The sequence below is a fragment of the Kluyvera sp. genome (genome assembly GCF_965301105.1).
The window spans coordinates 56,049-110,748 of the sequence record NZ_CBDKZX010000008.1; the positions used below are offsets into that span (position 1 = coordinate 56,049).

Here is a 54,700-nt window from a genome sequence, read left to right on the forward strand (position 1 = left end):
AGTACTCGTTCTGGTTATCGCTATTCCACTCAACGCCGATGCCCGGCGTCAGGGTCAGACCGCCGTTGGTATAGCGGTAAACCCAGCCCAGGTCCCAGACCAGACCGTTGCTTTTATCCAGCGTATCGCCCGCAAGCGTTGTGCGCAGGGAGCCGTACTGCGTGTGATGGAACCATGAAACACCGGCCATCATCGTCGACTGACGGCGATCCAGTTTACGCAACTGGCTGTTGTCGCTGTCGCCAGGTTTGAAGTACATCGGTGACCAATAAGCCGTCAGGGACAGTTGGTCGGTACCGTCATTCCACAGGTAATAACCGCCGCCTAAGCCACGGAACCAGAAGTTGTCCCCTTCGTAACTAATAACCGGAACGGGATACACATCATGGTCGTACTGCTTGTAAGGATGCTCAACGATCCCCACGCCCGCGCCCAGCGTGAACTTACTTTCAGCCTGTACCGCAGTAGCCGAAGTGGCAATCAGGACCCCTAGCGTTAGAAGTTTGATTCGATTCACAATCTGTAATTCCTTTTTATTCAACGTATCAGCGGCGAAAGTTTACCTTCCACATGGCCCTACGACAAATTTTTTACCTGTAATTACACATTATGACTTGCCATTATCTCTGCCAAAGATGGCAACCGGCTTGCAAATACGTGACAGCTATATGAAAGAAGAAAAAAGATGAAAAGATTTAATGCCCGTATTTTTTGATGAGTTATTGATATGTCATTGAAAATCGATTTTATCGCCATGCAAGTTTTGCAAATGCCATCTACGCTTATTTTTAGAAGGTGTAATTGCCGCGAGCGTCATTGCTTATTGTCCGACAACCTGGCACACAGGTTGCTGGGTCAAGGTTGAGCGTCGTTCGGCTTACCTCTTCCGGGAGCCCCCATTATTCATACCAACGGCTCTTAACCTGTGCTAAAAAACGAAAGGACGGCATGCCATGAATATATTCGATCACTATCGCCAGCGCTATGAAGCTGCCAAGGACGAAGAGTTCACACTGCAGGAGTTTCTTGCTGTATGTAAGCAGGATCGCAGTGCCTATGCTAACGCGGCAGAACGGCTATTAACGGCTATTGGCGAGCCGATAATGGTTGATACCGCCCAGGAACCGCGGCTTTCCCGTCTCTTTTCGAACCGAGTCATCGGGCGCTACCCGGCGTTCGAAGAGTTTTACGGCATGGAAGAAGCCATTGAGCAGATTGTTTCCTATCTGAAACACGCCGCCCAGGGACTGGAAGAGAAAAAACAAATCCTCTACTTATTGGGCCCGGTCGGCGGCGGTAAATCATCGCTGGCTGAACGTCTGAAATCGCTGATGCAGCGGGTGCCTATCTACGTGCTGAGCGCCAACGGCGAACGCAGCCCGGTAAACGACCATCCGCTGTGTCTGTTCAACCCGCAGGAAGACGCGCAGATTCTGGAAAAAGAGTACGGCGTGCCTACCCGCTATCTCGGCACCATCATGTCGCCGTGGGCGGCGAAACGCCTGCACGAGTTTGGTGGCGACATCACCAAATTCCGTGTGGTTAAAGTGTGGCCGTCAATTCTCGAGCAGATTGCGATTGCCAAAACCGAACCGGGCGACGAGAACAACCAGGATATCTCGGCGCTGGTCGGTAAGGTCGATATTCGTAAACTGGAACACTATGCGCAGAACGACCCGGACGCCTACGGCTACTCCGGCGCGCTGTGCCGCGCTAACCAGGGGATCATGGAATTCGTCGAGATGTTTAAAGCGCCCATTAAGGTGCTGCATCCGCTGCTGACCGCGACTCAGGAAGGTAACTATAACGGCACCGAAGGGATCTCCGCCCTGCCGTTCAACGGCATTATCCTCGCGCACTCGAACGAATCTGAGTGGGTGACCTTCCGCAACAACAAAAACAACGAGGCGTTCCTCGACCGTGTTTATATCGTCAAGGTGCCTTACTGCCTGCGGATCTCCGAAGAGATCAAGATTTACGAGAAACTGCTTAATCACAGTGAGCTGACCCATGCGCCATGCGCGCCGGGCACGCTGGAAACGCTGTCGCGCTTCTCGATTCTTTCGCGTCTGAAAGAGCCGGAAAACTCCAGCATCTACTCGAAAATGCGCGTCTATGACGGTGAAAGCCTGAAAGATACCGACCCGAAAGCCAAGTCGTATCAGGAGTATCGTGATTACGCGGGCGTGGACGAAGGGATGAACGGTCTGTCGACGCGTTTCGCCTTTAAAATCCTCTCGCGGGTGTTTAACTTCGACCACGCTGAAGTGGCGGCCAACCCGGTGCATCTGTTCTACGTGCTGGAGCAGCAGATCGAGCGCGAGCAGTTCCCGCAGGAGCAGTCGGAACGCTATCTGGAATTCCTGAAAGGCTATCTGATCCCGAAATACGCTGAGTTTATCGGCAAAGAGATCCAGACCGCGTACCTCGAATCCTATTCCGAATACGGGCAGAACATTTTTGATCGTTATGTCACCTATGCGGACTTCTGGATTCAGGATCAGGAATATCGCGACCCGGATACCGGCCAGCTGTTCGACCGCGAGTCGCTGAACGCTGAACTGGAAAAAATTGAGAAGCCTGCCGGGATCAGCAACCCGAAAGACTTCCGTAACGAAATTGTCAACTTTGTGCTGCGCGCCCGCGCCAACAACAACGGCCGCAACCCGAACTGGACGAGCTATGAGAAGCTGCGCACGGTGATTGAGAAGAAAATGTTCTCCAATACCGAAGAGCTGCTGCCGGTCATTTCTTTCAATGCGAAAACCTCAACCGATGAGCAGAAAAAACACGATGATTTTGTCGATCGGATGATGGAAAAAGGCTATACCCGCAAGCAGGTTCGCCTGCTGTGCGAGTGGTACCTGCGGGTGCGTAAGTCGTCTTAATAATCTGCCCGGTGGCGCGTGCGCTTACCGGGCCTACAACAATGTCCCGTAGGCCGGCGTTTCCGGCACTTACAGGCGCTGCAAGTTGGCACATGCAGTACGGGAGGGATATATGACCTGGTTTATTGACCGGCGTCTGAACGGCAAAAATAAGAGCGCGGTTAACCGCCAGCGTTTCTTGCGCCGTTATAAAGCGCAAATAAAACAGTCGATCTCCGAGGCCATCAACAAGCGTTCGGTGACCGACATCGATAGCGGCGAATCCGTTTCTATTCCGACGGATGATATTAGCGAACCTATGTTCCATCAGGGACGCGGAGGATTACGCCATCGGGTGCATCCCGGTAACGACCACTTTGTACAAAACGATCGCATCGAGCGCCCTCAGGGCGGCGGCGGGGGTGGCGGTAGCGGACAGGGCCAGGCCAGCGCCGACGGCGAAGGTCAGGACGAATTTGTGTTTCAGATTTCCAAAGATGAGTATCTGGATCTGCTGTTTGAGGATCTGGCGTTGCCCAATCTCAAACGGAATCAGCAGCGCCAGTTGACCGAGTTTAAAACCCACCGCGCGGGCTTCACCTCTAACGGCGTGCCCGCCAATATCAGCGTCGTGCGATCGCTGCAAAACTCCCTTGCCCGCCGTACCGCCATGACGGCCGGCAAGCGCCGCGAGCTGCACGCGCTGGAAGCCACCCTGGATGAAGTGGCGAAAAGCGAGCCAGCGCAGCTGCTGGAAGAGGAGCGGTTACGCAAAGAAATTGCTGACCTGCGGGCGAAGATTGACCGTGTGCCGTTTATCGACACCTTTGACTTACGCTACAAAAACTACGAGAAACGGCCAGAGCCTTCCAGCCAGGCCGTGATGTTCTGCCTGATGGACGTCTCCGGTTCGATGGATCAGTCCACCAAAGACATGGCGAAACGCTTTTATATCCTGCTCTATCTGTTCCTGAGCAGAACCTATAAAAACGTCGAAGTGGTCTACATTCGTCACCACACCCAGGCCAAAGAGGTGGATGAGCATGAGTTCTTCTACTCTCAGGAAACGGGCGGCACCATCGTCTCCAGCGCGCTGAAGCTGATGGATGAGGTGGTGAAAGCGCGCTACGACCCGGCGCAGTGGAATATCTACGCGGCGCAGGCGTCGGATGGCGATAACTGGGCAGATGACTCACCGCTGTGCCACGAAATTCTGGCGAAGAAAATTCTGCCAGTGGTGCGCTACTACAGCTATATCGAAATCACCCGTCGGGCCCATCAGACCCTGTGGCGTGAGTACGAGCACCTGCAGCAGACGTTTGATAACTTTGCCATTCAGCACATCCGCGATCAGGAGGATATTTACCCGGTGTTCCGCGAGCTGTTCCATAAGCAGGGCAACACCATCAAGGATTAATAAAAAAATCAGCCAGTTAACTTGTTTTCTGGCTGATTTCTTTACCTATGACGTGACGTCAAGATGGGGAGATAATTCCCCCAGGCATTCAGATTCCGCCTCCCCTAAACACTGTCGCATGCAGTCAATGAATATCTCCATCGCGGGACTCAGGGTTCTGTCGGCGTGATAGGCGCAAAGTGCCGTTATCGTCATCGGCATTGCGGAAAAAGGAAGCGTTATCAATTCACCGGATTCCAGTTCCCGCAATACGCTGAAAAGTGGCAGAAATGAGATGCCCAGATTGCTGGCCACGCAGCGTTTAATGCTCTCAATACTCCACAGCTCAATCGTGTTGTCTAACGTAATCTTTCTTTCGCGGAGCGTCGATTCGAAGAGTTGCCTGAAAACGCACTGCGGTTCATTGATAATGAAGCTGAGCGGAATATGCTGATTCTTTCTCGTGAAATCAACGCCCTGCAGCTCTGGGGATGCCACCAGTACCAATTCCTGTTGGCCAAAATATTCCTTGTGCAACGCCTCATCATGACCCACGCGGTAAAAGACGCCCAGATCCGTATTATCGTTGAGCAGCGCGTCCCGAATGGCATAACAGTTTACCGACTGAAGAGAAAGACGCACTTTTGGCGCTTTAATCCTCAGCAGTTTCAGAACCTCAGGCATTTTGTAGGCGAGTAAGGTTTCCCCAACCATCACCCGAAGGTCTCCGGCGATCTCTTCCTCGCGATCGGAGATCTGCCGAATCCCCTCCAGCACACGCGTCAGTTCTCTTACCTTTGGCAGGAGTAATTTCCCCGCAGGCGTGAGAACCATTCGACGCCCCACTTTCTCAAACACCGAGTATGACAGCTCCTGTTCCAGCTGTTGGATCTGAAAAGTGACGGTAGATTGCGTGCAGCAGAGCTTGCGCGCGGCCTGAGCAAACGACCCTTCTTCAACAACCGTTTTAAAGGTGATGAAACGACGCAAATCCATAGATTCCTCTCACGCAAAACATCGAAATATTGAAAGTCTGGAATTTAAAACATTCGCTTTTTTGAATGTTTTTACGCGGCTAATATGCGGCAAAAACAAGGAGAATACAATTGACCACTCTCATTATCAGCAGCTTCTTAACCTATACCCTCATTACCGCACTGACGCCCGGGCCTAACAATATCCTCGCGTTAAGTTCAGTTAATCAGCATGGTTTACGCCGAAGTGCTCGCGTCCTGGCCGGCATGAGCGCTGGCTTTCTGGTGCTGATGCTCCTTTGCGGTCTGTTTACCTATGCGCTGATCAGCGTGATGCCATCCGTCACCCGATGGCTGGTGTGGATAGGTGCCGCGTATATACTCTGGCTGGCATGGAAAATAGCGACCAGCTCATCCACAGCAGAAGCCAATACGCAGCCTTTGGGCTTTTGGCTCAGTTTTGGCCTGCAGTTTGCCAACGTGAAGATTATTCTATATGGCATTACGGCGCTGTCTGCGTTCGTATTACCCTACACGCAGGATATGTTCTGGGTCATCGCTGTCAGCGTGCTGCTGGCAGTGATTGGCAGTCTGGGGAATCTGATCTGGGCGCTGGCTGGTCATCTATTCCAGTCATTGTTTCGCCGGCATGGTCGGAGTGTGAATATCATCCTGGCGCTGCTGCTGGTGTATTGTGCCATCAGGATGTTTTTCTGACCTCTCGTGCAAAACGTGACGAGGAATGCGGAATAAAAGGAGATAAATCAGCAGCCTCGTCACAGGTCGTCCTCATCCAATATTTGTAATACATTCTCATAGCTAATGCTTCACTAGTGATAGCGCCCCGCACATGGTAAAATTTCCCATTACACGGAAGAACATATAATTTCGCCATGAAACTGCAAAACAAAATACTCCGCTTCGTGATTTCATCCGGCGTGGTAATACTGACATCCTCATTTCTGATCTATGAGTTGATCTCAAGTCATCGGGATATGACGGATTATATGCGATATATCATAGACAAAGGAGAATCGGCCTTTCTCTATGATAAATATCAGAACCAGCTGATTATCTCGCAACTCTCGCGAAAGATGGATGAAGCCCCTACCGTTGATGCGGCCACGAGAGCTTGTGACAGCGTGCAGCGCCTGGGCGATGTTGTCGGTCTGAACATTGACGGCCACAGCTACTCACCGCTCAAAGGTTCATTAACTGCGGGCAAAACGCCCTGCTCGCAGTGGGTCCAGGACCTCCCAATGCTTGAGGCGTTTGATAGCGCAATTACCAACGATATTGTCTGGAATCCCCTACTGCCTGACGATCTCAGACCGGAAAAGCGTTTTCGCTATTATATTGATTTGGTGAATCAATATATTTATTTTAATTCACCAGTCGTAATTAAAGACCCAACTTTAACCAGCTGGAATTTTCTTTATGGCGCTCGCCTTGGAATTTCATCGGCCAGTCTGGAGAATTTATTTCTTGGCCGAACGGTAGTCTCCAGTATTTATGTCGACACCTTCACTCGTAAGAATATCTTAACTTTTCTGACGCCGGTTTATCGCCAGGAACAGTTGAAAGGTATTGTTATGGTCGACCTGTCCCATCAGGATATGCGAGAAATTTTTTACACCCGCGATCGCCCGCTGGTCTGGCGTTACCTCGATATTTCGTTTACCGATTCCGACAACAACGCCAATATCGAGGTCCATCGCAGCGCGGCGCATTTGCTGAGCTACGTCAACTACTCGCGCCCGCTGGCGGAAAACATGCACGTGGTGCTGTCGCTGGACGTGATGTATTTCCTGCTCAGCTCCTGGAAGCTGTTCCTCTTCTACCTGCTAACGACAGCAGTACTGCTGCACCTGGTACGCACCCATTTCCGCCTTTATCGGATGGTCAGCAAAGAGAACATCAGCGATTCGCTCACCGGGTTGTATAACCGTAAAATCCTCTCACCGGTGCAAAGCATGCGCCTTCAGCGTCTGACCGAACAGGGCGCGAGCGTCGTGATCATCGCGCTGGATCTCGACAAACTGAAGCACATTAATGACACCTGGGGACACAACGAAGGCGACCGGGCGATTATCATGCTGGCGCAGGCCATCTCCGCGACGGTACGCAAAAGCGACTATGCCGTGCGTCTTGGCGGCGACGAGTTCTGCATTATTCTGGTGGACTACGACGAGAAGGACGCGCAGTTAATTCCACAGCGAATCAAGGAGCAACTGGCGCTTATCGACGACGATAACCGCGTCAGCTTCTCGTGGGGCGCCTATAAAATGTGCGTCGGGGACAATCTCGACGGCGCGATGGAAATTGCCGACCAACGTCTGTACCAGCAAAAGAAGCAGCGTCATCACCACAACTGACAGCATTAGGGGAGAAAAACATGATTGAGCCAGTATCACCCAATATCCACCAGCGGTTGTTGGCCTTGCTCGATGAGCAGCAGGCGCGTTATCGGGTCATGGAGCATGAAGCGGTTGGAAAATGTGAAGCTGTGTCAGAAGTACGCGGCACCGTGTTGGGCCAGGGGGCCAAAGCGCTGGTGTGCAAGGTGAAGGGCAACGGCGTGAACCAGCACATACTGGCGATTCTCGCCGCTGACCAGCAGGCCGATCTGTCGCGCCTCGCGCAGTATGTTGGCGGCCTGAAGGCCTCGCTGGCGAGCCCCGCCGAAGTGGACGCGCTAACCGCCTGCGTTTTTGGCGCTATCCCACCCTTTAGCTTTCATCGCGCGCTGCGACTCATTGCCGACCCGCTGCTGTTTGAGCGCTTTAACGAGATAGCCTTTAACGCCGGTAGCCTGGAGAAATCGGTCATTCTCAACACCGCCGACTACCTGCGTATTGCCCAGCCGGAGCTGGTTGCCTTCCGCCGTCAGTCCTGACGCCCTCTCTTCAATCTGACTTAACCCTTCATTCACCGGATATTAATCCAGTGAATGAATCGTTGCGTTCGTGTTACGCACTTTTTGTTACCGGTATCACGTAAAGCAGTTTACGTAAACGTAATACGGAATATCGCAATTGTTAACTCCCCGCTCCCATCCACACTATATGGCGTCTTTCCCCACAATCGTACTTTAACGACACCAGGTGACATGATGAATACAAAAGTTACCCGTAAAGAAAAGATCAGCTATGGATTGGGCGACATGGCCAGTCACATCGGGCTGGATAACGTCATTATCTTCTTAACCTTCTACTATACCGACGTGGTGGGCCTACCGGCCGCCTTTGTCGGCACCATGTTCTTACTGGCCCGCACCGCCGACGCCATCATCGACCCGGCAATGGGCTACATGGCTGACCGCACGCGTTCCCGCTGGGGTAAATTTCGCCCGTGGATGCTGTGGCTGGCCCTGCCGTTTGGTGTTAGCTGCCTGCTGACTTACGCCGTACCGCAGTCGCTGGATATGTCCGGCAAAATGATTTTTGCCAGCGTCAGCTACACCTTTATGATGCTGATGTATACCGCCATCAACATTCCCTACTGTTCGATGGGCGCGGTGATCACCCCGGATAACGACGAACGTATCTCGCTGCAGTCCTGGCGCTTTTTCCTGGCGACCCTCGGCGGCGCGATGTCGACGTTCTTTATGATGCCGCTGGCCGAATATCTCGGTGGCGCGGATAAACTGGCTGGCTATCGCTGGGCAATGGCGATTATGGCCAGCGCCGCGGTCATCATGTTCTGGTTCTGCTTTGCCAACACCCGCGAGCGCATTAAAGCCCCCGCCACCCACAATAACTACCTCGCGGAACTGCGCGATTTGCTGCGCAATGACCAGTGGCGCGTTGTCGCCGTGCTGGTGATGACCAACATTGGCTTCGGCGTTATCCGCCTGGGCGCGATGATGTATTTCGTCACCTACTACCTCGGTAACGCCGCCTACTTTATGTGGATGCTGGCCGCGCATATCATCGGCAAGGCCGCCGGCAGCCTGCTGGCGAAACGATTGACCCGCAACGCCAATAAGGTACAGATGTTTGGCTACTGTTCCGTACTGGCAGGGCTGTTGAGCATCGGTCTGTTCTTCGCGCCGAAAGCGGTCCTGGTGCTGGTTCCGCTCACCTTTATCGTCTCCACCCTTTATCAGTCTACGACTACCCTGATGTGGGTCATGATGGCCGACGTCGCCGACTACGGCGAATGGCGTCAGGGCAAGCGCATGGACGGTATTATTTTCTCGACCTTCCTGGCCGTACTTAAGTTGGGTATGGCGCTAAGCGGGGCTATCGTCGGCTGGACGCTCGGCTTCAGCGGCTACGTCGCCAACGCGGCGGAGCAAACGCCGCTGGCGATGCACTGCATCGTCGCGCTCTTTACCGTGGTGCCGGGGCTACTGTCGCTCGGCGCATTCATCACCCTGCGCTGGTACAAGCTCGACGACCACACCATGCAGGAAATCAATCTCGCGAAAACCCAATCTCTCGTTAAAGGATGAGCCAACCATGAGCGAATTAATCCAGCACGCTAACGCTATTGAATGGCGTTTTGAACGACAGATCCTGCGCATTGAGCCGTGGGGAGAAAACAGCCTGCGCGTACGTGCCACCTGCGCTCCGGCGTTTAACGACGAACTTCATGCACTGTTACCTCAGGCCAGCGGCCAGGCCGTCATTGCGCAGGATGCGGAAACGCTGACCTTAACTCACGGCAACATTCGCGCGGTGTTGAACCTCAAAGGACAACTGGCGTTTTATAACCAGCGCGGCGAGCTGCTGCTGGAAGAGATGTGGCGTCAGCGTTCAACCGTTGGGATTGGCGCCAGTGAGAAGAGCCAGGACAAATACGTCAGCGCCCTGAAGCTGGACGGCCGCGAATTTAAACCGCTGCCCGGCGGCAAATACCAACTCACGGTACGCTTTGAGTCCCGCGACGGTGAGCGGCTGTACGGTATGGGCCAGTACCAGCAGCCGTGGCTGGATCTCAAAGGCTGCTCGCTGGAGCTTGCCCAGCGCAACTCTCAGGCCAGCGTGCCCTTTTTACAGTCCAGCTTCGGCTATGGCCTGCTGTGGAACAACCCGGCCATCGGGGAAGTGCGGCTTGCAAAAAACCACACCGAGTGGACGGCGCGCGTCACCGAAGAGATGGACTACTGGATCACCGCGGGCGATAGCGTCGCTCAGGTTACTCGCCAGTACGCACGCGCAACCGGCACGCCGCCGCCTGCCCCGGCATTTATCAGCGGGCTGTGGCAGTGCAAGCTGCGCTACCGCAATCAGCGGGAAGTGCTGGAGGTTGCCCGTGAATATCGTCGACGCAACCTGCCGCTGTCGGTCATGGTTATCGACTTTTTCCACTGGCCGAACCAGGGAACCTGGTGTTTTGACCCGGTTGACTGGCCGGACCCGCAGGCGATGGTCGACGAACTGGAATCGCTGGGCATCAAGCTGATGGTCTCAGTCTGGCCGACGGTTGAAGCGCGCAGTCCGCTGTTCCCACAGATGAAGGCCAAAGGCTGGCTGGTCACCAGTGACCGGGGCGTACAGGTCAATCTCGACTTTATGGGCAATACCACCTTCTTCGATGCTACCCACCCGCAGGCGCGCCAGTTTGTCTGGGAGACAGTGAAGAAAAACTACTACGATCTCGGCATTAAGCTGTTCTGGCTGGATGAAGCAGAGCCGGAATACCGTGCTTATGATTTTGACAACTACCGCTATCACGCGGGCCCGGTGCTCGAGGTTGGCAACCGTTATCCCCGCGATTTTGCCCAGGGTTTCTATGATGGCCTGCGCGAGGCGGGCGAGCGCGATATCGTCAACCTGGTGCGCTGTAGCTGGGCAGGCAGTCAACGCTACGGCGTGCTGGCGTGGTCAGGCGATGTGCACTCTTCATTCCACGCCTTCCGCAATCAGCTGGCGGCCGGGCTGAATATGGGGCTGGCGGGCATCCCCTGGTGGACTACCGATATCGGCGGTTTCCAGGGCGGCAATATTCACGATCCGGCGTTCCATGAACTGCTGATTCGCTGGTTCCAGTGGGCCGTATTTTGCCCGGTGCTGCGTATGCATGGCTATCGTGAACCGCGCGTGCAGCCGCCGGAAAGCTACCGTAACGGCATTCCGCAGTGCGACAGCGGCTCGCCAAACGAGCTGTGGAGCTACGGCGAGGAAAACTACGCCATCATGCAACGCTGGCTTGAAGTGCGGGAAAGCCTGCGTCCATACATTGATGCGCTATATGACAATGCGCACCGCCACGGCGACCCGCTGATGCGTCCGCTGTTCTGGCACTACCCGGACGAGCCGCAGAGCTGGCAGACGGAGGATCAGTATCTGTTCGGCGAAGACCTGCTGGTCGCGCCGGTGATGCACGCCGGACAGCGTCAGCGCGACGTCTGGTTACCGAGCGGCAACGCCTGGGTTGGCCTTGATGGCGAGCGCTATCAGGGGGGGCAGCGGATCGCCGTCGCCGCCGGACTGGAGACGATTCCTCTGTTTATTCGCGAAGGCAGCCCGTTAATCACGGTATTGGTCAAATAATCAGGCAAATGCCTGAAATCCATTACTAAGATTGAAAAAGACCTGTTTACGCGCTGCTTCTTGCGTAAAGTAGATGAACGAAAATACGTAGCCCGGTTAAGCGTCGCAACGCCGTGGCTACGAAATGCTGTCTTTTTCTCTTTTTGGCAAGGATTACCGCTCTATGCTCGATACCACCCTGCTGATCCTCCTGGGTCTGGCTGCGCTCGGCTTCGTCAGCCATAACACCACCGTCGCTGTCTCTATTCTGGTTCTGATCATTATCCGCGTTACGCCACTCAGTGCCTTTTTCCCATGGGTGGAAAAACAGGGGCTGAGTATCGGTATTATCATTCTCACCATTAGCGTCATGGCGCCGATCGCCAGCGGCGCTCTGCCCGCCAGCACGCTAATCCATTCATTCGGCAACTGGAAATCATTGGTCGCTATCGCCGTCGGTATATTTGTCTCCTGGCTTGGCGGGCGCGGCGTGACGCTGATGGGCAGTCAACCGCATCTGGTGGCGGGTTTGTTGATCGGCACCGTACTTGGCGTGGCGCTGTTTCGCGGCGTGCCGGTGGGGCCGCTGATTGCTGCCGGGCTGGTGTCGCTGCTTATTGGGAAGTCGTAGTCAGCGCCGCCAGATAACGCCCTGGCGTCTGCCCTAACCCTTTGCGGAACATGGTGATAAACGCAGTAGTCGAATCGTAGCCGAGCGACAGCGCGACCTGCTGGACGCTAAGACCACGCACCAGCATCTGTAGCGCGAGGATTAACTGCAACTGATGCCGCCAGCGACGAAAGTTAAGCCCGGTCTCCTTTACCACCAGCCGCGCCAGGTTACGCTCGCTCATGGCAAAACGGCTGGCCCACTGCGCCAGCGTCTGCCACTGTGCCGGTTCCGCTTCCATCGTCTCGACCATCAGTCGAATTTTCGGATGCGCCGATACCGGCAGCTGTAGCTGCTGTTCCGGCTGCTGCGGCAACTCGTCAAAAAGCACCTGTATCAGACGCTGAGTTTCCGGCGTCTGACGTACGGCTTCATTGCGCTCGGCCAGTGTCAGAATCAGCTCACGCACCAATGGCGAAATTTTCAACGTACAGCTGTGGGCCGGCATTCGCGCGGCGCCAGGCTCGATAAACAAAAAGCACAGCTCCGCCTGCGGTGTGGCGCGGTTGCTGTGCGGTACTTCGCCTGGGATCCACACCGCAAACTGCGGCGGTACCATCCACATAGCGTTCTCCACCTCGCAGGTAATCGCTCCGCGCAGCGCCAGAATCAACTGCCCCTTACGGTGCTGATGTACGGGGATGTACTGCTCCCCCTCAACAACCTGTATGCCAAACGCCACCGCCGCGTCATCGTGACTGTCCGGGTGATAGCCGCCTAAACCGAGTCCGAGCATTATTTTGTCCGAATTTAGCGATAATCTGTCATTTTAGCTTGATTTCAACGCAAGCTAAACCGGGTATCGTAGTCTCTCAATTTTCTGCTTGAGAACACTATGTCTGACGCTGTTGCTTCTTCACAACGCCGCTGGCTGTTGATTGTTGGTATTTTACTGATTGCCTCAACGCTACGCGTCACCTTCACCGGCGCGGCACCGCTGCTCGACGCCATTCGCGCTGAATATGGCCTGACCACCGCGCAGACCGGGCTATTAACCACCCTTCCGCTGCTGGCCTTTGGCCTGGTGTCGCCGCTGGCGGCGGGGATTGCCCGCCGCTTTGGCATGGAACGCAGCCTGTTTATCGCCATGCTGTTGATATGCGCCGGGATCGTCGTGCGCTCCCTGCCCTCTATCACGCTGATGTTTATCGGTACCGCCATTATTGGCTGCGGGATTGCGCTAGGCAACGTCCTGCTGCCAGGGCTGATTAAACGGGATTTCGCCAGTCAGGTGGCCAAAATGACCGGGGCCTATTCCGTCACCATGGGGGCCGCAGCCGCGCTGGGCTCAGCGTTGGTGGTGCCAATTGCGCTGAGCGGCTTCGGCTGGCGCGGCGCGCTGTTGATGCTCATCGCCTTCCCGTTACTGGCGCTGCTGTTCTGGCTGCCACAATGGCGAGCCTCGAAAGCGACTGCACTTTCCAGCAGCGGCGCGATGCACAACCGTGGGATCTGGCGTTCAGCATTAGCCTGGCAGGTCACTCTCTTCCTCGGGCTGAACTCGCTGGTTTACTACGTGATTATCGGCTGGCTGCCAACCATTTTAATGAGTCAGGGCTACAGCGAAGCGCAGGCCGGCTCTCTGCACGGGCTGCTCCAGTTGGCAACCGCCGCGCCCGGTTTTGCTATTCCGTTAATCCTGCATCGCCTCAAGGATCAGCGAGGGATCGCCATTACCGTCGCGCTGATGTGCGCGGTGAGCGCTCTGGGTTACTGGATATTCCCGTCGCAGGCGGCGCTGTGGACGGTGATTTTCGGTTTCGGCTCCGGTGCGACGATGATTCTGGGGCTGACCTTTATCGGGCTACGCGCCAGCTCGGCGCACCAGGCCGCGGCGCTCTCGGGCATGGCGCAGGCCGTTGGCTATCTGCTGGCGGCTTGCGGGCCGCCGCTGATGGGGAAAATGCATGATGCTACCGGGGCATGGCATCTCTCGCTGATGGCCGTCGCAGCCATTGCGCTGGTGATGGCGGTGTTCGGCGGGCTGGCCGGACGCGATAGAGAAATTAATATCGGTAGTCGTTGATAGGTAGGCCGGATAAGGCGTAGCCGCCATCCGGCCTACTGGAGTCTATTTTACTGCGCGGCGGCGTGCAGGAACGCCTGCACCAACGGTGCCGGACGCCCCGCCAGCGCGTTGCGCTCGTGCTGGAATAACGTCGCCACGAAGAACGGATGCGTCACCAGCTCCACCGCGCGAATATCACCGTTATCGTCCCAGCCCGTCACTCGCAGCGGCTGTGCTTCCAGTTCGGCGGCGAAGTCGTCGGCAATCCCGTAGTTGCAGTGATACCCCTCTTCAATGCTGTCACGCCCATAGGCACGAGCAATTAACGTATTGGCGCGCAGCTCGATGGTATCGCTTTTTTCCACCAGCGAGCAGGCAAGCGGCGCAATCACCATCCGTCCTTCGCTGTCGGTTTCCGCATGAGCCGCATCTTCCCAGCCCATCACGTTACGCGCGTATTCCAGTATGGCGTGCTGAAAACCGCCGCAGGTGCCGAGGAATGGTACGCTGTTTTCACGCGCATAGCGCACGGCGGTCAACGCGCCTTCAGTATTCTCATAAGGGCTGGCAGGAACCAGCCAGATAGCGTCAAATTCGGCGAGATCGTCGGAGCTTTTCACATCACGCGTTGCCAGCCAGCGGTATTCAACGGGCAATTCCAGCACCGCAGCGGCGTCATCAATCGCCAGCGGAATAGCCTGATGCGCGATAACATCGGCGTTATAGTCGCCAACCAGTGCAATACGAAGAGTGGGAGTTACAGCAGAGTTTTCCATGATGGGTCCTTATGGGCAGACGTGACGTACGGCATAAGGAGCCTCAGATTAGCGATGTCCGCGCGCAATAGCAATACCCGGCTAGCGTACCCAACCAAAGTTTGTGGTATGGTCAAAGAGGATAAAGGGAGGAAGGATATGATCCAGTGTAAACGCGTATATGAAGACGCCGCACCCGATGACGGCTACCGTGTTCTGGTTGATAGACTGTGGCCACGCGGCATCAAAAAGGAAGATCTCATCTACGATGAGTGGTGTAAAACCCTTGCCCCGTCCGCCGAACTGCGCAAAGCGTTTCACGGCGAGGTGATCGATTTTGCCTGCTTCTGCCAACACTACCGCGATGAACTATCCCATCATCTGGAGGATGGACGTCGCCTGGCGAACATTGCACAGAAGCAGGGAGTGACGCTGGTTTACGCCGCCGCGAACACGGCGCAAAACCATGCGCGCGTGCTCGCCGACTGGTTGAAAAACCTCTAACTCACCCCTCGCGCGGCGTCTGACGGTGTCGCGTTTATTCCACCAGCGCTTCGCGTTCGTGCGCGGGCAGCGCATCCGGCGTCAACGGCAATAAATACTCGGAACGGACAAACGCAAATCCGTGCTGACCTTCACCGGCACTGACTTCTCCGGTCACCAGCCACAGCGCGCGCGGCGCGTCGGCGGCTAACTCGGTCATCACGCCGTTGACCGGATTCAGGCAACGCTCACCTGGGTTAATCAGGGCAAAAAGCTCAACGCTTTTACCAATATTGGCGCGACCAGCAGTCGTACGAGCACCGATGATAATGGCGGTGGTGCCCGGTTTAAGCGAAAACATACATCTCTCGTTAATCAGAATAATCCTGGTCACGAAGTGTACTGGATATGCGCCTTGCTGTCATTGTTTCTGCGGGTGATCGCGACGCCACAGCGCCCATTCCTCAATGGTTTCACCGTTTGGCAATTTACACAGGCTGTATTGCCCCTGTGAATTAACCTGCGGAATACTTTCTCCGCCCTTCTGCTGGCAGTAAACCGCAGCAGGATTTGCCATACCCACCTGCGGCGGTTTTGGTGCCTCAGGTTCAGCCTGCTTTGCACAGCCGGCAAGGAGCAGAGGCAGCAGTAAAAGATAGCGGGAACGCATAAATTCTCCTTAGTATTACGCTGAAGTTTAGCTTTAAACTCCATAATTTCTTCATTTTAACTACACTTTTGAGACGTAAAGTACGTCTCGTTCTCAACTGACCAGAGAACAGAACATTCCATAATCAATGAGTTACTTTGCCCCATCTCCCCCGATGGGGCTTTTTTTTACCTGTAATTAGAAGCGCATACCCTCAGTTTTGTCCGTTTTCATAACGCAGCGCTTACCTTCTGGATACATAATGTATAAAATTCAGGAGGTCCAATTTCGTTTTAGGATCACACACCATAACTGCTTTTGCCAATCCAGGGGACCCTCGTTTCCATGTCAGATATTATCCTTGCCAAAGTATCGCAAACACTTGCCACGGAACAATCGCTAGAGAACCTTGTCCGTCAACTGCTTGAGATGCTTGAGTTGGTCACCAACATGGAATCGACCTATCTGACGAAAATTGATACCCAGGCAGACCTGCAGCACATTGTCTACTCGCGTAATAGCGGTGACATGGATATCCCCGAAAATCTCTCCGTCCCGTGGGGCGATACGCTGTGCAAGCGCGCCATGGACGACAACTGTTTTTACAGTGATAACGTACCGGGCCGCTGGAGCGATTGCGACGCGGCAAAAGCGCTGGGGATCACCACCTTCCTCAGTACGCCTATTCATCTGACCGATGGTTCGCTGTACGGCACGCTGTGCGCCGCCAGCAAGCAACAGAAGCCGCTCAGCTTTAACAGCGAGCACGTACTTCAGCTGTTTGCCAGCATCATTGCCCGTTATATTGAGAAAGAATCGCTGGTGTCTCAGTTGCAGGAGGCGAATGCCGCGCTGATTTATCACTCCTACACCGATGCGCTCACCGGGCTGCCAAACCGTCGCGCGGTGTTTGAAAATCTCGAGACCCTGTTTTCCCTGGCCAGGCACCTCAACCATTCGGTGATTCTGGCGTTTATTGACCTCGATCACTTCAAGAAGATCAACGATAGCTATGGCCATCAGGCGGGCGACGAGTTCTTACAGCAGGTGGCCCAGCGCCTGAAGTCAGGCATCTCGGCCGATGACCAGCTTGGGCGATTGGGCGGGGACGAGTTTATGGTCGCCACCCTTGAACGCTCGACGGCGCAGCTCGCGCAGTTTACCGAGACGCTGCGGCAGCTGCTGGTGGGAGATTACCTGCTGAGCGATGTATTGATTCACTACCCCGGCGCCAGCATTGGCGTCATCAGTGTTGACCCGAGCCAAATGGACCCGGATAGCGCGCTACGGGCAGCCGATAGCGCGATGTATCGCGACAAAAAATTTCGCCATCGCCCGGAAATTAGCACCCAGCGGGTGAGCTAATTACAGTATCATACGCGCTATCTATAACAGGAATCAGGATATCACCATGAGATTGGGTATCGCCTTCCCCATCGTTATCTTTTTTATTGCCGTGATCTTTCTGGGTTGGTTTTTTATCGGCGGCTATGCGCTACCGGGAGGAGCACAATGAGAAAGACCACAATCATCATGCTAATCATCGCGATCGTGACCGTCATCGGCGTCCAGCTCGGTTGGTGGTAAGTCTTAGATAAGCCGCGCATGCGTCGGCTTATCGTCTCTCGCCCCGGCGTTTCTTCATCTGATACATCTGGGCATCTGCCTGCTGAATAGCCGCATCCAGCGAATCCAGGCACGGCGCCACGCCCCAGGATACCGAGAGCGGTACCGGGTGTCCCTGCGGACTGAACGGGTACACGGCGATGCTGGCGGCAATACGTTGTGCCACCATATGCGCGTGCGCAATATCGGTGTCACTGAGTAATACGACAAATTCATCGCCGCCGCTACGAATGACCCAGTCATCGTTGGCGCGCACATCATTGAGCATACAGTCGGCAATCGCCTGCAGCGCGCGATCGCCTGCCTGATGGCCGTAGCTGTCGTTAATCGCCTTAAACTTATTACAATCGAACAGAATGACCGTCATAAAGGGTAACGATCGCTGCTGAATCAGGGTGAAAATATTACGCGTGAAGCACCCGGTCAGCGGATCGCGGTAAAAGCGCAGGTCGGCTTGATTGAGATGATAACGTATCAACATAAACAGCAGGATAAGCAGCACCGGCGCCAGCGCGAGCACGCCCAACGCGTTGCGGTCCTGGGAGATAAACAACCAGCTGGGTAATGCGTATTTAATCTCATAACGCCGTGAAACCGGATGAGAATGCGCATCGTCCAGCCAGCGGCAGTTATTGACGATGCACAGCACTTCGCCGCTCTGTCGACTTTCATACCCCAGAATCAGCCCTTCAGGCACCTTGCCATTAAACGCCTCACGTAGCATGTACTCCAGCTCCGGGCGTGAAAGATCGTAGGCCAGATAACCAATAATATGGTTGCTCGGCTCCCCCTCGGAGAGATCGTAGATGTAGCTCACCACGCTGTAGGCCCGGTCGCCGGTGATTTTATCGGCGTATAAGCGGGTCGAACTCAGCGACTTCTTTCGCATACCTTTTTGCAGCACGCGGTCATAGAACATTTCCGGTTCGCTGAAAAAACGCTGAGGGTCGCGCGCCATTTGCGAGGTCGAGAAACTAAAAGGTATCGAGTCGGCGGGGTTAAACCAGTAAAACCAGCGACCATCATTGGCGATGATATAACGATGAATATCGTGCAGATCCGGATTCAGCGCCTTCACTTTTGCGCGAATGTATTCCGCGGCGACATAGATACAGCGGGCACTGTACTCCGGCGTTCTGGTTACCAGAGCGCCGCGGTCAGGAACTAACGTGTCAGGGTCGGCATTAATCCCCCAGGCCGTGTCGCGAGGATGAAAAATATCAGCATCGCCGCACAATTCATGACGACTGATCTGCTGATAACGCACGCCAGCAGCCTCAGCCATCAGCTCGTTATCATTAAATATCGTCATCATCTGGTTTTGTAACGTGTTGACGCCTTCACTGACCTGCGAAAGCGCACGTTGATACAGAAAAAAGAGGGCAATACAGACCAGCAGACAAGTTATCGCGGCCGATGCCAGCAGCGACTGCTTCTTACGCAAACTATCCTGAATAATTCTCACTGCTACTCCGTACCGATGGGTTAATCCCTGAAACGCCACCCACGCAATCAACCTAAGCGTCACGGTACGTCTTCATTACGTATGTGGATCAGTATGGATGAAATCTGCCGCAAGCGTGAATTTTGATCGTGTCAGCTCCTTGCCGGAAAGACAATAAGAAAATACGCGTGCAGGCGTGATGCCCGCACGAAAGGATTAACGCTGGTTATCCGAACCTAAGAAGAAGAAGCCCAGTGGAATCGCAAACAACAACGTGAAAATGCAGCTGTAAACAAACACCATCGCCCCTTGCAGCACAAACATGCTGGTGGTCCAGTCGGCATACGGCAGATTGTATTCACGCACCACGCCGCCAAAGGTCGCACGGCCAACCACCACCGCGGCAATCACAAACACCACAAAAGCGGACAGCAGGAATTTTTTGCCGTTTGGCGTCCGCAGTTTCTCCAGAATCATCGCATCCTCCCGACGCTGTTCTCACGATATTTTGCTGTATTTGTAACATTAATGAAGCATAAATTGAATGTTTATTGTTGCGTCATTTGGATGTTGTGCCTTGCACAAAGAACAACTATTTAACACTTACTATAAGATGCATTTAAAATGCATTTTCTAATCAACAGCGGTCCAAATTTGTGTTTTAATACTCTCAACACAGAGGGGGAAAACATGCTACGTATTCCGCACACTTGTATTCATACCCGTTCCACGCCGTTCTGGAACAAAGACACCGCACCTGCCGGTATTTTTCAGCGCCATCTTGATAAAGGCACACGCCCGGGCGTCTATCCCCGCCTGTCGGTACACCAGGGGGCCGTCCGCTATCTCGGTTTTGCCAGTGAAACGTCACCAGAGGCCGATAGCGAGCTGATCATCAACACCGGTCACTTTGGCGTGTTCCCACCGGAAAAATGGCATTACATCGAAACAATGACCGACGATACCGTCTTTCAAATCGACTTTTTTGTTGAAGCTGAAGTGCTGAAATCCCTATAGAACTCCAGGCCACTGGAGTAAGGAATCATTCATGTTACGTATTCCTGAGAACTTTGTTCATTCGCGTTCGACCCCGTTCTGGAATAAAGACACCGCGCCGAAAGCCCTGTTCACTCACCACAATACCAAAGCCCACGTCTATGGCCGCTTGTCCGTTATGCAAGGCGCCGTGCGCTACTTTGGCTTCCCTGACGCCGACGCCAGCGAACCGGACGTCGACGTGGTGATTGAAGCCGGATCCTTTGGCATTTCCCCGCCGCAGAAGTGGCATCGCATCGAGCTACTGACTGACGACACCTGGTTTAATATCGACTTCTTTGCCGATCCTGAGGCGACGCTTGAAGGCACCGGTCTGGGCAAAGTGGTTAATTCGCATAAGGGGTAACAACAATGAGTAAGGCAACTTATACGGTAACCGTCACCAACAATAGCAACGGTATTTCCGTCGATTATGAAACCGAGACTCCGATGGAGCTGTTGGTCCCGGATGTTGCCGCGGATGTGGTGAAAGATCTGATCAATACCGTCCGCGCGTACGATACCGAAAACGAGCATGACGTTTGCGGCTGGTAACGCCGTGTCGATACAAAAAGGGAGCCACTTCAGGCTCCCTTTTTCGCTCTCACCCGAATGAATCAAGCGCAAGCGACGGATTCATACTTTCGTTTTAACGCCCTTTCTTCCCACTTTGCCATGGTTAAAACAGTCATAGCGGGAGGATAATGCAATGGCCTGGCGCCCTTTTCTGTTTCTGATTTCCAACCCTGCTCCGCGTCGTTCAGCGAGACGCGGAAAACTGAAGCTGGTCAGCAACGCGTAGCGCCGCATTACGCGGCGCTTATTGCCGATTACTCGAAAAAGACCTCTGGGTTATCGGCCAGCGACACGAAAGTCTTGCTGTTTTTGTCCAGCGCGCGGATTTCGCCGCTTTCAATATCATACACCCAGCCGTGCAGGCGGATCGCGTGGTCACGCAGCCCCACAGCCACCGACGGATGCGTTTTGATATTATTCAACTGAGCAATAACGTTTTCTTCGACCATGGCGTTAACTTTGTCAGTCTCGTTATCGTAGGTTTTCTTCTCGACGACCGCTTTGGCGGCATCGGAATAGCGCAGCCAGTGAGAGACAGCCGGCATCGGCTCCAGGCACTGGCAGGTGGCGATAGCTTTCATCGCGCCGCAGTTAGAGTGACCGCAGATAACAATATCCGTTACGCCCAAAGCAACGACCGCGTACTCAATAGTCGCGGATACCCCGCCCGGTTCCGGACCAAAAGAAGGCACGATATTACCGGCGTTACGGATGACAAACAGCTGCCCCGGCTCTTGTTGCGTGACCAATTCGGGAACTAAGCGGCTGTCTGAACAGGAGATGAACAGCGCTTTTGGGTTCTGGCTGGATGCCAGGCTGCGGAAGAGTTCCTTACGTTGAGGAAAAACTTCTTTCTGAAAGTTGAGGAACCCTTCGATGATATGTTGCATAGCAGTATCTCTTTTTCGTTTTTACGCAGGTCATGATTAACATCACATTTTCAGTTTACCACTTGAACGCAGAAGGAAAAGCCCCTTCTCACGCTAATGCGCATGTTAAGCACTGGTCATCACCTTGTTACGACCGCTATTTTTGGCCGCATACAGCGCCCTGTCGGCAAACGAGATGCATTCATCCGCGGTGAAGTGCTTATCTGACGAGGTAAAGACACCGATACTGATGGTCATGGGCTCCGGCGTACGGTAAGGCGCACGTTTCGCCGTCTCCTCCTCAACCTTGCTGCGAATCCGCTCAGCCACCTGCATGGCGACTTCTGATGACGCGTTGCGCATCAGCACGGCAAATTCTTCCCCACCTACGCGCGCAATAATATCGCATTCGCGGATGGAACGTTTCGCCAGGTCCACCACGGTTTTGATGACCGCATCGCCCACCGGATGCCCATAACGGTCGTTGATACGTTTGAAGTGATCAATATCCAAAATCATCAAACTGATATCTTCCCGCGATGCCAGCAGTAGCTGTAGCTCCCTATAGAAATAGGCGCGATTATAGATGCCGGTCAGCGGATCGTGGTTCGACAGCATCGTCGATTCTTTATGCATCACGAAAATATCGTAGAGCAGGACATTAATCACAAAAAAGGTACAAACCACTTCGATGCCGCGGCTGAGGTACCAGACGGGGAAATTATAATCGCTGAGATTCAGCAGAAGAAGGTTGCTAAACAGGCTTGAAACGCAGAAGACCGCGATACTCACCCATAACAGGCTTCGCAGTTGCGTAATGACGATAGCCAGCAACAGCGTGATAAACCAGGCGGCGACGATCGCGACACCATAATAGCTATTCCACGCGTTACGACCATTAAGTGATGTTGTACCAATCAGGTTGAGTGATATCTGCGGGTTATAGCTGGATAAATTATGCGCCAGAATGGCCATCAGCAGGAAGATGCCAGCCAGTACGAGTACCCATAGTTCGTCTTTACGTGAAGGCGCGATGTTACGATTCATGCGAAACGCATAAAAGAGTGCGACCAGAATGGCCGACATCATGGTGAGCTGGCGGAACAGATAGAAAATAGCTAAATCATTGGTAATTGATTTCAACGGGATGCATAACGCAATGAGTTGTTGGATAAGCGTTAGCGCCTCGACCCAATAAATATCGGCAACCAGAAAACCGAGCCCCAGAATGGCAACATAGAGTAGTTTTCTATTGCAGAGAAACTGGAAAAACATGAAGAAGAAGATAATTGCATCGAGTAATAACAACAGCCCGGAAAAGACCAGGTAATAAATATCAGCGATAGCTATATTAAAGGTTGTGAGATAGTCGGCTAACATAAACATCGCCGCAAGCAGTAAGCACGCGGCAATGAGACAAAAGCTCATTCTACTATTTATTCTGGAACAGCTTAGGCTCATTTCGAGTCCTCCATGACAGCTCTATATGTTATAGCCTACTGAGATCCTAAAAAATAGTACCTTTAGTCAAGCCTTGAATTTAAAAATAATTAATTATTGACTTGCCTTTTATATCCCTGTGATTCATCACAATATTATAAAATTTTCGTTGCAAGTAGACGCATTAACCATCATCCAAGACGGATGTAGATACCATAACATCAAACACAGTCTGAAATAAATACTCAAAAATATATATAACTATATATTAATAAAACTTAGCAATCGGTATTACTAAAAACCGCCCGAAGGCGGTATCGATGTATTATGCCTCAGACTCCAGCGCATCCTGGATAGCGTCAGCCAGTGTCGCCACTTCTTGAGAGACATTACGCAAGTCCATCTGTGAACGAATCCCGGAGTTGGCCGTCGTGGCGGAAACCGCGGCTTTTGCTATCTCCAGCGCCGCCTGAACGGCCAGCAAACGCTTCCTGTTTTCAACCACGTCAGCGCCTGTTGCGCCATCCAGATCAAAGTACCCTTCTAACATTGTTCTCTCCTTTTAGTTTCTGTCTTAGTGTAGGGGGATAGCCCGGTACACGCCATCAAAATCGGCGTGGCCACGCAACACCTGGTAACAATTGAAACACTACTCCATTTCATTCGTAGCCCCTAAAATGTCCGTGGTTAATTATTCGATTTCTAATTGATTAATGGTTTAAACTAACCGCCATCACAACACACACAAAATAATAAGTAACATGAATGTTATAAAAGGCATATATAGAGGACAGAAATGGAATTTAGTGAAATGCTCTGCGACTTATTTGAGCAGGTCAGATGCAAGTCAGATTTTCTGCAATTTTTAACAGAGTTAAAACAAAACAACATCTCGTATTACATTTATTTCGTCGCCACCGGCAATGTCAAAATTGTAACAACAACTGATTCCTATGTGGCCATGAAGAGTCACCGTAGCTTAATTAAGGTAAGCGCAGGTGGCAGTAGCTGTTTGACAAAAATTGCCGCCAGGCGTCATTTCACTGGCCTCACTCATTTCGATCAATACTGTCGCGAGTTAGCCAGAGCGGGCGTATTTAAATGGGTCGTCGACGTTGAAGAAGTGAGTCGTTATTACTGGTCTAAAGATAATCAGCTATTACATACTGAAAATATCATTAGCCCTACGTAATTAAGCACCAATAAAAAAGGGAGATTCACCATTAAGGCTATCTCCCTCTTTTATCGCGTAGCGCGATCAGACTTTCAACATTTTTACCGTATCTTCTATATCAATCTCATCTTCCGAGAAGATCAACGTAGTGCCCTGGAAGGTGGTGATAGCCAGCTTTTTCAACGTACGCATTTCACCCGGCTTCGCGTCGGATTTTGGCTTGATGCTGTTCATCAGCAGCCCTACCGACAACACCGCATTTTCTTTATCAATGCGGGTCTCAGCAGGAACTTCTTCGCTGTAGACCAGGAAAGACTTGATTGACGTCAGCTTGATCTTCTCGCCCGCGATATAGATGTACTTGCTATCCGGGATCACCTTCACCGCATAGGCTGACAGCCCTTTGTTATTGGTCGTGGGTTCAAAAGTTACCGCCGCATCTTTTTTAATCAGCTCAGGGTTGGCAACCTTAATCACATGAAAATAGCGATTGTCGCCATTTTCATCTTTGATAAATCCAAAACCTTTATCTTTAAACCACGTTGTGATTGTTCCATTCATCGCCGTTACCGCCTGGTTAATCGTTTATCAACTCAATTTTTGCAGCGCGCAGTGTAATGCACAATGCCCGCGCAGACTATGTCTTTGGCTTAAGTGTGGATGATAAATTTCCACCGTGCGACCTCGTCGGATTCGCCTGTTGGCGAAAAATTGGGTATCATCCGCACCCACTCTCCAGCCGTGCAGCCAGATGTCTACCATTCTCGATACCTTTATTGCCCCACCTTGCCATGAGCAAATAGAGATACTCCATCAGGACGCGCATCTGCTGATTATCAATAAGCCCAGCGGGTTGCTCAGCCTCTCGGGGAAAAATCCGCAGAACCTCGATTCCGTACACTATCGTCTGGTTCAGCAATTTCCCGGCTGCACGCTGGTCCATCGCCTGGATTTCGGCACTTCCGGGCTGATGGTCATCGCACGCAATAAGGCCATCAATGCCGCTCTTTGCCAGCAGTTCAGCCAGCGTTCAGTGACAAAAACCTACAGCGCCCTACTGTGCGGGCACCTGAGCGAGGATGAAGGGGTGATTGATGCGCCAATTGCTAAAGACCCCGCGCGTTTTCCGCGGATGTCCATTTCCGCCCTTAACGGCAAACCGGCGCGTTCTCTCTATCGGGTTGTGAGCCGTTTTTATCACCATCGCCTGGCGCTGACTCGCGTTCAACTTGTTCCTGAAACCGGGCGCACTCATCAGCTACGCATTCACTGCGAGCAGTTGGGCTACCCGATTCTGGGTTGCGACCTGTATGGTGGCCGCGAACAGCCCGGAACCGAACAAACGCCACGTCTTATGCTACATGCCAGCGCCCTCTGTTTTGTTCATCCCGTTAGCCAGGAGAAGATCAACGCCCACAGCGCCAGCCCGTTCTAATCTGAAGTGGATTACCACATCAAATCGTCAGGGATTTTGAAATCAGCGTACGGATCGTCTTCGTCCTGTACTTCCTGACTGAGCGCACTGTGCAGAACGATGCTGGTGGCATCACGCTGCGCAATTTTCTCCGCCACAACCGCCGGAATAATGGCGTATTCACTTTCACCCGCGGCGTTAGTCGCCAGCCGCGCAATGGCCAGACGACCGTTGATCAGCTGTGTCTGCGTCGGCTTATCCACCGCCATCTTTTTGATCACGTTATTGTCGGTAAAGTTAAAGTTGATATCGCCTCGGGCAACGGTGATGCGGTTCATCTCGATCAGCTGTTTGACCTGCGCTTTGTACTCTTTCGACAGCGTCGCCTGTTTCTGCTGCTCACTCAGCTGCTTATCGCGCTCAAGCTGCGCTTTTTTATTTTCCTCTACCGCTTCTCGCGCTTCGCGGGCCTGAACGCGCGACTTTTTCGCCGTGCGCTGGACCTTAGCCATTTTTTTACTGGTGACCAGCCCCGCTTTTAGCATCTGCTCTTGTAAGGTCAGTTTTGTCATCTTCGCTCTAAACTCATTGATAAATTTTGCAAGATTATACCCGTAATGTTCGCGTCGATTCCAGATTGCAGAACGCCTTCCCCTTGCGTCGCATTTTGTACAAAAAATAAACATTGATCGCGTCCGTGACGATCGGCTACAGTCACAGCGTTTTACAGTTGATGCTAAAAACATCATCCGTAGATGCCGTTGACGATCCTGAGCATTATCCAATGAGGTATACCGTGAAAGTGATTCCGCTGATTGCCCTGCCAGTTGTCTGGGCGATGAGTTTTAACGTTTTTTCCGCTGATGCCCCGGCCAGCGCCGATGACAGTACCGCAGAAGCATTAAAGGATCTCGACCGTACTCTGCCTGAATTAACCCCGGTGACATTCACCGCCGCCGATGAAAAACACAAGGTTCTGGTGTTCATCGACAACCAATGCTCTTTCTGTTCTCAGGTCGTCAAGAACATTAAGAGTTACAACGATGCCGGGCTAACCATGTCGTTTCTGACCGTTGCTCCCCCTTCTATTCGCGATTCCGTGATTGAAGATATGGGTCGCGTCTGGTGCTCAGACGATCGTCAAAAGAGCCTGCAAGGGGCCATGGCCGGGTTTCTGCCCAATAATGACACCAGCGCCAGTTGTTCGGATGAAGTCGTCAAACAGTCTGCACTGGCTGAACGACTGGGCATCCAGCTAACGCCTACGATGATCGTGCTGGATAACCCACCGAAGGTGATTCTGGGTAGCGCAAAGCCTGACGCCATTCTGGAAAAGATCAGCGGTAAAGCATTGTAGCCTGCCCTGGCATACTCCTCGTGATTGAAACCCCGCCTGCCGGGGTTTTTTATTGCGAAATAAAATTGACACTGCTAACGCAGACGGTTTATATACTGTTTTTATATACAGTTAACTGGAGTAAAAGCATGTTTGTGGAACTCGTCTACGACAAACGGAATTTTGAAGGTTTGCCCGGCGCGAAAGAGATAATCCTGGCAGAGTTGAGCAAAAGAGTGCACAGCGTATTTCCTGACGCGGAAGTCCGCGTCAAACCCATGATGACGCTGCCCGCCATCAACACTGATGCCAGCAAACATGAGAAAGAGCAGATAAGCAGAGTCGTCACAGAAATGTTTGATGAGGCAGAATTCTGGCTGGTCAGCGAGTAAGACTGCCGTACACGCAAAAAAGGGAACCCATCGGTTCCCTCAACTCGCCTGGTTCTTGACCGAGTGCGTTATTTCAGGTTGCTACGGAAAAAGTCGGCCAGTTTGTCGAAGGGGATCACGTCCGTGCGGTCATACAAATCGACGTGTCCCGCATCCGGAACGACATACAGCTCTTTAGGCTGACCGGCACGTTTGAAGGCGTCCTCGCTGAACTCTTTTGAATGGGCCCGATCGCCGGTAATAAAGAGCATCGGACGCGGTGAAATGGTTTCAATATCGTTGAACGGGTAGAAGTTCATAAACTTACCGATACTGCTCAGCATTGGTTTTGTCGTCAGTTCTTCTTTCTCGCCCTGCGGAGTGTAGCCGCCGCGTTCGGTACGATAGAAATCAAAGAACTCGCGCTGAATCTCCGGCGTGGAAGCCTCCAGTTTATTCACGGTGCCCGGAATATACGCGGTATCTCCCCCTTTGAACTCGGCAAAACGCTGCTCAATGGCAGACTGGATAAACGCCTTGCGTTGTTCCAGCGTCTGGGAATGGTTAAGGCCATTACGGAACGCGGCTCCCATGTCATACATGCTGACGGTGGCGATGGCTTTCATCCGCGGGTCTATTTTCGCGGCGCTGATAACAAAGCTTCCGCTGCCGCAGATCCCCAGCACGCCGATGTTTTCTGGATCAACAAACGGCTGTGTACTGAGATAATCAACCGCCGCACTGAAGTCATCCGTGTAGATTTCCGGTGAAATCAGGTGCCCCGGTTTACCTTCGCTTTCTCCCCAGAACGAGAGATCAATCGCCAGCGTGACAAACCCCTGCTCCGCCAGCTTCTGCGCATACAGGTTTGCGCTTTGTTCCTTGACCGCGCCCATTGGATGGCCAACGACAATCGCTGGGTTTTTAGCGTTCTGATTCATCGTTTTCGGGATAAACAGATTGCCGACCACGTTCATCTGATACTGATTTTTAAAGGTCACTTTTTGCTGCGTCACCTTATCGCTTTTATAAAAGTTGTCAGCACCTCTGGACATATCTGCCGCAGAGGTGGCAAATGCACTGATGAACAGCCCCAGCGCTAACGTAAATTTATTCATGATAGTTTCCTTATCAGGATTAGTGTTATGAATGGTCACCGGCAGATGCATCTGCACGTGAGGTCAGAAAAATCAGTACGGTTGCAATAATCAACATCGCGGCGCTGGCCAGGAAGGTGCTCCGGTAGCCATGATGGTCGAACAGCAGGCCCCCCACGGTGGATCCCAGCGCAATAGACAGTTGCACCATCGCCACCATCAGCCCGCCGCCCGCTTCAGCATTCTGAGGAAACGTACGTGGAACCCATGCCCACCATCCCACAGGCGCGGCGGTTGAAATCACCCCCCACAGTCCGAGCAACGCCGTCACGATGGCCGCCTGGCTGCCAAACGCGATCAGGGCTAGCGCGACAATCGCCATCAGCACGGGAATCGCCATCAGGGTTGGGTAGAATCCACTCTTCAATACCCGGCCAATTAGCGTGGTGCCGATGAAACCGGCCATACCGATGACCAGCAGGATGAGGGTCACCGCTGAGGCATCGACCTTCGTGACCGCCTCAAGGAAAGGCCGGATGTAGGTAAAGAGCGTGAACTGCCCCATAAAGAAAATCCCAACACCCAGCATGCCCAGCGTCACCACCCGGCGGCGAAACAGCGTGAAAATATTGCTGGCCCCAGCTGGCTGGCGGGTAACCGGCATGGACGGTAGGCTGAGCAGTTGCCAGATAAACGCGAGGATGGCGACAGGTAACAGGCAGAAGAAGGCTCCCCGCCAGCCGATGACCGCTCCCAGCCAACTGCCCAAGGGGGCAGCCACGACGGTTGCCAGCGCATTACCGCTATTGAAAATAGCCAGCGCCAACGGAACACGGTGCACCGGTACCAGCCGCATTGCTGTCGCCGCCGACATCGACCAGAACCCGCCGACGACGATGCCAATCAGGGCGCGACCTGCCATATAGATCAGGTAGTTGGGCGCCATCGCGATGACAGCACCGGAAAGCGCCATCATGCTCGTCAGGCCGAGCAGCAGAATTTTCCGGTCAAGCGTGCCTGCCAGTCTGGAAATAAACAGGCTAGTCATCACCGCAAACGCGCCGGAAATGGCGATCCCCTGTCCGGCCATGCCTTCGGTAACATTCAGGGAGTACGCCATCGGCGTCAGGAGGCTGACCGGCATAAATTCGGAGGCGATCAGGGCGAAGACGCACAGCGTCATGGCAAAAACGCCGCCCCAGTGCGCCCGCTGTCTTTCACTTGCTTCGTTTTGGTTTCTGGTTTCAATTTTCTGATTACGCATTAAGCCTTTCTTTTCTGTAGATAATACGATGCCCTCCCCTTGCGCCTTCAGGCCTGCAAGAGACACCGAAGCGACGACGTGAGGGATAGTCTGGTAATTAAAGGGAGCGCGGTTTTTGGAGCGCGTGACCGCTTAGTCTACGGCCCTGATCTGCACCCTAAGCGGTCCCTGACGCTGCAGGGCGGGCAGTCCTGAATCGATTTTCCCTACCGGGATCAGAGAACGGGCGTAAGGTCTACCCTGGACAAAAATCGCCAGGTTGCCCCAGGGCGCGTAAAAAGCTATATCACCCGCTTCCGGCGTCATTCCTTCCGGAGCCTGTACCGTGGAAAGCCTGCGCGGTAGATCGCTAATGCGTTCAATATCGGCGTAATCCTGCAGCGTCAGACTGAGGGGAAGTAATGATGCAAAATCCCGACCTGTCGGCGTGTCATAGAGGGTGGCAGTCGCGGTCTCACCGTTCACGACAATCTCAACTTTCATCAGCGTCTCCTGTACAGCTACCCGTTCGTTGTCATCCGCGATCACGGACTGCGTGACGCACAGCAGCCCGATAAAGAGCAGCAGCAATAGCGACGTTTTTCCGTGAGCATTTTGCGTGTTGTTTAGCGTTGACTTATTCATCGCATTATTGTTACCAATAGGCAGCGGCAAAACTAGCTAATGAATGCTTAATAGCCTTATAAGCAAAATTTATAAATAGATCGGAAACGAACATGGCCAGACGCAACCTCAACGATTTACTCTCTTTCGTCACCGTAGCGCGGGAAGGCAGTTTTACACGTGCCGCCGCGCTGCTTGGCGTGACCCAGCCAGCGCTGAGCCAGGCGATTTCCGGGCTGGAAGAACGGATGCAAATCCGCCTGCTAACGCGGACAACCCGCAGCGTGTCCCCGACGGCCGCCGGGGAGCGCCTGCTGCAATCAGTGGGCCATCGCATTGACGAGATTGAGGCTGAGCTGGACATGCTGACCGAACTGCGGGACAAGCCTGCGGGTACCGTCCGAATTACATGCGGGCCGAACGTGTTGAAAACGACCCTTCTGCCTAAACTGACGCCACTGCTGCGCGAGTATCCGGATATTCACATCGAGTTCGACGCAAACCACGGATTCCGGGATATCGTGGCAGATCGTTTTGATGCGGGCGTACGGCTTGGTGATACGATCGATAAGGACATGATAGCGATGCCAATCGGCCCGAAACTGCGTATGGCCGCGGCAGCCTCGCCCGATTATTTCGAACGATATCCGGTTCCCCAAACGCCCCATGATCTGACGCAGCATCAGTGTATTAATCTGCGTATGGTCCGATCCGGGGGGATTTATGTTTGGGAATTCGATCGGGAAGGAGGAGAACTGAACGTCCGGGTTAATGGACAGTTGACGTTTAATACGTCGGAACATGTTGTCGACGCTGCGCTGGCTGGGTTAGGCATCGCCTTTTTGCCCGAAGAAGAGTTCGGCTCACACATTCGCGAAGGTCGTCTCGTACACGTACTTGAGTCCTGGTGTCATCCTTTTCCAGGCTACTATCTTTATTACCCTAGCCGTAAACAGCCTTCACCGGCTTTTTCACTCGTTGTTGATGCGCTGCGTATGAACAAGAAAATGTAGGGTTAAAAGCAGGTTCGGAAATGATGATACGCAAGGATAAATGTTTGTCTCCGTGTGTTAAAAAACCTCCTGCCCCCCCAGAGAAAATAGCGAACAGGAACCGCTCAAAATGATGAAATATTTATCGCTGCTGGCCGTGGTGATGCTTGTAGGATGTACAAGTGCACCAAACTTGCCGCCTACGGATACCATTGTGGCTGTAAAACCCACTGACTCCGGCATTATCGCCAGCTCAGCTAAATACGGTTACCGTTTTAACCGTAACGGTGTACCTCAGGAGTATCAGCGTTATAAGACCTTTTATGAACGCTTTCACCAACAGGCTGCCGGAGTGCGGGTTAGCTTCGAGGTAGAACAACATGAGGTGACGGCGGAATACCTGGTTGTGATGGATAAGCGCAAGCTGGATGCCGGGCAGTTGACCCAATTGCGCAATGAGTATCATGCGGTGCAAATTGATAACGATCACCTCGGTGTTTCGTTTAAAGCAGCAGGATTTTGGTCTTCATCGTACCCGCCAGATCTGGCCGCCGCCTACCAGTTAGAACACCCGATTGTGGTTTCCATCAATGATAAGACCAAGACGATTAGCGAGCTTGGCCAAGTCGCCATGATCCCTTTAGTACCTTTATTTCCGCTATACATGATGTACGGATGTGCCACTGGGCCCTGTATCTGAGGAAAATAACGTCTTCTGAAACGACCTGCCTTTCGGGTGATGCAGGCGATTATGGCACCCTATCCTGCCCCTCCCGGTTTAACCGCAAGCCGGGAGCGCCAGGTCGACTCATCGTCTGAATAGACTCACTACCCAGCCAGTAGTTGTTGAGCGGCGTATCTCAGAATTTTATCGGCACAGATTGATTACTCGGACTTCTCAGGGACAAACCGAGTCAGAATCAACGTCAGTACACAGATCATCGCACCAGCAAAAAATGTAGAAGCTGAACCCCAGATGTCCCACAACAATCCTGCCCCCAGACTGGCTATCAGTAATCCCAGGCCACTCAACAAACTGAATAATCCGAACGCCGTGCCACGAAGATCGGCTGGTGCGGTGTGAGCAATCATCGTGTTCAGCAACCCCTGTGTCATCCCCATATGTACACCCCACAATGCTACGCCAACAATAATCCCCACCCAGGAATGACTCAGGGCAAGAACTAAATCTGCCATGATGAGCACCACCAGCCCCATCTGGAGCAATCGCCGGTGACTGGTGCTGTCTGATAAGCGTCCGAACGGATAGGCTGTAAATGAAAATACAATATTCATGGCGACCATAACGAGAGGGATTAAAGCCAGTGGAATATTGACCTCATGTGCTCTGAGAACCAGGAAAGCCTCACTAAACCTGGCGAGAGTAAACACCCCACCGAGCCCTATCACCCACCAACAATCTACGCCCAGCCTTTTCAGGTTCTCTTTTTTTATCGGGTTAGTCCTGGCGGTTACGACAGGGGTGCGTGGTTCATGCAATCCGCAGAATAACAGGGCCACGGCCAGAAAGGCTGGCACGACCGCCACCCAGTAAACGGCGCGAAAATCATTACTCCATAGCAGCATCAGGCCCACTGCCAGCAGCGGTCCGAGGAACCCTCCCATCGTGTCCAGTGTCTGGCGCAGGCCATAAGCCGCCCCTCTGATCTCGGGCGGAGTAACGTCAGCAACGAGCGCATCTCGGGGTGCCCCTCTTATTCCTTTTCCTACACGGTCAATCATCCTCGCGCTGAATATCATTCCAGATGTGGAGGCCAGTGCGAACAGCGGCTTGCTAAGCGCGCCAAGGCCATATCCAAGGACAGCCAGCCCTTTACGCTTGCCAATGTAATCGCTGATAACGCCCGAAAAAACTTTGACGCACAACGCTGTCGCTTCAGCCACTCCTTCTATGAGTCCAATGATGACTACCGGGGCCCCTAAAGACGTTGCCATAAAAAGTGGAAGGAGGCTGTGGATCATTTCAGATGAAATATCCATCAAAAGGCTGACGAAACCAATAATCCAGACGCCACCGGGAATGCGACGCAATGTCGAAAATCGAAGACTCATTTCACATCCTTTGAATAGGAAAAACGCTATTAAACATCACATCAGTACAAATGTTAATGAGAATCATTTTTCATAAATAAAGTATGGTAGTCCGGCAAGGGGAGCGTGCTCGCCTGACATTTCTGAGGCTGAACATAACAATGTTCATCTACACTTGTTCCTGCTTTCGTCCAGAACAGAGAACATGCCATCATATTAACGGGGTATGTTTGGACTGTGGCATTTAAATCCATAACATTGGTCCGTGGCATTTAATGAAGCAAGTGATACTTGTTCGACACGCGGAAACAGAGTGGAATGTGAGAGGTATTATTCAGGGACAGAGTGATAGCGCGTTGACCCTCGGGGGGCGCCAAGCATCAGCCTTACTTGCCGCGTTTGCGGCGAGTGATTACTTGGTCGACTGTGTTTATGCTCCTCCGTAAGCACTTCAGTTCCGCTTTGTGCCAGGAGGGGACTTTTGGTAGTTGTTAGTAGGAAGGTATTTCAGCAGAATGAGACTGCCTTTATGCATGACCATTTTATGCAGTCACAAACTATTGAATCTAGCTCCGGCAGGGGTTACTGACTCACAGAATAAAGGATGCACGAGATCGAGCTATGCGTACTCATCAACTGAATAAGTCCCGTAAACTGTATCGCAGCGTCAACACAACTACGCGGCACCATTCTAATAATCCAGGAGCAGAGTATTGCTGGGAACGCAATCGTAAAAAAGTCGGAGATGAGCTACTGGTAAAGCGCGAGACAATGCATGGCAGACAGAAGCGTGGCCGAGACTACACACCATTGTTTTATTTTCTGATCAAGCAGATTGGCAAACCGTGGGATGAAATATTCAGCGAAGTATGTGGACGTCTTGATACCACCGAGCCTGTTTTCTGGTTGGTCGCGCTACATGAGCATCAGCGAAGAGATTTAGTCTGCATTGGCGAAAGCAGTTTTTATCCGGGTCTGTTTGTTGATGAGAATGGAATTCTGCAACAGGTGAACCCTTCAATTACTAGAAAGGACGTTAAGGTGACTTGCCGCTGCTGCACACACACTTATATTGGTGAACCTGTACCATGGATAGATTGAATAACAACATCTACTATCCTGCCACGGGTACGGCCGTCATCAACAATGAGAGCGATTGCGAACTTCCGCTCCTCGCTCACAGCAGACCTTCTGCTCAGAAGACCAGGCTCTCATAGATACATCAAGAGCGTGCGTAACCCTGTGTTGGGTTTCTACCTCAGTAAACGTCTTTCACCCCGAGCTTTACTTCAAGGTTTGTCATACCCGACCCGGTCAGAAATCATTTCCTGAACGTTTAGGCCAAAGTGGGACAGGCCGAAGATGCCACCATCCAGAAAAAAGTTTAGAGGGTAATGAGATGACTTGTTTTGATAAACGATGGATAGCCGTTCGAATCCTGATAATAAAAACGGGAACCCATCGGTTCCCGTTCGTCACTAACCCAGCAAGTGGATTACATGTTCGCGATAATCGCGTCACCAAACTCTGAACATTTCAGCAGTTTAGCGCCTTCCATCAGACGTTCGAAGTCATAGGTCACGGTCTTGTTGTTGATAGCGCCTTCCATACCTTTAACGATCAGGTCAGCCGCTTCGAACCATTCCATATGACGCAGCAGTAGTTGTCAATTTAAGACATAACCATCTGATCTATAGATAAATATTCGCACTAGTCGGTTAGATAAGTAGAATTATAGCGTCTATCTAACCGACTGATTATCAAGATTTGTTTTTGAGTTTTGATAACCACTTTCGACTAAAAAACTAATCTGATGCATGATAGTTAAGGTCCGCTCTGAGCGAGAAGCAGACCATGTTAGTGCACGGGGAGAAAGTCACAGGTGATAAGACTAGTATAAAAACATGCATTGATTATTTAAGTAACTGTTTTTTTCGTCGCTACTATAAGGGTGAGGTTTTAGATCAATTGATGGAGTTATAATGACAATTAGATTTCTAGGTAATAATGGCAAGGTCTTTCCAAGCAGTATCTTTCCCGAAACAGAAAACACAGATCCCGTCAAAGATCTTGATGAGAAGAAGAAGCGACTTCAAGCTCTAAAAAGCAGGGCAGCGGCTAGGTTCAAACCTATTCCAGCTAAAATACTTAGCCTTATCAATAGGCTAGATAACATGTTGCAAATAGCCGATATATCGTCTTCGGTTACTGAGTCAAAAATAAAACAAATGCTAAGCCAAATTTCAACAATGATTGGAAGCACCAAAGAAACAAAAGCAAATAATAAAAATAATAATTTAATTTCGCATTCGAAAAAAAAACCGGAAGAAATGTTGTCAAAAAGTGAAAGCCTCTCCTCTGAGCTTAAGAAAAAACATCCCAATACCATCTTGAGCACACATACAGCGCTTCACTCACGATTAATAGATCAAGTATAAATTAGATTACGTTAACCTTTTGTTCTCTCATAAGACACTTATTAAATACCGTTTGTAGTCTTGGTCAGCAGCACCATGAACAAAGATATGTTCGTATGTCTGATCTTGGCACAAGGCGGACATTGCTGAATGAGCTAAAGGTCCGATGTGAGCAGAAAACGGACATTGTCCCCATTAAAGCCACTGATTAGTGTTGTCCCATTACTTGTTCCAAGAAGATGCTTTTTCAAGCAGGGTACTATATTCTGGTTGAACTCCCTTTGCAGGATATAACCATGATAACAGTAGAGAAATCAGATCCATTTTCTTCAGAATCTCATCGATTGATCGAGATGCTGTCTGCAGAGCTTGCCGCTATTACTGGCGATAGTGGCAAAACCAACTTCACCGTTGAAGCTATGAACAATGACAAAGCATTATGGGCATTGGCAAAAAATGCACATGGCGATGCGATAGGATGCGGTGCAATCCGCCCATTAACGCAAAGCATAGCTGAGCTTAAAAGAATGTTTTCAGATCGAAGTGAGCCTGGCGTGGGTAGTGCATTACTTACTTTTCTTGAAGCATCTGCAAAACAAATGGGATATCGAGAACTGAAACTAGAAACCCGACATATCAACCACCGGGCCGTCAGCTTTTATGAGAAAAATGGATATGTTCGTATTGATAATTATGGCCCATACATAGGAAGAGAAGAAGCTGTCTGTTTCTCAAAGATGTTGTACTGATTGCGTTCATCGAACGAACTTCCGCTTCTGGCACTTAGCAGACATTATCGATGGTAAGCGTCCCCGTCATGGGGTGTCGGGGGGCGGAGGTTCAAATCCTCTCGTGCCGACCAAAAACACATTGAAAACCAGCCTCTTATGGCTGGTTTTTTTATACCTGTCTCATGGGTGGGGTGAAACTTGGGAATTACTGGGGAATAATTGCATCAAATTAGCACCCATTTTTCACCTAACCTGCAACAAATCGCTATATCTCGTGGTGTATCGTGGCGACAACATTTCTCTCTTCATTTGCCACTGCTGTTGACCCCCCTGCCCGGCAAAATACAGAGTTCCCCGACCATCTTTCGCATTGAGGTGATCCAGTACCTCCATCAAGCGATCGCTGCCAGCCCGCGGGGCGTTATCATCGAACAGATTGAGCTGCGCTACACCCTGGCTGAAGAAGTCGCCCAGCATCACCCCTGCTTTCTGGAAGCGGTGACCGTCGCGCCAGATTTTATCTAAACAGCGAGTGGCCGCATTGATGATGTCCCTGCTGTCCTGTGTTGGCGTCAGTAATTTAACCGAGGCGCTATTGCCGTAATACTGCTCGTTAAGCGCAAATGGTGACGTTTTCACGAAAGCGGAAATGAACCGGCAATATTGATGCTCACCACGCAATTTCTCTGCTGCGCGCGCTGCGTAGCTACAAATTGCCTGCCGCATCTGTTCGTACTCTGTGACGCGTTCACCAAACGAGCGGGAACAGACGATCTCCTGCTTTGCTGGTGCAAATTCTTCAAGTTCCAGACAAGGTTCCCCGCGGAGTTCTCGTACCGTTCGTTCCAGGACAACATTGAAGTGCTTACGGATGATCCAGGTGCTTTGCTCTGAAAGCTCCAGGGCGTTTTTGATACCCATTACATTGAGCTTTTTGCTGATGCGCCTGCCGACGCCCCAGACATCTTCAACGGGCACCAACGCAAGCAAGCGGCGCTGCCGCTCGATGTTCGACAAGTCAACGACTCCGCCAGTCTGTCGCTGCCACTTTTTGGCGGCGTGGTTCGCCAACTTGGCCAACGTTTTTGTCTGAGCTATTCCGATCCCCACGGTCAGGTGCGTGCGTTGCAATACGGTCGCGCGGATCTCTTTGCCAAATTCCGTCAGATCACGACAGTTACGCACGCCGGTAATATCGCAGAATGCCTCGTCGATACTGTAAATTTCGACGCGGGGACTCATCTCCTCAAGCGTCGTCATCACCCGATGAGACATGTCAGCATAGAGCTCGTAGTTGCTGCTGAAGCAGACCACGCCAACGCGCCGGAACAGGTCCTTTTGCTTGAAGTACGGTTCCCCCATGGTGATGCCGGCAGCCTTTGCCTCTGCTGACCTGGCGATCACACAGCCGTCGTTATTCGAAAGAACGACCACCGGCCGCCCTTTCAAATCTGGTCTGAATACCGTCTCGCAGGATGCGTAGAACGAATTCACATCACAGAGCGCGAACATATCAATTGGCCGCTTTCACGATGAAAGTCACCACCCCGAACACGTCCAGCGTCTCTTCGCTACCAATGATGATCGGAGAGTAAGCACTATTCATCGGGTTTAGCTGTATCGTTGGCCGCATCTGCAGACGCTTAACAGTAAACTCACCATCGACAGCAGCAATGACAATATCGCCGTGATCGGCTTTTCTTGAGCTGTCCACCACCAGCAAATCACCATCACTGATCCCTGCTTCTATCATTGAATCGCCTGACGCTTTAACGAAATAAGTAGCACTGGGATGCTGTATAAGTAATTCATTTAAATCAATGCGTTGCTCAACATAATCAGCAGCCGGGGAAGGAAAACCACAAGGCACCAGATCACTGAACAATGGCAGCGCGACTATCTCTCTAAGTTCGGTTGGTGAATAAAACTGCATAATAAACTCACTCACATTGATACTGTTTATACATACAGTATATACTGTACTTATATCCAGTAAAGAGGAGCTAAAGCATGTTTGTGGAACTCGTTTATGACAAAAGAAATTTTGATGGTTTGCCCGGTGCGAAAGACATCATTCTGGGGGAATTGAGCAAAAGGGTACAGCGCATCTTCCCTGATGCTGATGTGAGGGTAAAACCTATGATGACGCTGCCGGCGATCAATACTGACGCCAGCAAGCATGAGAAGGAGCAGATAAGCCGAGTGGTTCAGGAAATGTTTGAGGAAGCAGAGTTCTGGCTTGTTGCCGAATGAGTGATTTCCCCTATACTTGCGCCAGCGCCACGGCATGAACACCTGGCCTACCTCTGCGGTCCGTGCTTGCATACCACGGACCGCAGTTCTCAGGTTATTCAGATGCCGGTATCTTCTCCGCCAGAGCTTCAAGCGCTGCTTTTGCGCTTTCATCAGTTGTAACACCAGCGATCGTCATTAAGGCATTTTTCACGATATCCATCAGCTGCAAAATGCTCTCATGATGCAGTGCGGCAGCGACATCACCAGCACTTAACGCTTTTACTCTCTCAACCGATGTACCATCAGAAAAAGTCTGAGGACAATAACTGTCCCTGACAGCTTCCGGGAAAATTTTTTCTACATCCTGCGCGATGAACCCGATACCAAAATTGTCATTGGCTTTCAGCCTCCACGTGCACCCATTTATCTGCGGCATCAATTTCAGCGCATTTTCAATACGCTCTACATCGTATTTAATGTGGATGTCAGAACCGTTAATGAATGATCCGTTATATGCCGTATACGACCCATCGCTATGCTTGGCGTAGGTAGCAATGGCCACATTATCATTGTTTAAAATTCGTTCAAACACATGAAGAGAACCATCGCCGTCTTGCTGTGGATAAAAGTCATAACCAGCATTAATTCTGTTAAAACGTAGCTCAATCGCACCACCAAATCGCGTGGACCCTCCGAAAGCGTCACGTCGAAATATATTAACAACCCCCACATCGTTTGGCGGATTCATAATGATGTTTGCGCCGAAATACGTGTTCGGAATGCCAAAGTTTCCTAATGAATCCAGATCGCACTGTTTAGTGACGCCATTTTTGTCAGTAACTGTGAAAGATGCTCTGGTGACTCCGGTTGTTTGTTCAGTTGTATTATGCGTTACGCTAAAAGCGGCGCTAACCTCTAGAGTGCCGCCTTTATATTTTGATATGACCTTTCCACCGGAGACATTCGTTCCATCTGGCGGAATACTGGCATCCTGGTTAATGACAGACCACGATGCTAATACAGACCGCACAGAGGTAATGAACTTTTCAACCCAGCCCTTTGTAGCAGCATGATCATCATCGACAGGATCGGCAGCCAGCGGTGTTGGCCCATCCGGGCGAACATTCATCCACGCTTCGTCCCTGTCTTCCAGGTCAGCGAGATTCAGGCTCTTTTGCAGGGCCAATTGCGGATTAGATGCACCTGCCTGTCTTGCTGACTCCGCCGCTTCGTCGGCCTTTGTGCTGGCGGTGGATGCTGATGTTGCCGCGTTACTCTCTGACGTCGCAGCATTCCCTTCTGACGCAGCCGCTGCAGCCGCTGCGGCCAGCGCATCATCTTTGGCCTGAACAATAACGGGTTTATCATCTGCGACCTGCTGGGCGTCAGCGCGAATTTGCTCAGCAATTGGGATCAACTCATCAATCTTCATCTCTTTCATGACGTCAATCAGCTTGAGCCAGGAGGGGCCTGTGTAGCTCGAACCGTCAGCCATTTTTATTGTCACATCGCCGTTGACTTCCAGCAGCTGATACCAGTTATCGATTTCCAGAACGCGCTGGCGAATTGCATAAGCTGTATCCGCTGCAATCTGCGCGCTGATGCGGTTCAGGGTATCCCGCGGCATTGCCGTCCATGCGGCACCAGTCACCGCCGGGCCGTTGTAGCTCCGGGCAAGAGTCAGTGCGGTATCGCTCTCGATAGATTTCACCGGCAGCGTATAGGTCACCCCGCCTGTGGTAATAACAATGAAATCACCCGCAGATAATTCAGTGGTAAATGCCGTTCCAGTGCCGGCCACCGCCGCTGCATTATTTTGAATAGAAATAGTTCCAGCAGACATTGCCTACTCCTGATTAGTAAAAGTTCGGGATGACAGGGAGTTTTACGCCCGATACGCCCTCTGACTGAATATCGAAGGTCTGACGCGAAACACGTCTGACGATACGGCCAAAACCGCTCTTTACGTTGCCGCCTGACATCATCAGCCCTTTCATCCTGACAATGTTCCAGCTGGTTGAGTTAGTGGCCGGCCGTACTGCCCAGCCACAGGTTCCGAGCGGTACCATGCCGCCAATTCCCTGCCAGTTAGTCGACGGGTAGAAAAAGCCCTGAATCACAAAAGGTTTGCGGGTAGTTGAAAAAGTGCATTGCCCTGCGGCGTTGAAATAATTAAGTCCTGTTCCGGCATAAGGGGCAGCATTCCCGAATATCGCAATGCGTACCCAAATATTCCCGCTGGTTTCTTCATAAATATTCTGGTCGAGTGTGCAATAAATTGTATTGTCCATTCTCGATAAAACAGCACTGGGATTATCCCATGACGCGAATACCAATCCATCAACAGGTATATTCCAGGCACCGTTTATATTAACGTCGCCATACCATATGCAACTTCCAAGGTTGGCGTTGGTGGGTATAACGGTGAAGTCAGTGGAATCCTGAATAAGTAACCCGGAGTTACCGGACTGGCTGGCTGGCGTGATAAACCAGACCTGACCGGCCCACAGATTCCGCCTGCGCGGTCGCCCGCTGGTTGAACCGGAGGTCAGACGCAAGCGCCCTGATTCCTGATTCACACTGGTAAGATAGGCAATCGTGGGATACAGGTCTGTTCCGACTTCATAAGCCGCGACCGTTTCAACAGGGATATAGACCGATTCATAACCGCCATTCCAGCCTGGCGTATCAATATACGAAACCTCGTTTCCGTCACCATAATACCCACCCGCAACACCTGTACTGAATACCGGGGCGCGGAGTCCGGCGGTAATAGCCATAGGACGGCCATCATTTAAATCAATTAATAATCCACTCGCCATATTATTACCATGTACCGAGAACTATCCGGCCACCGTTTGGAAGGTTTACAGTCACACCATTTCCATTCAGCACAACAGTATTATTCACACCGTTAAAGCTGAATGCGCCGGATGTTGCATAGAGTGCGCCACGCACAGTAACGTTATTAAATTCTGCATAACCGTTTTTATTTATGGTCCAGCCGAGCATTCCATAAACATAGTTTGTTGACTGGATATATTCGCCGATTTTTGCATTGGTAATTGTGCCATCCTGAATGAATGCGCTACTGATAAATACCTGACCATTAATCGCTGCAAACGGAGAATATTGAGTATCCCCTTCACCACTCATCAGAACAAACTGGTTCGCATTGAATCCAATACGGGTGACAACCGGCTTACCGTTTTCTGCCAGAACCGCAATGCTCATCCCGGCGCTGTAGTACACGCCATTAATCCTGATGCCCGCTTTGAGGGTATGAATAGCAGTAGCACCATCCGCATCGACGGTCGCCGTCAGCTTATCTTCCAGCGTGGCCGTCACATCGTCGATTTGCGCCTGCACCTGAGTTTTAAGCTCTGACATCGCCTCATCGACTTTCGCGATTGTCGTTTTCACCACCAGAATATCGGCGCGAACGCTACCGTACTGCGCCCACTGGTGTTCGATAGTTGCGTTATTGGCCAGCGCATTTTGCAGGATACCCTCGATGTTCTGGTCAATCTGGCTCGTCAGCGCGTCACCGTCTTTGGCCTTCATGAAATCGTCGGCAATATCGCCCAGGTAATCATCAGCGTTGTCGTTCGACAGGCCGCGCACCCAGTCAGTCCAGCCCGACTCGTTCCCGGTTTTATCGACCAGCTGCGCGCGGTACCAGAATTCCTGCCCTGCTTTCAGGCCAAGCTGGGTGTATTCGGATGACGGATAAGGCACATCGCTCAGCAGCAGCGGATCCGACTGGTCACTGTTTGGCGTGTACTGAATTTCCGTTTTCAGCGTATCGGCGGTGTTCGCCGGGAATCCCCAGTTCAGACGGATACCCCAGTTAATACCTGTGGCCACAAATCCAACCGGCTTCGGCGGATTACCTACTTTCCCGGTCAGCGTTGCCTCTTCCGAGTATCCCCAGCCGGATGAAATCTCCGCAGCATTGATTGCGCGGACGCGAACCAGATAGCGGCCTGCGTAGATCGATTCCACCTCAAAGCTGGTTGTTGAACTCCGCGGCACGTTTACCCAGTTCCCATCGTTGCGCCGCCACTGCGCCTCATAGGCAATCGCATTGTCGACTGCCGACCAGGTAGCGCGCATGGTTTCGACGCTGAGCCCCTGCTGCACCACGGAATAGCTATCAATGGCGATATCTCCGGGCGCTGACTGATTGCCAGGCGGTATCACACTGACGGGCCGCTGGTCGATGATAGCGCCAGTGTCGATTCTGGCGTATTTATCCGGGTCGTGAGCCGCGCCGGAGATCGTAAACGTGCCGTCGTTATTGTCGGCGACGCTGACCACTCGGTACTGCTGGGCGTACAACACATCCGACTCAACAACCCACACACATTCCGGCTCCGGCGTCTCACTGTAAGCCGTTGTAACGGTGATCTTGTTACCGTTTACCGCCTGAATCGTCCTGCTTTGCGCCGCGCCGGATGGCAGGTTGAGTATCAGACGATCGCCGGCGACTGCATCAGCCACACGGTCCAGCTCGATAACCCGGCCATTCACTGCGCGAATACGACCGCCGGTGACCTTCCCGGAGAGCAGCTCATCCGCCACCGCGATAATGTAACCCGGCTGCGGAATATTGCCGTCCAATCCGACAGAGAACGTCACTACCCTGTCTTTGTTATTGGTGAGAATGCCCCAGCGCCCCTTGCGGTTGGCTTCTGACTGCCGGGTGCAGCCGATCGCGGTCATTTCCAGCTGGTTGAAACCGTAGCGTGCAACAAGCTGCTGCTCAAACACAGGCTCCATCGCATCAGCATACGCATTATCCGGATCGGACCACGAAACCAACGCTGTGGTGTAGCGCGTTTTGGTAGTACTGCTGGCGTAAGTAAACAAGCCGTCGATGACGTTTGCGCGCGTGTAGGAGAAATCAATGTCGCGCGGCATGTCGGCCAGCGCCACAATCTGATCACCGCCCCAGTAGGTCATCCCCCGGAAGATAGCGGCAAAATCGCGCAGTACGGTGTAAGCGTCGTTCCGGTCCTGCACATACACATTGCAGGTATAGCGTGGCTCTGTCCCGCTGCCGCCTTTTCCATCGGGCACCATCTGATCGCAATACTGCGCCACTTCATAGAGTGACCATTTATCAATGTTGGCAGCCGTCAGGCGATTACCCAGCCCGAAACGGTCGCTCAGCACCAGATCGTAAAACACCCACGCGGGGTTATCAGTCCAGGCCCACTTAAGCGCCCCGGTCCATGTACCGAGATAGCTCCTGGTTTCTGGATCGTAGTTATCCGGCACGCGGATCACCCGCATTTTCGGTTCACAGGAGATTTGCGGAATAGAGCCGTTGAACTGGCTGGAGTCAAATTCAATATAGAGTAGCGCGGTGTTCGGATAACGCAGCTTTGCGTCGATCACTTCCGTGTAGCTCTGCAAAGTCATTGTGTCCCCCACCTTAGCGCTGTTCGCGTCTGCCGTCGTTTTACGAAGACGCAGAGTCCAGGTGCTGCCCGCCTGTGGTAGATTGATGCGGTGGCTGCGCTCATATCCTGACGTGGTTTTACCTGTGACACTTGTACTTATTACGGTCTGAAACGCACCGCCATCAGTCTGCAGGTCGATGGCGTAATTGATGGTGTAGCCCACCAGGTCCCCATTGTCCTGCTGCTTGTAAATCGAAGGCCATTTGATTCGCAGCCGAACGGCGGACAGTAGTGTGTTGGTGAAAGTTCGAGTCCAAGCGGTAGCGCTGGATATTTCGGTACCCAGACTGACTTCATTTTCGGTACCGGGAATACCCTGAATATATTGTTGCGCCTGGGTGCCAGAGCGGAATTCCCACGCCACCCCACTGAAATTCGATGAACCATCCGCATTCTCCAGCGCAGTCCCATCCAGATAAATGTCTTTAGCCGTTAACCCACCAGCAAACTCCCCCTCACCCAAGGCAATAAGGAGTTTCGCTTTTGCAACAGACTGGAGATCATCAGGCTGCTCTGTCGGCGTGCGTGAACTTGAGCTGCCACCTTTACGGCCTTTAACGCTTTTCTTTTTGTCCATATTGCGCCCATAAAAAAACCACCGTTAGGTGGTCAAGTAAGAGGGAGATAAAAGACACTTATTGCTGATCTTCGACGTAAATACCTGCAGAAATAATTGCACCACCGATCCGGCGCTTACCGTATCCTAGTGGCACGGGATACCCCTGAGCCGCGGTGTTAGTAACGCCACCAAAGGCATAAGAAGCCTGATTATCTGCACTTTGTTTGCTTGCTAATCCGGTTGTTTGCGGGGATAACATTTGAACAATACCGCCAACAGACAAAGAAATGCCTGTTGCAGCCAGGTAGTATTGCTGAGTCACAACCCCTACAACCACTAAGGCCGCACCAAGGATAGTCTGTAATAATCCTGCCTTTTTACTTCCAATGATTACAGGCACTATGCGAATAATCTCCCCTGTTACAGGGTACCCAAGATCATCTTCACCTATATTTTTTTTACCTTTAAAAATGGCGTAAGTGTGTCCGCGTTGTTTACTGGAAATCATATATTGCTTAAACCCTTTCACAGTAGCTGAAAGAGCAATACCAGCCTCCTTGACTGAACTAATCAACCTATAGTGGGTCTTTCCAAAAATTTTACCAAGCTCTCCACCAAGTTCAATCTGCGTCATTATTTCAACCATTTTAGCCTCTCTAAAATAAAAAACCCCGCCGAAGCGAGGTTGAGAAATCATTCGATTTTGTCAGAAGGCTGTAGGGTAAATACCAAAGTCACCATTGGTTCCATACCCAACCCTATACATCAATACGCCATCCTCTGTTACCTTACCTGATTGTTCGCTCATACCACCACCGCAAACACCTTTAGGCCAAGCGCTAAAGATATGGTCCCCAACTTTAGGATAAACAGTTACCTTTTGGGATGTATCTAGGTCAGCAACTTCCTTTCCATCAACATAAACACGTGTCATGCACGCACTACCCATGAAGCCCGAGTCGCGTTTGATTATTACCTTCCCAGTCCCATCATTTTTAACCAATAGTGTATTGTTAATAATCTGATTTTCTGGAATATCTTTTGCTTGCTCATTTGTTACCGGCTTAGTCGCACAACCAGCAATAATACATACTGAGGCTATAATTAGTGCTCTTTTCATATCCCTATCACCTTTGATCAATTTGCCAAAAGAGTAGCAGGGATCCGGTAACGACAAAACCCGCAGTTAAGCGGGTTGGGATAGCAAAATATTTTAACTGCTTTGGAATTTATGCCACATCAGCACCATGAATCAGGTGGCGCAACGCATCAATCCCGTTAGTGTTGTACCGGAACGCTTCAACCTGTTTACTTGAGTAGGCCGACTTGTCCAGAAAGAACTTGCCGTGCGCATCTGTCTTCAGCTTGTGTGCGTTAGCAACGCGCCCAATTTTCTGGGCAGAAACCCCCAGCATCTCCCCCACCTCACCCGCAGTATGGTAATGCTCCTCGATCACAGGCAACGGGATAGCGTCATAACCAATAAGAGGATTAATCAACGATGCCGTGAGCACCTGATGCGCCATCGGATCCAGTCGAGGAAGCAGACTAATGATTTCCCGCGCGCTCGCGATATTCTTCTCTAATGCCTGGGCCTTCAACTGTTCAGCCTTAGCCAATCGGTACTCAGTGATACCTGTGTTGCTTTTTGGCATCGCAGGTAATACCTGCATATCTTCCAGCTTATCAACCAGAGAACGCCGAACAGCTTTCGACTCACGAGCAGCCACGCGGAGCGCTTGCTTGATGGACATTGTAATTACTTCAATGTCTTGACCGTTTTTACGACCTACACTTTTTGTGTAGGTCTCCCCATCAAGCTCATCGACAACTTTTTCAATAAACTTGTTGTTTCGGACAGCTGGCTCACCGCACTGCTTTCGCGCGGCATTCACCATCTCCAGCAGATACTGACTGTCAATGGTTTTCTCGGTGACAACGCTACCCTTTGATGCTAAATTTAATGAAGTCATTGGTTGGACCCTTATGACAGATTTATGGATAGCCGATAGCTCGAACTATCGGCTTTTCTATTTGCTACATAGCAAATTCAATAGATTCTCGGTCTTTCACCCTCCTGAAGCTGAAGTTCAGCATGTGTCTTAATCATGTGCATAAACGCGGCGCCATCATTAAAGCGATCATGAAGTCGACCTGCGAGTGGTGACTCAACCGCCTTCAATGCCGGTTCTATCTGGCTAAACCATGCTTCACACATAATCTCGAAATACCCAAACATGGCATTCACATTGTGTGCATGAATTTCTCGTTCACTAGCCTTTTTCGTTGTTGGGATATTGATCGACACTTCACGATCTAGGATGTCTAACACCCAACGCCTGAATTCTTTAGCAACTGGAGTTCTTGCAAACATGGCAACCATATGTGCGCCACGTAGCGAAAAAACGCGAGTTTCCTGAAGACCACTAGGGGTGGTCAACTTGACCACCCTCGACATCCTTTCTGTAAATTCATCGGCATGTCTGGAGTAGATACGCTGCACAGCCTTATCATCTGCGTACTGTAATGCAAACCCAATTTGATTCGCGGTAAGCCAAATGCCATCTACATCAGAAATGCTCTGAATAGATACATCATGGAACTTCAGCTCTGTTTTCGTTACACTGTTCATGTCGATATTTCCTACGCAGGATTGTTCGATAAGAGGCCCTGGCTATCGCAAGTAGCTGGGGCTTCGTCGTTTTTATGCTTGAGCACTTTTCTCACCACTCAGCCCATAAACCTTTCTCAACTGATAGATCAGCTCTGTATTGAACTGGCGGCACTCTTCTTCACCGTTTTGTTCGATAGCCTTTCGCACATCCTCAGGGAAGCGAACTTTTCGCTGATACATGTCTTTTGCTTTTTCCATAACCCCTCCACTAAATGCCCCACCGTGAGGCCGCAAGATAAGTGTCACACCGTGCGCCATTGCTGTCAACCCCACCGTGGGGCATAATTTACATATTGTGAATTTTTTGAATTAGGCGGACAGCATGAGCAGAGAAGATCCTCAGTTAAGAATTAGATTACCAATTGAATTAAAAGAAAAAATTGAAGAAACAGCTAAAAACAATGCACGTTCAATGAATGCGGAAATTGTTCAAAGATTGGAAGCTAGTTTTGTAAGCGAAATCCCGGCTGATAAACAAATTTCAGCTAAAGAGGCTATTGCCATCATACGAAAAGCCAAGGAAGAACTTTCGAGAATTATTTTCAAAAGAACATTTGCTGAGATAAGTAAAAAACTAAAACTGGGCCACTCCCGCTTCAGCGTTGAACTCCACGATTTAGATCTTGAAGGTCTAAACGACGATGATTTCTTATCTGTTTTCCAACCGACATTCAATCGCTTGGAAGAGTTAGGGTATCAGGTACCAAGGGATGTTTGGGATGCAGATGGGTTTGTCATAATTATTCCCGAATGATCCAAACAAAAAGACCGCCTAATTATAAAAGAACAAAATTGCTTTTTCGCGATAGGCCCATACTGCACAATTTAACTGTTCATTACGAATGAAAAGGCCGACGTTTTGTGGTCAAAAAAGCCCACCTAAGTGGGCTTAAACAAAATCCTTAAAACGCAGAACCTTCATTGTCCGTTCCTGCCAATAGCCGCCATACGGAACACGCTGGCTCAGATGCCCATATAAGTGGTGCAGGAGCATATTGCCCTCAAGCAGTATTCCCGCGTGATTCCACTTATCGGCCTGAACCTGCATGATCACCATGTCGCCGGCGCGCGGCGGCCCGGTAAATTCCCGGAACCCACACTCATACCAGCAATCACGGTAAAAGTTTTCCGGATAGTTGTTTTCCCACCAGGGGTAATCAACACGGTAATCATGCAGCTCGATGCCGTGGGTCTGCCGGAAATAGCTCATCACCAGCCCCCAGCAATCGAAATGCCCGAGCACAAACGGACGTTCCAGCAGCGGTAACTCCCCGCGCGGCTGAATGGTACGGATATCACCTTCCGGCCAGCTGGCGATGTGCCAGGGTAACAGCGTCGCGTCACACTGGGCCTTATCCAGTTCGCTCGGTTGTGTCGTGGCGTCCGGGTGGCTGTGAACGATGGCTATCACCGTCCCCCAATCCTCGGCAGCTGCGTAATCCTCCGGCGACAGGTGGAAATTTTCCTCTGGCGCCGCGGCAAGATTGCGGCATGGGAAATAGCGCTGAACCCGGCTTTTTTGCGCCACGACGCCGCAGCACTCACGCGGGTACTCAGCGGCAGCATGCGCCATGATGGCGTCGATAATTTTCTGACGCATATCAGCTCCTGATTAGTGATGTTCCAACGAATCCGCCATGTGATAGTTCGTTATCTTCACCGAACCGGAGCTTACAGGCCGTCAGCGTTCCATTGCATTCATCCAGTGAGGGATCATCAACCGGGTTGTTGTGCTTATCGAAATAGCGCGCGCCGGCGTAATCGCAGCCGTCGCCGGATCGGTACTTATTGCGGATGCACCAGGTGCAAAGCGAATGAAGCTGCCGGGTCGGGATCATCAGCCCCTGAAGGTCCATCGGGCTGGAGAGTTTGAAAGCCACGACCTCATTGGTTTCACTGTCCTTGGCGTCGATGTAAAACACCTTCAGTTTTTCCTGCTGCGGATCCGCCGCCGGGTTTCCCTCCGGGTAATTTGCCGCATCAAGATACTGCGCCAGCGTATCGTGAATAGTGACTTTCGCCTGCAGTAAATCGTCATACGCAAGACACAGCGCGGTGATGGAGCTATCCAGGTTCGCGACCGACAATGTTGGCTGAGCGCTCGTACCATCGGTAGCCGTTTCTATCCCTTCTATCTCACAGGGCCAGGGTTTATATTCCTGCCCCTGCCACCAGATAGATTTTGCAGGTAGCTTGTCCTCATCCCCGCCGGCGGCGGTGATTTCGTCCGGCGTATGAGCAATATTATGCGCATGGAAGCGTAGAACGTCGGCAACACCAAAAGCGGTACCGTCGACATCAAAAAGCCGGATGACATTACCCGGCTCGAGTTTCTGATAATCACTGTTTAAGCTCATGGTGCAAACGCCTGTTCAAACGTGGCCGATACGGTTTCCACCGTTTTACTTTTGGTAACGCGCTGCAGGCTGTCAGCCTCTACCCGCCAGAGGGTGAGCTCACCGCCAGGCGGAGTGAACGAAAAGGACTTCGTTTTGTGGCGCCGCAGGAAAGTATGGATATCCCGGACAGTTTGCGGATCGCCACTAAAAGAAAATTCATAGCTAAGCGTTTCATCGTTCAGACCGGAACCAGATACCTGTTTATAACCATCGCCGAACTGTGCCGAGCGCACCACATCTTTGCTTTTCAGTGTTGGCTGGCTGGATGCCTTAATGCGCCAGCCAAAATGTTCAATCGCCATTGGTTACCTCTGTTTATTGGCATTCCAGATCATACCGCCTGGTTGTATTGCCTTCGCGATTCCCGCCCGGACAGAGCTGTCGATCACCTGCTGATAGGCTTTGCCCAGTGCGTCACCGCTCCCCTTCTGCTGACCGGATTCACTCTGGCCCGTTGTCACGGAAACAGGTGCATATACGCTGACGCCGAACGGAGAAGCAATCCCACCACCGCTTCCCCCTACCAGGCCTCCAGTCGCATAACCGCGCATCATGCGATAAAGATTGCCAACACCGATCCGGTTGGTAGCCTCCTGGGTGAAGACAAACTCCCCACGGTGAACAACACCAGCAGGCTCATACTTGCCGCCGGATCCGGTATAGCCGCCCCCCGCAAACCCCAGTGCCGAGGTTGCCGAGTTAACAAGACCCACCATGGCCTGTTTCATCAGGATTTGCGTCAGCATTGACAGCGTGGAACGGGTAAAGTCTGCCCAGTTCGCCTTTCCTGTTGTCAGCATGTCAGCCATGTTCTGGCTGATACCGTCGAACGTAGCGGAAGCGGCAGACTTCATTGAACCATAGGCATCAGCCGCCGAATCAGCGTAATCCGCCCAGGCTGATTTCGCCCCGGCTTTCCAGTCGTCCCGCAACTCATCCTGTGCGGCGTAGTACTCCCTGAGCGCTGCCAGCTCATTCTGATAGCCCTGATCCGCATCCGTGCCACCAGCATTCATCCAGCCCTGCCGCAGTTGTGCCTCTTCATTCTGCCGCTGCGCACCGCGGCTGCTCATGCTGCCGCCGGCCACCAGCGCCCTGGTTTTCTCACCAATCTGGGTAACGTATTTCTGCGAGCTATCCTGCAGGCGGTTCAACCGTTCCTGGGCAACAATCTGATCGCCAAGCCGGGCATTCACCTCCGCCCGCGCCAGCACCTCATCTTTGTTCGCCAGCACCGACTTTTCATCAGTGGTCAGCGCACGCTTTTTAGCGGCCTCTTCCAGTACAGAAAAGCGGGATTGCTGTTTCCACAGCTCCTGCCGCTGCTGGCTGATGGTATCCGTGATGCTCTTATGCTCCTGAAGCGTGCGTAATTGCGCTTCAAGTTCCAGAGTCTGCGCGCTGGCTGTATCGACACTTTTCACACCTGCCGGCGTTTTCACTGCTGACGGCTTTTTAGGCTTCTTCAGTGAGTCGTCGTATTCCTTTTTGGCGGCTTCAAGGTTGATGTTGTAGTCCGCCTGAAGGATCCGCCCTTCCTTCAACGCCTTGTTCAGCTCATTCTGGCGCGCGGTGTATTTCTCCAGTGCGCTTTGTGTCTTCGCATAATTTGACTGAGCCTGCGCGGCATATTTCTGGCGATCAGATTCAATCACTGCCTCGCGTGCGGCATTGTCCTCGGTGGCTTTCGCGACACTGGCCTGCTGCTGTGCCATCTCCAACGCCAGCCGCGCCGATTCGCGATCGTTCCAGTAGCTGGCGCGCGCATCGTCATTCACATAGCGGTCGCCTTTGCGGAGATTCCAGACCTCATCCGCCCGCTTAAATGCAGCTTCGGCTTTGGCAACTATCTCCTGGGTGGTGTCAGGGCGCCCGATATCCAGCGCCGCATCCCACATCGATTTAAATGCGCGCTTAAGGCTGTCGGCAGCAGATTCGATCGAGCCCATATTGTCGCGGAGACTTTTGGTCTGCTCGCGGAAACCATTCGTCGCCGCATCGTTCGCCGCCTGCAGCGCTCCGGCCTCATCCCCCGAGCGTTGTAACTGGGCCACATAGGCAATCTGCTCTGCCGTGACGTTGTGGAACTGCTGCGCCATGGCAATCAGACCAGAGGTCGGATCGTTCGTCAGTTTCCCGAACGCGGCAGCCACCTTATCGACAGGCACACCCGACGCCTCGGTAAATTTCGCGACCGCCTGGCTCATGTCATCGAACCGGGCACCGGTACGCACGCCGGCGTTTACCAGTTCGGTGAGTGCGCTGCTGGTCTGGTTAAACGTCAGCCCAGCCTGCTCGCCGGATTTCGCCAGCACCAGCATACGGTTGGAGGTCAGTCCGGCAGTATTTCCGGACAAGACCAGCGTTTTATTGAAATCGGAGAGTGTGGCCGAGCCCTGAAACCAGGCATAAACTACCGCGCCGGTAGCCGTTGCCAGCGCTCCGATACCGACCATCACAGGTGATATTGAGCCCAGCAGCGCGCGGAATGTCGGAATGATACCGCCGAAGGAATCTTTCACCTGTCCGCCCTGCTGCAGCAGAATAAGCCAGGGACTTTGCCCGCCCGCCAGCTGAGTCGCAATATCCGTGAACTGTGCCGGCAGCATGCGCATCGCAGCATTGTACTGGCCGATCGAAATACCGGCCTTTTTCGCGGCGCTCTCCTGGCGCGTGAAGGACTGCTGAACCTTCAGCGCGGCATCATTCGCTGCGTCTCCGGTCTGCTTAAACTGCCGTTTAACGTATTCCATCTGTTCATTGAACTTTGACGAGTTAACGTCAAGGTTAACGACCAGGTCACCCACTGCCGTCTGGGCCATAGCGAACGCCTCCTGAAATGCCCTCGGCCTTCGCCATCAGCATGGCATCACCCGGTTCATCGTCGGTAATATCCTCCGCTGAAGGTGACAGCAGGCTGAAGCTGGCAGGGGTAGATGTAGTTTTGGGGTCAAATGCGGTGATGACGGTGTACAGCAGGGAGGAAAAATGTGCGTCCAGCTGTGCATCATTGAAAAAGTTGTCCTGGTAGAACGTTCGCCAGTCGGCGTATTCCGTTGACGACATACCAGCAAGCATGGCGCGCCAGTCCGGCCGGCGAAATTCACGCGCCAGTTTCAGGACGAAGGTCAGCTCACTGGCGAGGGCTTTTCCAGACTGACCGGCTCGGTTACCGCATCATCCTGTGATGGATTGGCTTCCGGTTGCGGCACCATGCCGGACAGCAGTTTCACGCTGTACTCCGCTTCGGCAATAAACTCCAGCGGCCAGGTCATCAATACTTCCTTCTGGATCCGCTCAACATCTTCCTTCTGCGTGTTGTGCGTTCCTTTCAGGGGATGCGCATGCCAAAGCGACATGGCCACCAGCAGCGCGCCGGAGGTAATCGTCATATTCAACGCAGCCTGCATGTCTGCATCAGTGACTGTTTCCAGCGTTTTCAGGTGTTCAAGATGCTCAATACGCTGCAACGCCGACAGTTCATAGAGTGTGACGGTCACACCGTTGCGCTCGAACGGTTCTGTTTTTAAAAACATGGGGTACTCTAGGAAGCGGGGCCAAAGCCCCGGTTATCAGGAAACGGTGACGCTGCAAGTCGCAACAAACAGCCCGTCGTTGGTCATCACAATAATGTCAGCCGAACCGGCTGCTATGCCGGTAACCGTCAACACCGTATCGGCCACCGACACCGTCACGATCCCGGCATCCGTTGTGGTGGCGCGGAATGATTTATCGCTGGCGCTGGCTGGCGCCACGGTGACATGCAACGTAGTGGTCGCCGCAACAGCAACGGTGGCGGTGGATTTATCCAGAGTTACACCGGTGACATCAATCACCGCCGCTGCGCTTTCTTCAGCCAGTCCCGGCTTACCGTTGTTGCTGATTTTGACCGAGCGAGTGATGGTGTCTTTTGCCGTGACCGTTTTGCCGAGGCTACTTACCCAGCCGCGGAACACATCAACAGCACCATTCGGGTATTTGATTTTATATGCCAGCACGGTACCGTCGTCGAACCAGCGAACCAGATCCTGCTGACCGCTTTCCGCCGGTTTCCAGGCCAGCGTAAAACTGGCCTCACCCGCCGATTTCTGGCCCTGTGCGGTAGCCGTCCAGTCGGCGTCTTCATCGTCAAGATAAGTATCGTCGTTTGATTCGGCGGTCAGTTCGCCAGGCTGCAGGTCTTTAATCTTCGCCAGGCGCGTCCAGTCGGTATCCGATACCGGGTTGGCAAACGGGTTACCCGTTCCGGAATAAATCCAGAGCGTGGTGGTGGCACCCTTTACCGGCGCCAGTGGGTTTGGTGTAGTCATTACGTCCTCACATTTCGTAAGTAATGGAATATTTCAAATCAGCCGAACTCCACAGCCCAAGATCATCATCGCGCTGGTAGTCATAACCCTGCTGCACGATGTTGGTGATAAGCCCGACAAGCCCTGGCACATCGCTCAGCACCGGATAAATTCGGGACTCCATCCAGTTATCCAGATCTGAATCCGGCACCTGCGCCGGTAAAAAGATTTCGACATGCAGCGTAGCCTGCCAGGTATCCGCATCGAGCTCTTCACCGGTATATTCGGCATCCGTCAGATAGATAGCGAGAGCCGGAAAGTCGCCCTCCTCGAGTACTGCCGGACGCCCGTCAA

Annotated in this window: 61 protein-coding genes and 2 pseudogenes (2 of these 63 only partly in view); 27 read left to right on the forward strand and 36 right to left on the reverse strand. The window is 52.1% G+C overall.

The window, feature by feature from the left end:
* Positions 1–517, reverse strand: partial view of a MipA/OmpV family protein gene (locus ACW14G_RS05425; protein ID WP_167576145.1) — the 5' portion only. 230 nt of this gene lie to the left of the window's left edge; 517 of the gene's 747 nt are visible here — the first part of the coding sequence; the start codon lies at positions 515–517; its stop codon lies off the left edge, out of view.
* 436 nt (positions 518–953) lie between these two features.
* On the opposite strand from ACW14G_RS05425, the gene yeaG reads away from it, so the two are divergent.
* The gene (gene yeaG / locus ACW14G_RS05430) at positions 954–2,888 is read left to right on the forward strand and encodes a protein kinase YeaG (RefSeq protein WP_163445726.1); all 1,935 of its coding nucleotides are present in this window, start codon (positions 954–956) and stop codon (positions 2,886–2,888) included.
* A 112-nt stretch (positions 2,889–3,000) separates the two neighbouring features.
* Positions 3,001–4,284, forward strand: a complete 1,284-nt coding sequence (locus ACW14G_RS05435; protein ID WP_419058519.1) for a YeaH/YhbH family protein — start codon at positions 3,001–3,003, stop codon at positions 4,282–4,284.
* Positions 4,285–4,329: 45 nt separating this feature from the next.
* Here the strand turns inward: ACW14G_RS05435 and ACW14G_RS05440 are convergent, their stop codons facing one another.
* Complete coding sequence (locus ACW14G_RS05440) at positions 4,330–5,259, reverse strand: LysR family transcriptional regulator (RefSeq protein ID WP_163445730.1); 930 nt, start codon at positions 5,257–5,259, stop codon at positions 4,330–4,332.
* A 110-nt stretch (positions 5,260–5,369) separates the two neighbouring features.
* Here ACW14G_RS05440 and eamB point away from each other — a divergent pair, with 110 nt between their 5' ends.
* The 6 genes from eamB (at position 5,370) to ACW14G_RS05470 (ending at position 12,347) form a co-directional block, all read left to right on the forward strand.
* On the forward strand, positions 5,370–5,954 hold the full coding sequence (eamB, locus tag ACW14G_RS05445) for a cysteine/O-acetylserine transporter (protein ID WP_249021979.1): 585 nt from the start codon (positions 5,370–5,372) through the stop codon (positions 5,952–5,954).
* A gap of 176 nt (positions 5,955–6,130) precedes the next feature.
* Entirely contained in the window at positions 6,131–7,612 is a 1,482-nt protein-coding gene (gene dgcJ, locus ACW14G_RS05450; RefSeq protein WP_283164034.1) for a diguanylate cyclase DgcJ, read from the forward strand.
* Between the two features lie 20 nt (positions 7,613–7,632).
* Entirely contained in the window at positions 7,633–8,133 is a 501-nt protein-coding gene (locus tag ACW14G_RS05455; protein ID WP_163448771.1) for a YbaK/prolyl-tRNA synthetase associated domain-containing protein, read from the forward strand.
* Positions 8,134–8,349: 216 nt separating this feature from the next.
* Complete coding sequence (locus tag ACW14G_RS05460) at positions 8,350–9,693, forward strand: glycoside-pentoside-hexuronide (GPH):cation symporter (protein WP_074398798.1); 1,344 nt, start codon at positions 8,350–8,352, stop codon at positions 9,691–9,693.
* Positions 9,694–9,700: 7 nt separating this feature from the next.
* A complete protein-coding gene (locus ACW14G_RS05465) occupies positions 9,701–11,737 on the forward strand; it encodes a glycoside hydrolase family 31 protein (protein ID WP_249021981.1) in 2,037 nt (678 codons plus the stop codon).
* 163 nt (positions 11,738–11,900) lie between these two features.
* Positions 11,901–12,347, forward strand: coding sequence for a DUF441 domain-containing protein (locus ACW14G_RS05470; RefSeq protein ID WP_163448774.1), 447 nt, complete (start codon positions 11,901–11,903; stop codon positions 12,345–12,347).
* On the opposite strand, the gene ACW14G_RS05475 is transcribed toward ACW14G_RS05470, so the two are convergent.
* Positions 12,331–13,125: an AraC family transcriptional regulator gene (locus tag ACW14G_RS05475; RefSeq protein WP_163448799.1), complete on the reverse strand. Its 795-nt coding sequence runs from the start codon at positions 13,123–13,125 to the stop codon at positions 12,331–12,333. The genes ACW14G_RS05470 and ACW14G_RS05475 overlap by 17 nt on opposite strands.
* A gap of 96 nt (positions 13,126–13,221) precedes the next feature.
* Here ACW14G_RS05475 and ACW14G_RS05480 point away from each other — a divergent pair, with 96 nt between their 5' ends.
* Positions 13,222–14,412 (forward strand): CynX/NimT family MFS transporter, encoded by a 1,191-nt coding sequence (locus tag ACW14G_RS05480; RefSeq protein WP_163448775.1) that lies wholly within the window; start codon positions 13,222–13,224, stop codon positions 14,410–14,412.
* Between the two features lie 50 nt (positions 14,413–14,462).
* On the opposite strand, the gene ACW14G_RS05485 is transcribed toward ACW14G_RS05480, so the two are convergent.
* On the reverse strand, positions 14,463–15,170 hold the full coding sequence (locus ACW14G_RS05485) for a CTP synthase C-terminal region-related (seleno)protein (protein ID WP_167576152.1): 708 nt from the start codon (positions 15,168–15,170) through the stop codon (positions 14,463–14,465).
* A 138-nt stretch (positions 15,171–15,308) separates the two neighbouring features.
* Between ACW14G_RS05485 and ACW14G_RS05490 the strand changes: the two genes are divergently transcribed.
* The gene (locus tag ACW14G_RS05490) at positions 15,309–15,653 is read left to right on the forward strand and encodes a DUF488 domain-containing protein (protein WP_163448777.1); all 345 of its coding nucleotides are present in this window, start codon (positions 15,309–15,311) and stop codon (positions 15,651–15,653) included.
* 34 nt (positions 15,654–15,687) lie between these two features.
* Here ACW14G_RS05490 and ACW14G_RS05495 read toward each other — a convergent pair whose 3' ends face one another.
* Both ACW14G_RS05495 and ACW14G_RS05500 read right to left on the reverse strand, forming a co-directional pair.
* A complete protein-coding gene (locus tag ACW14G_RS05495) occupies positions 15,688–15,993 on the reverse strand; it encodes a hypothetical protein (protein ID WP_163448778.1) in 306 nt (101 codons plus the stop codon).
* A gap of 60 nt (positions 15,994–16,053) precedes the next feature.
* Positions 16,054–16,302 (reverse strand): putative hemolysin, encoded by a 249-nt coding sequence (locus ACW14G_RS05500; RefSeq protein ID WP_064546276.1) that lies wholly within the window; start codon positions 16,300–16,302, stop codon positions 16,054–16,056.
* Between the two features lie 324 nt (positions 16,303–16,626).
* Between ACW14G_RS05500 and ACW14G_RS05505 the strand changes: the two genes are divergently transcribed.
* Both ACW14G_RS05505 and ACW14G_RS05510 read left to right on the forward strand, forming a co-directional pair.
* On the forward strand, positions 16,627–17,646 hold the full coding sequence (locus ACW14G_RS05505; protein WP_167576155.1) for a sensor domain-containing diguanylate cyclase: 1,020 nt from the start codon (positions 16,627–16,629) through the stop codon (positions 17,644–17,646).
* A gap of 46 nt (positions 17,647–17,692) precedes the next feature.
* Entirely contained in the window at positions 17,693–17,797 is a 105-nt protein-coding gene (locus tag ACW14G_RS05510; RefSeq protein WP_100249921.1) for a YoaK family small membrane protein, read from the forward strand.
* Between the two features lie 99 nt (positions 17,798–17,896).
* Here ACW14G_RS05510 and ACW14G_RS05515 read toward each other — a convergent pair whose 3' ends face one another.
* Positions 17,897–19,372, reverse strand: coding sequence for a GGDEF domain-containing protein (locus tag ACW14G_RS05515; protein WP_223802435.1), 1,476 nt, complete (start codon positions 19,370–19,372; stop codon positions 17,897–17,899).
* 195 nt (positions 19,373–19,567) lie between these two features.
* Positions 19,568–19,828 carry a DUF2534 family protein gene (locus tag ACW14G_RS05520; RefSeq protein ID WP_064546284.1) on the reverse strand — a complete coding sequence of 87 codons (261 nt, stop codon included), beginning with the start codon at positions 19,826–19,828 and terminating at the stop codon, positions 19,568–19,570.
* A gap of 213 nt (positions 19,829–20,041) precedes the next feature.
* Between ACW14G_RS05520 and ACW14G_RS05525 the strand changes: the two genes are divergently transcribed.
* From ACW14G_RS05525 to ACW14G_RS05535, 3 genes are read left to right on the forward strand one after another with little or no spacing between them, the layout of a single operon-like run.
* Positions 20,042–20,368 carry a DUF1971 domain-containing protein gene (locus tag ACW14G_RS05525; protein ID WP_064546286.1) on the forward strand — a complete coding sequence of 109 codons (327 nt, stop codon included), beginning with the start codon at positions 20,042–20,044 and terminating at the stop codon, positions 20,366–20,368.
* Positions 20,369–20,399: 31 nt separating this feature from the next.
* Complete coding sequence (locus tag ACW14G_RS05530) at positions 20,400–20,753, forward strand: DUF1971 domain-containing protein (RefSeq protein ID WP_163448781.1); 354 nt, start codon at positions 20,400–20,402, stop codon at positions 20,751–20,753.
* A gap of 5 nt (positions 20,754–20,758) precedes the next feature.
* Complete coding sequence (locus tag ACW14G_RS05535) at positions 20,759–20,941, forward strand: DUF1869 domain-containing protein (protein ID WP_064546290.1); 183 nt, start codon at positions 20,759–20,761, stop codon at positions 20,939–20,941.
* 275 nt (positions 20,942–21,216) lie between these two features.
* On the opposite strand, the gene ACW14G_RS05540 is transcribed toward ACW14G_RS05535, so the two are convergent.
* The 3 genes from ACW14G_RS05540 to ACW14G_RS05550 form a co-directional block, all read right to left on the reverse strand.
* Positions 21,217–21,852, reverse strand: coding sequence for a carbonic anhydrase (locus ACW14G_RS05540; RefSeq protein ID WP_065356340.1), 636 nt, complete (start codon positions 21,850–21,852; stop codon positions 21,217–21,219).
* Between the two features lie 105 nt (positions 21,853–21,957).
* Complete coding sequence (locus tag ACW14G_RS05545) at positions 21,958–23,259, reverse strand: GGDEF domain-containing protein (protein ID WP_163448782.1); 1,302 nt, start codon at positions 23,257–23,259, stop codon at positions 21,958–21,960.
* Between the two features lie 337 nt (positions 23,260–23,596).
* Positions 23,597–23,821 (reverse strand): hypothetical protein, encoded by a 225-nt coding sequence (locus ACW14G_RS05550; RefSeq protein WP_064546296.1) that lies wholly within the window; start codon positions 23,819–23,821, stop codon positions 23,597–23,599.
* Between the two features lie 246 nt (positions 23,822–24,067).
* Here ACW14G_RS05550 and ACW14G_RS05555 point away from each other — a divergent pair, with 246 nt between their 5' ends.
* Positions 24,068–24,463 carry a DUF1398 family protein gene (locus ACW14G_RS05555; RefSeq protein ID WP_163448783.1) on the forward strand — a complete coding sequence of 132 codons (396 nt, stop codon included), beginning with the start codon at positions 24,068–24,070 and terminating at the stop codon, positions 24,461–24,463.
* A gap of 66 nt (positions 24,464–24,529) precedes the next feature.
* On the opposite strand, the gene ACW14G_RS05560 is transcribed toward ACW14G_RS05555, so the two are convergent.
* Positions 24,530–25,006 carry a cold-shock protein gene (locus ACW14G_RS05560; protein ID WP_163448784.1) on the reverse strand — a complete coding sequence of 159 codons (477 nt, stop codon included), beginning with the start codon at positions 25,004–25,006 and terminating at the stop codon, positions 24,530–24,532.
* Between the two features lie 190 nt (positions 25,007–25,196).
* Between ACW14G_RS05560 and ACW14G_RS05565 the strand changes: the two genes are divergently transcribed.
* Positions 25,197–25,880: an RluA family pseudouridine synthase gene (locus tag ACW14G_RS05565; protein ID WP_249021982.1), complete on the forward strand. Its 684-nt coding sequence runs from the start codon at positions 25,197–25,199 to the stop codon at positions 25,878–25,880.
* An 11-nt stretch (positions 25,881–25,891) separates the two neighbouring features.
* Here the strand turns inward: ACW14G_RS05565 and ACW14G_RS05570 are convergent, their stop codons facing one another.
* Positions 25,892–26,431, reverse strand: coding sequence for a DUF2058 domain-containing protein (locus tag ACW14G_RS05570; protein WP_167576157.1), 540 nt, complete (start codon positions 26,429–26,431; stop codon positions 25,892–25,894).
* 224 nt (positions 26,432–26,655) lie between these two features.
* On the opposite strand from ACW14G_RS05570, the gene ACW14G_RS05575 reads away from it, so the two are divergent.
* Entirely contained in the window at positions 26,656–27,216 is a 561-nt protein-coding gene (locus ACW14G_RS05575) for a thioredoxin fold domain-containing protein (RefSeq protein ID WP_223802431.1), read from the forward strand.
* A gap of 128 nt (positions 27,217–27,344) precedes the next feature.
* Positions 27,345–27,587, forward strand: coding sequence for a DinI-like family protein (locus ACW14G_RS05580; protein ID WP_163448788.1), 243 nt, complete (start codon positions 27,345–27,347; stop codon positions 27,585–27,587).
* 68 nt (positions 27,588–27,655) lie between these two features.
* On the opposite strand, the gene ACW14G_RS05585 is transcribed toward ACW14G_RS05580, so the two are convergent.
* From ACW14G_RS05585 to ACW14G_RS05595, 3 genes are all read right to left on the reverse strand, one after another.
* Positions 27,656–28,684: an alpha/beta hydrolase gene (locus ACW14G_RS05585; RefSeq protein ID WP_249021984.1), complete on the reverse strand. Its 1,029-nt coding sequence runs from the start codon at positions 28,682–28,684 to the stop codon at positions 27,656–27,658.
* 25 nt (positions 28,685–28,709) lie between these two features.
* The gene (locus ACW14G_RS05590) at positions 28,710–29,927 is read right to left on the reverse strand and encodes an MFS transporter (protein ID WP_249021985.1); all 1,218 of its coding nucleotides are present in this window, start codon (positions 29,925–29,927) and stop codon (positions 28,710–28,712) included.
* A gap of 132 nt (positions 29,928–30,059) precedes the next feature.
* The gene (locus tag ACW14G_RS05595) at positions 30,060–30,551 is read right to left on the reverse strand and encodes a cyclophilin-like fold protein (RefSeq protein ID WP_249021986.1); all 492 of its coding nucleotides are present in this window, start codon (positions 30,549–30,551) and stop codon (positions 30,060–30,062) included.
* 92 nt (positions 30,552–30,643) lie between these two features.
* On the opposite strand from ACW14G_RS05595, the gene ACW14G_RS05600 reads away from it, so the two are divergent.
* Together ACW14G_RS05600 and ACW14G_RS05605 are read left to right on the forward strand one after the other, a co-directional pair.
* A complete protein-coding gene (locus ACW14G_RS05600) occupies positions 30,644–31,543 on the forward strand; it encodes a LysR family transcriptional regulator (RefSeq protein ID WP_249021987.1) in 900 nt (299 codons plus the stop codon).
* Positions 31,544–31,652: 109 nt separating this feature from the next.
* Positions 31,653–32,222: a hypothetical protein gene (locus ACW14G_RS05605; RefSeq protein ID WP_163448791.1), complete on the forward strand. Its 570-nt coding sequence runs from the start codon at positions 31,653–31,655 to the stop codon at positions 32,220–32,222.
* Positions 32,223–32,407: 185 nt separating this feature from the next.
* On the opposite strand, the gene ACW14G_RS05610 is transcribed toward ACW14G_RS05605, so the two are convergent.
* Positions 32,408–33,595, reverse strand: coding sequence for an MFS transporter (locus tag ACW14G_RS05610; RefSeq protein ID WP_249021988.1), 1,188 nt, complete (start codon positions 33,593–33,595; stop codon positions 32,408–32,410).
* 254 nt (positions 33,596–33,849) lie between these two features.
* Between ACW14G_RS05610 and ACW14G_RS05615 the strand changes: the two are divergent.
* Both ACW14G_RS05615 and ACW14G_RS05620 read left to right on the forward strand, forming a co-directional pair.
* Positions 33,850–34,017 (forward strand): annotated as a pseudogene (locus ACW14G_RS05615) (histidine phosphatase family protein); the annotation flags it as partial.
* A gap of 178 nt (positions 34,018–34,195) precedes the next feature.
* Entirely contained in the window at positions 34,196–34,675 is a 480-nt protein-coding gene (locus ACW14G_RS05620; RefSeq protein WP_167576163.1) for a hypothetical protein, read from the forward strand.
* A 394-nt stretch (positions 34,676–35,069) separates the two neighbouring features.
* Here ACW14G_RS05620 and ACW14G_RS05625 read toward each other — a convergent pair.
* Positions 35,070–35,240 (reverse strand): annotated as a pseudogene (locus ACW14G_RS05625) (isocitrate/isopropylmalate family dehydrogenase); the annotation flags it as partial.
* A gap of 316 nt (positions 35,241–35,556) precedes the next feature.
* On the opposite strand from ACW14G_RS05625, the gene ACW14G_RS05630 reads away from it, so the two are divergent.
* Complete coding sequence (locus tag ACW14G_RS05630) at positions 35,557–36,012, forward strand: hypothetical protein (RefSeq protein WP_455648502.1); 456 nt, start codon at positions 35,557–35,559, stop codon at positions 36,010–36,012.
* A gap of 275 nt (positions 36,013–36,287) precedes the next feature.
* Positions 36,288–36,740 (forward strand): GNAT family N-acetyltransferase, encoded by a 453-nt coding sequence (locus ACW14G_RS05635; RefSeq protein ID WP_455648503.1) that lies wholly within the window; start codon positions 36,288–36,290, stop codon positions 36,738–36,740.
* A 225-nt stretch (positions 36,741–36,965) separates the two neighbouring features.
* Here ACW14G_RS05635 and ACW14G_RS05640 read toward each other — a convergent pair whose 3' ends face one another.
* Together ACW14G_RS05640 and ACW14G_RS05645 are read right to left on the reverse strand one after the other, a co-directional pair.
* A complete protein-coding gene (locus ACW14G_RS05640; RefSeq protein WP_455648504.1) occupies positions 36,966–38,234 on the reverse strand; it encodes a Y-family DNA polymerase in 1,269 nt (422 codons plus the stop codon).
* Between the two features lies 1 nt (position 38,235).
* Positions 38,236–38,655, reverse strand: a complete 420-nt coding sequence (locus ACW14G_RS05645; protein WP_347289866.1) for a translesion error-prone DNA polymerase V autoproteolytic subunit — start codon at positions 38,653–38,655, stop codon at positions 38,236–38,238.
* A 77-nt stretch (positions 38,656–38,732) separates the two neighbouring features.
* On the opposite strand from ACW14G_RS05645, the gene ACW14G_RS05650 reads away from it, so the two are divergent.
* On the forward strand, positions 38,733–38,975 hold the full coding sequence (locus tag ACW14G_RS05650) for a DinI-like family protein (protein WP_149384873.1): 243 nt from the start codon (positions 38,733–38,735) through the stop codon (positions 38,973–38,975).
* Positions 38,976–39,069: 94 nt separating this feature from the next.
* Here ACW14G_RS05650 and ACW14G_RS05655 read toward each other — a convergent pair whose 3' ends face one another.
* The 8 genes from ACW14G_RS05655 to ACW14G_RS05690 all read right to left on the reverse strand — a co-directional run bounded on the left by ACW14G_RS05655 (position 39,070) and on the right by ACW14G_RS05690 (position 47,856).
* On the reverse strand, positions 39,070–40,800 hold the full coding sequence (locus tag ACW14G_RS05655; protein WP_455648505.1) for a tail fiber domain-containing protein: 1,731 nt from the start codon (positions 40,798–40,800) through the stop codon (positions 39,070–39,072).
* A gap of 13 nt (positions 40,801–40,813) precedes the next feature.
* The gene (locus ACW14G_RS05660) at positions 40,814–41,779 is read right to left on the reverse strand and encodes a DUF6453 family protein (protein ID WP_455648506.1); all 966 of its coding nucleotides are present in this window, start codon (positions 41,777–41,779) and stop codon (positions 40,814–40,816) included.
* 4 nt (positions 41,780–41,783) lie between these two features.
* Positions 41,784–45,002 carry a host specificity protein J gene (locus ACW14G_RS05665; RefSeq protein ID WP_455648507.1) on the reverse strand — a complete coding sequence of 1,073 codons (3,219 nt, stop codon included), beginning with the start codon at positions 45,000–45,002 and terminating at the stop codon, positions 41,784–41,786.
* A gap of 58 nt (positions 45,003–45,060) precedes the next feature.
* Positions 45,061–45,630: a tail assembly protein gene (locus ACW14G_RS05670; RefSeq protein ID WP_455648540.1), complete on the reverse strand. Its 570-nt coding sequence runs from the start codon at positions 45,628–45,630 to the stop codon at positions 45,061–45,063.
* Between the two features lie 60 nt (positions 45,631–45,690).
* Complete coding sequence (locus tag ACW14G_RS05675) at positions 45,691–46,104, reverse strand: hypothetical protein (protein ID WP_455648508.1); 414 nt, start codon at positions 46,102–46,104, stop codon at positions 45,691–45,693.
* A 109-nt stretch (positions 46,105–46,213) separates the two neighbouring features.
* On the reverse strand, positions 46,214–46,957 hold the full coding sequence (locus ACW14G_RS05680) for a hypothetical protein (RefSeq protein ID WP_455648509.1): 744 nt from the start codon (positions 46,955–46,957) through the stop codon (positions 46,214–46,216).
* 77 nt (positions 46,958–47,034) lie between these two features.
* Positions 47,035–47,616 (reverse strand): BRO-N domain-containing protein, encoded by a 582-nt coding sequence (locus ACW14G_RS05685; RefSeq protein WP_455648510.1) that lies wholly within the window; start codon positions 47,614–47,616, stop codon positions 47,035–47,037.
* A gap of 72 nt (positions 47,617–47,688) precedes the next feature.
* Complete coding sequence (locus ACW14G_RS05690; RefSeq protein ID WP_200004905.1) at positions 47,689–47,856, reverse strand: Arc family DNA-binding protein; 168 nt, start codon at positions 47,854–47,856, stop codon at positions 47,689–47,691.
* 124 nt (positions 47,857–47,980) lie between these two features.
* Here ACW14G_RS05690 and ACW14G_RS05695 point away from each other — a divergent pair, with 124 nt between their 5' ends.
* A complete protein-coding gene (locus ACW14G_RS05695; protein ID WP_447863529.1) occupies positions 47,981–48,412 on the forward strand; it encodes an Arc family DNA-binding protein in 432 nt (143 codons plus the stop codon).
* Between the two features lie 135 nt (positions 48,413–48,547).
* Here the strand turns inward: ACW14G_RS05695 and ACW14G_RS05700 are convergent, their stop codons facing one another.
* The 8 genes in view from ACW14G_RS05700 to ACW14G_RS05735 are tightly spaced (at most 50 nt apart) and all read right to left on the reverse strand, a layout consistent with a single transcriptional unit that may run on beyond the window.
* Positions 48,548–49,258: a C40 family peptidase gene (locus ACW14G_RS05700; RefSeq protein ID WP_455648511.1), complete on the reverse strand. Its 711-nt coding sequence runs from the start codon at positions 49,256–49,258 to the stop codon at positions 48,548–48,550.
* Between the two features lies 1 nt (position 49,259).
* On the reverse strand, positions 49,260–50,015 hold the full coding sequence (locus tag ACW14G_RS05705) for a phage minor tail protein L (RefSeq protein WP_455648512.1): 756 nt from the start codon (positions 50,013–50,015) through the stop codon (positions 49,260–49,262).
* Positions 50,012–50,359, reverse strand: a complete 348-nt coding sequence (locus ACW14G_RS05710; protein ID WP_455648513.1) for a phage tail protein — start codon at positions 50,357–50,359, stop codon at positions 50,012–50,014. Before ACW14G_RS05710 ends, ACW14G_RS05705 begins: the two co-directional genes overlap by 4 nt.
* A 3-nt stretch (positions 50,360–50,362) precedes the next feature.
* Positions 50,363–52,879, reverse strand: coding sequence for a phage tail tape measure protein (locus ACW14G_RS05715; RefSeq protein ID WP_455648514.1), 2,517 nt, complete (start codon positions 52,877–52,879; stop codon positions 50,363–50,365).
* The gene (locus tag ACW14G_RS05720) at positions 52,857–53,135 is read right to left on the reverse strand and encodes a phage tail assembly protein T (protein ID WP_455648515.1); all 279 of its coding nucleotides are present in this window, start codon (positions 53,133–53,135) and stop codon (positions 52,857–52,859) included. Before ACW14G_RS05720 ends, ACW14G_RS05715 begins: the two co-directional genes overlap by 23 nt.
* Before the next feature lie 50 nt (positions 53,136–53,185).
* Positions 53,186–53,593 (reverse strand): phage tail assembly chaperone G, encoded by a 408-nt coding sequence (gene gpG, locus ACW14G_RS05725; RefSeq protein ID WP_455648516.1) that lies wholly within the window; start codon positions 53,591–53,593, stop codon positions 53,186–53,188.
* A 36-nt stretch (positions 53,594–53,629) separates the two neighbouring features.
* Positions 53,630–54,367 carry a phage tail tube protein gene (locus ACW14G_RS05730; RefSeq protein WP_455648517.1) on the reverse strand — a complete coding sequence of 246 codons (738 nt, stop codon included), beginning with the start codon at positions 54,365–54,367 and terminating at the stop codon, positions 53,630–53,632.
* 7 nt (positions 54,368–54,374) lie between these two features.
* A protein-coding gene (locus ACW14G_RS05735; RefSeq protein ID WP_455648518.1) for a phage minor tail U family protein crosses the window boundary here: on the reverse strand, positions 54,375–54,700 show its 3' portion. The gene runs 73 nt beyond the window's last position; the window shows 326 of its 399 coding nt (coding positions 74–399); its start codon lies off the right edge, out of view; its stop codon occupies positions 54,375–54,377.

What these genes read in the sequence shown, in the direction of transcription:
- yeaG (WP_163445726.1), top strand. Translation starts at nt 954, where the DNA reads ATGAATATATTCGATCACTATCGCCAGCGCTATGAAGCTGCCAAGGAC.
- ACW14G_RS05435 (WP_419058519.1), top strand. Translation starts at nt 3,001, where the DNA reads ATGACCTGGTTTATTGACCGGCGTCTGAACGGCAAAAATAAGAGCGCG.
- ACW14G_RS05440 (WP_163445730.1), bottom strand. Translation starts at nt 5,259, where the DNA reads ATGGATTTGCGTCGTTTCATCACCTTTAAAACGGTTGTTGAAGAAGGG.
- dgcJ (WP_283164034.1), top strand. Translation starts at nt 6,131, where the DNA reads ATGAAACTGCAAAACAAAATACTCCGCTTCGTGATTTCATCCGGCGTG.
- ACW14G_RS05455 (WP_163448771.1), top strand. Translation starts at nt 7,633, where the DNA reads ATGATTGAGCCAGTATCACCCAATATCCACCAGCGGTTGTTGGCCTTG.
- ACW14G_RS05460 (WP_074398798.1), top strand. Translation starts at nt 8,350, where the DNA reads ATGAATACAAAAGTTACCCGTAAAGAAAAGATCAGCTATGGATTGGGC.
- ACW14G_RS05465 (WP_249021981.1), top strand. Translation starts at nt 9,701, where the DNA reads ATGAGCGAATTAATCCAGCACGCTAACGCTATTGAATGGCGTTTTGAA.
- ACW14G_RS05470 (WP_163448774.1), top strand. Translation starts at nt 11,901, where the DNA reads ATGCTCGATACCACCCTGCTGATCCTCCTGGGTCTGGCTGCGCTCGGC.
- ACW14G_RS05480 (WP_163448775.1), top strand. Translation starts at nt 13,222, where the DNA reads ATGTCTGACGCTGTTGCTTCTTCACAACGCCGCTGGCTGTTGATTGTT.
- ACW14G_RS05485 (WP_167576152.1), bottom strand. Translation starts at nt 15,170, where the DNA reads ATGGAAAACTCTGCTGTAACTCCCACTCTTCGTATTGCACTGGTTGGC.
- ACW14G_RS05490 (WP_163448777.1), top strand. Translation starts at nt 15,309, where the DNA reads ATGATCCAGTGTAAACGCGTATATGAAGACGCCGCACCCGATGACGGC.
- ACW14G_RS05495 (WP_163448778.1), bottom strand. Translation starts at nt 15,993, where the DNA reads ATGTTTTCGCTTAAACCGGGCACCACCGCCATTATCATCGGTGCTCGT.
- ACW14G_RS05500 (WP_064546276.1), bottom strand. Translation starts at nt 16,302, where the DNA reads ATGCGTTCCCGCTATCTTTTACTGCTGCCTCTGCTCCTTGCCGGCTGT.
- ACW14G_RS05505 (WP_167576155.1), top strand. Translation starts at nt 16,627, where the DNA reads ATGTCAGATATTATCCTTGCCAAAGTATCGCAAACACTTGCCACGGAA.
- ACW14G_RS05510 (WP_100249921.1), top strand. Translation starts at nt 17,693, where the DNA reads ATGAGATTGGGTATCGCCTTCCCCATCGTTATCTTTTTTATTGCCGTG.
- ACW14G_RS05520 (WP_064546284.1), bottom strand. Translation starts at nt 19,828, where the DNA reads ATGATTCTGGAGAAACTGCGGACGCCAAACGGCAAAAAATTCCTGCTG.
- ACW14G_RS05525 (WP_064546286.1), top strand. Translation starts at nt 20,042, where the DNA reads ATGCTACGTATTCCGCACACTTGTATTCATACCCGTTCCACGCCGTTC.
- ACW14G_RS05530 (WP_163448781.1), top strand. Translation starts at nt 20,400, where the DNA reads ATGTTACGTATTCCTGAGAACTTTGTTCATTCGCGTTCGACCCCGTTC.
- ACW14G_RS05535 (WP_064546290.1), top strand. Translation starts at nt 20,759, where the DNA reads ATGAGTAAGGCAACTTATACGGTAACCGTCACCAACAATAGCAACGGT.
- ACW14G_RS05540 (WP_065356340.1), bottom strand. Translation starts at nt 21,852, where the DNA reads ATGCAACATATCATCGAAGGGTTCCTCAACTTTCAGAAAGAAGTTTTT.
- ACW14G_RS05545 (WP_163448782.1), bottom strand. Translation starts at nt 23,259, where the DNA reads ATGAGCTTTTGTCTCATTGCCGCGTGCTTACTGCTTGCGGCGATGTTT.
- ACW14G_RS05550 (WP_064546296.1), bottom strand. Translation starts at nt 23,821, where the DNA reads ATGTTAGAAGGGTACTTTGATCTGGATGGCGCAACAGGCGCTGACGTG.
- ACW14G_RS05555 (WP_163448783.1), top strand. Translation starts at nt 24,068, where the DNA reads ATGGAATTTAGTGAAATGCTCTGCGACTTATTTGAGCAGGTCAGATGC.
- ACW14G_RS05560 (WP_163448784.1), bottom strand. Translation starts at nt 25,006, where the DNA reads ATGAATGGAACAATCACAACGTGGTTTAAAGATAAAGGTTTTGGATTT.
- ACW14G_RS05565 (WP_249021982.1), top strand. Translation starts at nt 25,197, where the DNA reads ATGTCTACCATTCTCGATACCTTTATTGCCCCACCTTGCCATGAGCAA.
- ACW14G_RS05570 (WP_167576157.1), bottom strand. Translation starts at nt 26,431, where the DNA reads ATGACAAAACTGACCTTACAAGAGCAGATGCTAAAAGCGGGGCTGGTC.
- ACW14G_RS05580 (WP_163448788.1), top strand. Translation starts at nt 27,345, where the DNA reads ATGTTTGTGGAACTCGTCTACGACAAACGGAATTTTGAAGGTTTGCCC.
- ACW14G_RS05585 (WP_249021984.1), bottom strand. Translation starts at nt 28,684, where the DNA reads ATGAATAAATTTACGTTAGCGCTGGGGCTGTTCATCAGTGCATTTGCC.
- ACW14G_RS05590 (WP_249021985.1), bottom strand. Translation starts at nt 29,927, where the DNA reads ATGCGTAATCAGAAAATTGAAACCAGAAACCAAAACGAAGCAAGTGAA.
- ACW14G_RS05595 (WP_249021986.1), bottom strand. Translation starts at nt 30,551, where the DNA reads ATGAATAAGTCAACGCTAAACAACACGCAAAATGCTCACGGAAAAACG.
- ACW14G_RS05600 (WP_249021987.1), top strand. Translation starts at nt 30,644, where the DNA reads ATGGCCAGACGCAACCTCAACGATTTACTCTCTTTCGTCACCGTAGCG.
- ACW14G_RS05605 (WP_163448791.1), top strand. Translation starts at nt 31,653, where the DNA reads ATGATGAAATATTTATCGCTGCTGGCCGTGGTGATGCTTGTAGGATGT.
- ACW14G_RS05610 (WP_249021988.1), bottom strand. Translation starts at nt 33,595, where the DNA reads ATGAGTCTTCGATTTTCGACATTGCGTCGCATTCCCGGTGGCGTCTGG.
- ACW14G_RS05620 (WP_167576163.1), top strand. Translation starts at nt 34,196, where the DNA reads ATGCGTACTCATCAACTGAATAAGTCCCGTAAACTGTATCGCAGCGTC.
- ACW14G_RS05630 (WP_455648502.1), top strand. Translation starts at nt 35,557, where the DNA reads ATGACAATTAGATTTCTAGGTAATAATGGCAAGGTCTTTCCAAGCAGT.
- ACW14G_RS05635 (WP_455648503.1), top strand. Translation starts at nt 36,288, where the DNA reads ATGATAACAGTAGAGAAATCAGATCCATTTTCTTCAGAATCTCATCGA.
- ACW14G_RS05640 (WP_455648504.1), bottom strand. Translation starts at nt 38,234, where the DNA reads ATGTTCGCGCTCTGTGATGTGAATTCGTTCTACGCATCCTGCGAGACG.
- ACW14G_RS05645 (WP_347289866.1), bottom strand. Translation starts at nt 38,655, where the DNA reads ATGCAGTTTTATTCACCAACCGAACTTAGAGAGATAGTCGCGCTGCCA.
- ACW14G_RS05650 (WP_149384873.1), top strand. Translation starts at nt 38,733, where the DNA reads ATGTTTGTGGAACTCGTTTATGACAAAAGAAATTTTGATGGTTTGCCC.
- ACW14G_RS05655 (WP_455648505.1), bottom strand. Translation starts at nt 40,800, where the DNA reads ATGTCTGCTGGAACTATTTCTATTCAAAATAATGCAGCGGCGGTGGCC.
- ACW14G_RS05660 (WP_455648506.1), bottom strand. Translation starts at nt 41,779, where the DNA reads ATGGCGAGTGGATTATTAATTGATTTAAATGATGGCCGTCCTATGGCT.
- ACW14G_RS05665 (WP_455648507.1), bottom strand. Translation starts at nt 45,002, where the DNA reads ATGGACAAAAAGAAAAGCGTTAAAGGCCGTAAAGGTGGCAGCTCAAGT.
- ACW14G_RS05670 (WP_455648540.1), bottom strand. Translation starts at nt 45,630, where the DNA reads ATGGTTGAAATAATGACGCAGATTGAACTTGGTGGAGAGCTTGGTAAA.
- ACW14G_RS05675 (WP_455648508.1), bottom strand. Translation starts at nt 46,104, where the DNA reads ATGAAAAGAGCACTAATTATAGCCTCAGTATGTATTATTGCTGGTTGT.
- ACW14G_RS05680 (WP_455648509.1), bottom strand. Translation starts at nt 46,957, where the DNA reads ATGACTTCATTAAATTTAGCATCAAAGGGTAGCGTTGTCACCGAGAAA.
- ACW14G_RS05685 (WP_455648510.1), bottom strand. Translation starts at nt 47,616, where the DNA reads ATGAACAGTGTAACGAAAACAGAGCTGAAGTTCCATGATGTATCTATT.
- ACW14G_RS05690 (WP_200004905.1), bottom strand. Translation starts at nt 47,856, where the DNA reads ATGGAAAAAGCAAAAGACATGTATCAGCGAAAAGTTCGCTTCCCTGAG.
- ACW14G_RS05695 (WP_447863529.1), top strand. Translation starts at nt 47,981, where the DNA reads ATGAGCAGAGAAGATCCTCAGTTAAGAATTAGATTACCAATTGAATTA.
- ACW14G_RS05700 (WP_455648511.1), bottom strand. Translation starts at nt 49,258, where the DNA reads ATGCGTCAGAAAATTATCGACGCCATCATGGCGCATGCTGCCGCTGAG.
- ACW14G_RS05705 (WP_455648512.1), bottom strand. Translation starts at nt 50,015, where the DNA reads ATGAGCTTAAACAGTGATTATCAGAAACTCGAGCCGGGTAATGTCATC.
- ACW14G_RS05710 (WP_455648513.1), bottom strand. Translation starts at nt 50,359, where the DNA reads ATGGCGATTGAACATTTTGGCTGGCGCATTAAGGCATCCAGCCAGCCA.
- ACW14G_RS05715 (WP_455648514.1), bottom strand. Translation starts at nt 52,879, where the DNA reads ATGGCCCAGACGGCAGTGGGTGACCTGGTCGTTAACCTTGACGTTAAC.
- ACW14G_RS05720 (WP_455648515.1), bottom strand. Translation starts at nt 53,135, where the DNA reads ATGCTTGCTGGTATGTCGTCAACGGAATACGCCGACTGGCGAACGTTC.
- gpG (WP_455648516.1), bottom strand. Translation starts at nt 53,593, where the DNA reads ATGTTTTTAAAAACAGAACCGTTCGAGCGCAACGGTGTGACCGTCACA.
- ACW14G_RS05730 (WP_455648517.1), bottom strand. Translation starts at nt 54,367, where the DNA reads ATGACTACACCAAACCCACTGGCGCCGGTAAAGGGTGCCACCACCACG.